The 55,804-nt window shown below is 73.7% G+C and carries 48 protein-coding genes, 2 tRNA genes and 2 pseudogenes (1 of these 52 cut by a window edge); 21 read left to right on the forward strand and 31 right to left on the reverse strand.

The genetic code is table 11. The annotated features are described in order from the left end of the window. Positions 1 to 753: pseudogene (locus tag EAH89_RS00005) on the forward strand (IS481 family transposase); the annotation flags it as partial. Between the two features lie 92 nt (positions 754 to 845). Next, positions 846 to 1,160: pseudogene (locus EAH89_RS00010) on the forward strand (integrase core domain-containing protein); the annotation flags it as partial. Positions 1,161 to 1,166: 6 nt separating this feature from the next. Here EAH89_RS00010 and EAH89_RS00015 read toward each other — a convergent pair. From EAH89_RS00015 to EAH89_RS00065, 11 genes are all read right to left on the reverse strand, one after another. Further along, positions 1,167 to 1,877: a 2OG-Fe dioxygenase family protein gene (locus EAH89_RS00015; RefSeq protein WP_140880657.1), complete on the reverse strand. Its 711-nt coding sequence runs from the start codon at positions 1,875 to 1,877 to the stop codon at positions 1,167 to 1,169. Then, positions 1,874 to 2,608 (reverse strand): pyridoxine 5'-phosphate synthase, encoded by a 735-nt coding sequence (locus EAH89_RS00020; protein ID WP_140880659.1) that lies wholly within the window; start codon positions 2,606 to 2,608, stop codon positions 1,874 to 1,876. The genes EAH89_RS00015 and EAH89_RS00020 overlap by 4 nt, the downstream gene beginning before the upstream one ends. Then, complete coding sequence (gene pdxA / locus EAH89_RS00025) at positions 2,605 to 3,621, reverse strand: 4-hydroxythreonine-4-phosphate dehydrogenase PdxA (protein ID WP_140880661.1); 1,017 nt, start codon at positions 3,619 to 3,621, stop codon at positions 2,605 to 2,607. Before pdxA ends, EAH89_RS00020 begins: the two co-directional genes overlap by 4 nt. Before the next feature lie 65 nt (positions 3,622 to 3,686). Beyond that, entirely contained in the window at positions 3,687 to 5,411 is a 1,725-nt protein-coding gene (gene ilvD, locus EAH89_RS00030; protein ID WP_140880663.1) for a dihydroxy-acid dehydratase, read from the reverse strand. A 48-nt stretch (positions 5,412 to 5,459) separates the two neighbouring features. Next, positions 5,460 to 6,038, reverse strand: coding sequence for a 3'-5' exonuclease (locus EAH89_RS00035; RefSeq protein WP_140880665.1), 579 nt, complete (start codon positions 6,036 to 6,038; stop codon positions 5,460 to 5,462). After that, on the reverse strand, positions 6,035 to 7,396 hold the full coding sequence (locus EAH89_RS00040; RefSeq protein WP_140880667.1) for an MFS family transporter: 1,362 nt from the start codon (positions 7,394 to 7,396) through the stop codon (positions 6,035 to 6,037). Before EAH89_RS00040 ends, EAH89_RS00035 begins: the two co-directional genes overlap by 4 nt. 90 nt (positions 7,397 to 7,486) lie before the next feature. Then, positions 7,487 to 7,672 (reverse strand): hypothetical protein, encoded by a 186-nt coding sequence (locus EAH89_RS00045; RefSeq protein WP_140880669.1) that lies wholly within the window; start codon positions 7,670 to 7,672, stop codon positions 7,487 to 7,489. Between the two features lie 2 nt (positions 7,673 to 7,674). After that, on the reverse strand, positions 7,675 to 10,371 hold the full coding sequence (locus EAH89_RS00050) for a valine--tRNA ligase (protein ID WP_140880671.1): 2,697 nt from the start codon (positions 10,369 to 10,371) through the stop codon (positions 7,675 to 7,677). A gap of 113 nt (positions 10,372 to 10,484) precedes the next feature. Next, on the reverse strand, positions 10,485 to 11,075 hold the full coding sequence (locus EAH89_RS00055; RefSeq protein ID WP_241666768.1) for a DUF2497 domain-containing protein: 591 nt from the start codon (positions 11,073 to 11,075) through the stop codon (positions 10,485 to 10,487). 39 nt (positions 11,076 to 11,114) lie between these two features. Then, positions 11,115 to 12,578 carry a TolC family outer membrane protein gene (locus EAH89_RS00060; RefSeq protein WP_140880673.1) on the reverse strand — a complete coding sequence of 488 codons (1,464 nt, stop codon included), beginning with the start codon at positions 12,576 to 12,578 and terminating at the stop codon, positions 11,115 to 11,117. Between the two features lie 164 nt (positions 12,579 to 12,742). After that, entirely contained in the window at positions 12,743 to 13,405 is a 663-nt protein-coding gene (locus EAH89_RS00065; protein ID WP_140880675.1) for a protein-L-isoaspartate O-methyltransferase family protein, read from the reverse strand. A gap of 163 nt (positions 13,406 to 13,568) precedes the next feature. Between EAH89_RS00065 and EAH89_RS00070 the strand changes: the two genes are divergently transcribed. From EAH89_RS00070 to EAH89_RS00095, 6 genes are all read left to right on the forward strand, one after another. Continuing rightward, a tRNA-Cys gene (locus EAH89_RS00070) sits at positions 13,569 to 13,642 on the forward strand. A 76-nt stretch (positions 13,643 to 13,718) separates the two neighbouring features. Continuing rightward, positions 13,719 to 13,794: transfer RNA gene (locus tag EAH89_RS00075), tRNA-Asn, on the forward strand. Between the two features lie 115 nt (positions 13,795 to 13,909). Beyond that, a complete protein-coding gene (locus tag EAH89_RS00080; protein WP_140880677.1) occupies positions 13,910 to 15,046 on the forward strand; it encodes an alpha-D-ribose 1-methylphosphonate 5-triphosphate diphosphatase in 1,137 nt (378 codons plus the stop codon). Beyond that, positions 15,043 to 15,735: a DUF1045 domain-containing protein gene (locus EAH89_RS00085; protein WP_241666769.1), complete on the forward strand. Its 693-nt coding sequence runs from the start codon at positions 15,043 to 15,045 to the stop codon at positions 15,733 to 15,735. The genes EAH89_RS00080 and EAH89_RS00085 overlap by 4 nt, the downstream gene beginning before the upstream one ends. A gap of 93 nt (positions 15,736 to 15,828) precedes the next feature. After that, positions 15,829 to 17,013 (forward strand): acyl-CoA dehydrogenase family protein, encoded by a 1,185-nt coding sequence (locus tag EAH89_RS00090; RefSeq protein WP_140880681.1) that lies wholly within the window; start codon positions 15,829 to 15,831, stop codon positions 17,011 to 17,013. Then, positions 17,013 to 18,143, forward strand: coding sequence for a CaiB/BaiF CoA transferase family protein (locus EAH89_RS00095; RefSeq protein WP_140880683.1), 1,131 nt, complete (start codon positions 17,013 to 17,015; stop codon positions 18,141 to 18,143). The genes EAH89_RS00090 and EAH89_RS00095 overlap by 1 nt, the downstream gene beginning before the upstream one ends. A 25-nt stretch (positions 18,144 to 18,168) precedes the next feature. Here the strand turns inward: EAH89_RS00095 and EAH89_RS00100 are convergent, their stop codons facing one another. Beyond that, entirely contained in the window at positions 18,169 to 19,866 is a 1,698-nt protein-coding gene (locus tag EAH89_RS00100; protein ID WP_140880685.1) for a thiamine pyrophosphate-dependent enzyme, read from the reverse strand. Between the two features lie 167 nt (positions 19,867 to 20,033). On the opposite strand from EAH89_RS00100, the gene EAH89_RS00105 reads away from it, so the two are divergent. The 3 genes from EAH89_RS00105 (at position 20,034) to EAH89_RS31730 (ending at position 20,920) form a co-directional block, all read left to right on the forward strand. Further along, positions 20,034 to 20,288, forward strand: coding sequence for an Lrp/AsnC ligand binding domain-containing protein (locus EAH89_RS00105; protein WP_140880687.1), 255 nt, complete (start codon positions 20,034 to 20,036; stop codon positions 20,286 to 20,288). Positions 20,289 to 20,405: 117 nt separating this feature from the next. Then, entirely contained in the window at positions 20,406 to 20,681 is a 276-nt protein-coding gene (locus EAH89_RS00110; RefSeq protein ID WP_140880689.1) for a hypothetical protein, read from the forward strand. Then, positions 20,681 to 20,920, forward strand: coding sequence for a hypothetical protein (locus EAH89_RS31730; protein WP_140880691.1), 240 nt, complete (start codon positions 20,681 to 20,683; stop codon positions 20,918 to 20,920). Before EAH89_RS00110 ends, EAH89_RS31730 begins: the two co-directional genes overlap by 1 nt. 16 nt (positions 20,921 to 20,936) lie before the next feature. On the opposite strand, the gene EAH89_RS00120 is transcribed toward EAH89_RS31730, so the two are convergent. From EAH89_RS00120 to EAH89_RS00130, 3 genes are all read right to left on the reverse strand, one after another. Next, positions 20,937 to 22,442, reverse strand: coding sequence for an amidase (locus EAH89_RS00120; RefSeq protein ID WP_338325512.1), 1,506 nt, complete (start codon positions 22,440 to 22,442; stop codon positions 20,937 to 20,939). A gap of 43 nt (positions 22,443 to 22,485) precedes the next feature. Then, positions 22,486 to 24,096 carry a gamma-glutamyltransferase family protein gene (locus EAH89_RS00125; RefSeq protein WP_140880693.1) on the reverse strand — a complete coding sequence of 537 codons (1,611 nt, stop codon included), beginning with the start codon at positions 24,094 to 24,096 and terminating at the stop codon, positions 22,486 to 22,488. Between the two features lie 181 nt (positions 24,097 to 24,277). Beyond that, the gene (locus tag EAH89_RS00130; protein ID WP_140880695.1) at positions 24,278 to 26,167 is read right to left on the reverse strand and encodes a bifunctional sugar phosphate isomerase/epimerase/4-hydroxyphenylpyruvate dioxygenase family protein; all 1,890 of its coding nucleotides are present in this window, start codon (positions 26,165 to 26,167) and stop codon (positions 24,278 to 24,280) included. 154 nt (positions 26,168 to 26,321) lie between these two features. Between EAH89_RS00130 and EAH89_RS00135 the strand changes: the two genes are divergently transcribed. Next, the gene (locus tag EAH89_RS00135; RefSeq protein ID WP_140880697.1) at positions 26,322 to 26,663 is read left to right on the forward strand and encodes a tRNA-binding protein; all 342 of its coding nucleotides are present in this window, start codon (positions 26,322 to 26,324) and stop codon (positions 26,661 to 26,663) included. A gap of 17 nt (positions 26,664 to 26,680) precedes the next feature. Further along, the gene (gene gpt / locus EAH89_RS00140) at positions 26,681 to 27,175 is read left to right on the forward strand and encodes a xanthine phosphoribosyltransferase (RefSeq protein WP_140880699.1); all 495 of its coding nucleotides are present in this window, start codon (positions 26,681 to 26,683) and stop codon (positions 27,173 to 27,175) included. A 72-nt stretch (positions 27,176 to 27,247) separates the two neighbouring features. On the opposite strand, the gene EAH89_RS00145 is transcribed toward gpt, so the two are convergent. After that, positions 27,248 to 28,552: a hemolysin family protein gene (locus EAH89_RS00145; protein ID WP_140880701.1), complete on the reverse strand. Its 1,305-nt coding sequence runs from the start codon at positions 28,550 to 28,552 to the stop codon at positions 27,248 to 27,250. A gap of 283 nt (positions 28,553 to 28,835) precedes the next feature. Between EAH89_RS00145 and EAH89_RS00150 the strand changes: the two genes are divergently transcribed. Both EAH89_RS00150 and EAH89_RS00155 read left to right on the forward strand, forming a co-directional pair. After that, a complete protein-coding gene (locus tag EAH89_RS00150; protein WP_241666770.1) occupies positions 28,836 to 31,676 on the forward strand; it encodes a glycosyltransferase in 2,841 nt (946 codons plus the stop codon). Between the two features lie 153 nt (positions 31,677 to 31,829). Next, complete coding sequence (locus tag EAH89_RS00155; RefSeq protein WP_140880703.1) at positions 31,830 to 32,087, forward strand: hypothetical protein; 258 nt, start codon at positions 31,830 to 31,832, stop codon at positions 32,085 to 32,087. Between the two features lie 18 nt (positions 32,088 to 32,105). Here EAH89_RS00155 and EAH89_RS00160 read toward each other — a convergent pair whose 3' ends face one another. From EAH89_RS00160 to EAH89_RS00180, 5 genes are read right to left on the reverse strand one after another with little or no spacing between them, the layout of a single operon-like run. Beyond that, positions 32,106 to 32,543, reverse strand: a complete 438-nt coding sequence (locus EAH89_RS00160; RefSeq protein WP_140880705.1) for a GNAT family N-acetyltransferase — start codon at positions 32,541 to 32,543, stop codon at positions 32,106 to 32,108. Continuing rightward, entirely contained in the window at positions 32,540 to 32,932 is a 393-nt protein-coding gene (locus EAH89_RS00165; protein WP_140880707.1) for a VOC family protein, read from the reverse strand. Before EAH89_RS00165 ends, EAH89_RS00160 begins: the two co-directional genes overlap by 4 nt. 4 nt (positions 32,933 to 32,936) lie before the next feature. Then, positions 32,937 to 34,430: a M81 family metallopeptidase gene (locus EAH89_RS00170; RefSeq protein WP_140880709.1), complete on the reverse strand. Its 1,494-nt coding sequence runs from the start codon at positions 34,428 to 34,430 to the stop codon at positions 32,937 to 32,939. Between the two features lies 1 nt (position 34,431). Beyond that, complete coding sequence (locus EAH89_RS00175) at positions 34,432 to 35,673, reverse strand: Zn-dependent hydrolase (protein WP_140880712.1); 1,242 nt, start codon at positions 35,671 to 35,673, stop codon at positions 34,432 to 34,434. Beyond that, positions 35,670 to 36,962, reverse strand: coding sequence for an ArgE/DapE family deacylase (locus EAH89_RS00180; protein WP_140880714.1), 1,293 nt, complete (start codon positions 36,960 to 36,962; stop codon positions 35,670 to 35,672). Before EAH89_RS00180 ends, EAH89_RS00175 begins: the two co-directional genes overlap by 4 nt. A 121-nt stretch (positions 36,963 to 37,083) precedes the next feature. Between EAH89_RS00180 and EAH89_RS00185 the strand changes: the two genes are divergently transcribed. Further along, on the forward strand, positions 37,084 to 38,112 hold the full coding sequence (locus tag EAH89_RS00185) for a histone deacetylase family protein (protein WP_140880716.1): 1,029 nt from the start codon (positions 37,084 to 37,086) through the stop codon (positions 38,110 to 38,112). After that, positions 38,109 to 39,620 (forward strand): YifB family Mg chelatase-like AAA ATPase, encoded by a 1,512-nt coding sequence (locus EAH89_RS00190; protein WP_140880718.1) that lies wholly within the window; start codon positions 38,109 to 38,111, stop codon positions 39,618 to 39,620. Before EAH89_RS00185 ends, EAH89_RS00190 begins: the two co-directional genes overlap by 4 nt. A 4-nt stretch (positions 39,621 to 39,624) precedes the next feature. Here EAH89_RS00190 and EAH89_RS00195 read toward each other — a convergent pair whose 3' ends face one another. From EAH89_RS00195 to EAH89_RS00240, 10 genes are all read right to left on the reverse strand, one after another. Further along, the gene (locus EAH89_RS00195) at positions 39,625 to 40,860 is read right to left on the reverse strand and encodes a phenylacetate--CoA ligase family protein (RefSeq protein WP_241666771.1); all 1,236 of its coding nucleotides are present in this window, start codon (positions 40,858 to 40,860) and stop codon (positions 39,625 to 39,627) included. Further along, positions 40,857 to 41,696 carry an ABC transporter ATP-binding protein gene (locus EAH89_RS00200; protein ID WP_140880720.1) on the reverse strand — a complete coding sequence of 280 codons (840 nt, stop codon included), beginning with the start codon at positions 41,694 to 41,696 and terminating at the stop codon, positions 40,857 to 40,859. Before EAH89_RS00200 ends, EAH89_RS00195 begins: the two co-directional genes overlap by 4 nt. After that, a complete protein-coding gene (locus EAH89_RS00205; protein ID WP_140880722.1) occupies positions 41,696 to 42,979 on the reverse strand; it encodes an ABC transporter substrate-binding protein in 1,284 nt (427 codons plus the stop codon). Before EAH89_RS00205 ends, EAH89_RS00200 begins: the two co-directional genes overlap by 1 nt. 35 nt (positions 42,980 to 43,014) lie before the next feature. Further along, complete coding sequence (locus tag EAH89_RS00210) at positions 43,015 to 44,082, reverse strand: branched-chain amino acid ABC transporter permease (RefSeq protein ID WP_140880724.1); 1,068 nt, start codon at positions 44,080 to 44,082, stop codon at positions 43,015 to 43,017. Positions 44,083 to 44,086: 4 nt separating this feature from the next. Then, a complete protein-coding gene (locus EAH89_RS00215; RefSeq protein ID WP_140880726.1) occupies positions 44,087 to 44,980 on the reverse strand; it encodes a branched-chain amino acid ABC transporter permease in 894 nt (297 codons plus the stop codon). A gap of 2 nt (positions 44,981 to 44,982) precedes the next feature. After that, the gene (locus EAH89_RS00220; RefSeq protein ID WP_140880728.1) at positions 44,983 to 46,887 is read right to left on the reverse strand and encodes an AMP-binding protein; all 1,905 of its coding nucleotides are present in this window, start codon (positions 46,885 to 46,887) and stop codon (positions 44,983 to 44,985) included. After that, positions 46,884 to 47,690 carry an ABC transporter ATP-binding protein gene (locus EAH89_RS00225; protein ID WP_194152285.1) on the reverse strand — a complete coding sequence of 269 codons (807 nt, stop codon included), beginning with the start codon at positions 47,688 to 47,690 and terminating at the stop codon, positions 46,884 to 46,886. The genes EAH89_RS00220 and EAH89_RS00225 overlap by 4 nt, the downstream gene beginning before the upstream one ends. 79 nt (positions 47,691 to 47,769) lie before the next feature. Beyond that, positions 47,770 to 48,501: a glycerophosphodiester phosphodiesterase gene (locus EAH89_RS00230; protein WP_140880730.1), complete on the reverse strand. Its 732-nt coding sequence runs from the start codon at positions 48,499 to 48,501 to the stop codon at positions 47,770 to 47,772. Between the two features lie 70 nt (positions 48,502 to 48,571). Then, the gene (locus tag EAH89_RS00235) at positions 48,572 to 49,522 is read right to left on the reverse strand and encodes a nucleoside hydrolase (protein ID WP_241666772.1); all 951 of its coding nucleotides are present in this window, start codon (positions 49,520 to 49,522) and stop codon (positions 48,572 to 48,574) included. Continuing rightward, positions 49,519 to 50,709: an amidohydrolase gene (locus tag EAH89_RS00240; protein WP_241666773.1), complete on the reverse strand. Its 1,191-nt coding sequence runs from the start codon at positions 50,707 to 50,709 to the stop codon at positions 49,519 to 49,521. The genes EAH89_RS00235 and EAH89_RS00240 overlap by 4 nt, the downstream gene beginning before the upstream one ends. A 71-nt stretch (positions 50,710 to 50,780) precedes the next feature. Between EAH89_RS00240 and EAH89_RS00245 the strand changes: the two genes are divergently transcribed. The 4 genes from EAH89_RS00245 to EAH89_RS00260 form a co-directional block, all read left to right on the forward strand. Continuing rightward, entirely contained in the window at positions 50,781 to 52,343 is a 1,563-nt protein-coding gene (locus tag EAH89_RS00245) for an ABC transporter substrate-binding protein (RefSeq protein WP_140880734.1), read from the forward strand. Then, positions 52,340 to 54,112 (forward strand): adenine deaminase, encoded by a 1,773-nt coding sequence (locus tag EAH89_RS00250; protein WP_140880737.1) that lies wholly within the window; start codon positions 52,340 to 52,342, stop codon positions 54,110 to 54,112. Before EAH89_RS00245 ends, EAH89_RS00250 begins: the two co-directional genes overlap by 4 nt. 193 nt (positions 54,113 to 54,305) lie before the next feature. Next, positions 54,306 to 55,727: an MBOAT family O-acyltransferase gene (locus EAH89_RS00255; protein ID WP_140880739.1), complete on the forward strand. Its 1,422-nt coding sequence runs from the start codon at positions 54,306 to 54,308 to the stop codon at positions 55,725 to 55,727. Positions 55,728 to 55,734: 7 nt separating this feature from the next. Continuing rightward, on the forward strand, positions 55,735 to 55,804 hold the beginning of the coding sequence (locus tag EAH89_RS00260; RefSeq protein WP_140880742.1) for an alginate O-acetyltransferase AlgX-related protein. It continues 1,100 nt past the right edge of the window; 70 of the gene's 1,170 nt are visible here — the first part of the coding sequence; its start codon is at positions 55,735 to 55,737; its stop codon lies off the right edge, out of view.

Below are 55,804 nucleotides of genomic sequence, written 5' to 3' on the forward strand. Positions count from 1 at the left end.
GTGAACCCGAAAACGGTCGCCAAGTGGAAGGCGCGTGGGTCTGTCACCGATCTGCCGACTGGCCCGAAGGAGCCAAAGTCCACGGTTCTCTCGGTCGAGGAGGAGGCGATCATCGTCGCCTTCCGCCGGCACACCCTGCTGCCGCTCGACGACTGCCTCTACGCTCTGCAACCCAGTCTACCGCAGCTGACCCGGTCCTCGCTCCACCGCTGCCTGATGCGCCACGGCATCTCCCGACTRCCCGAKCCGGAMAGTGCCTCGACCGCCAAGAAGCGCTTCAAGGTCTATCCCATCGGCTACTTCCACGTGGACATCGCCGAGGTCCGCACCGAGCAGGGGCGCCTCTACTTGCTTGTCGCCATCGACCGAACCTCCAAGTTCGCCTTCGTTGAACTCCACGAGAAGGTCACCCGCCGCAACGCTGCCGACTTCCTCCGGGTGCTCATCAAGGCCGTGCCCTACCGCATCCACACCGTGCTCACGGACAACGGCACGCACTTCACCTCACCGGGCAATATCTGCTCGGCGACCGCCCAGATCAGGGAGGCCATGGACAAAGGCGAGCTCTTTCGCGCCCATGCCTTCGAGTATGCCTGCGCCCAGAACAACATCGATCACCGACTGACCAAGCCCCGGCATCCTTGGACGAACGGGCAGGTCGAGCGGATGAACCGCACGATCAAGGACGCGACCGTTAAGCGCTACCACTACGAGACGCACGACGAACTCCGACAGCACCTCGACCAGTTCGTCGCNACGGCACGCACTTCACCTCACCGGGCAATATCTGCTCGGCGACCGCCCAGATCAGGGAGGCCATGGACAAAGGCGAGCTCTTTCGCGCCCATGCCTTCGAGTATGCCTGCGCCCAGAACAACATCGATCACCGACTGACCAAGCCCCGGCATCCTTGGACGAACGGGCAGGTCGAGCGGATGAACCGCACGATCAAGGACGCGACCGTTAAGCGCTACCACTACGAGACGCACGACGAACTCCGACAGCACCTCGACCAGTTCGTCGCCGCCTACAACTTCGCCCGTCGCCTGAAGACYCTACGCGGCCTCACGCCCTACGAAGCCATCTGCAAAGCCTGGACAGAAGAACCGTCCAGGTTCATCCATGACCCGCACCACCAAACCCCGGGACCAAACAACTAGGCGCCCTCAGCGGGCCGCGAAGGTCAGCACCAGCACGTCCCGGTGGCCGGGGCGGGCGGGGTCGATGGGGCGGATGGGCGTGACCCCGTGCTTCACCCGGCGGTCGTCGAGCAGCACGGCGTCGGCGGCCCCCTGCAGGGTGAAGCTCGCCTCCTGCCGGCCGTCGATCTCGATGCCGGTGACGCCGCCCTCCACGTTCTCCCGCCCGACCAGCATGACCAGCACGTGGTCCACCCCGTCCCGGTGCATCCCCTCCGGCGTCGGCTGCCCGGCCTCCTCCGGGCGGGCCTCGATGCGGAACTGGTGGGCCTCGATGTGCCAGGCGGCGCCGGGCGAGAGGGCGTCGAAGACCGCCCGCGCCCCTTCGAGCAGCGCCGTCATGGCCGGCCCCTCCCCGATCGCGGGCTCGACCGGCTCGAACCAGCGCTCCACGCCGCCGTTCAGCGGGTTGTGCGCCACCGCCTGGAAGTGCGGCGCGTGGGGCGCGCGGGCGATGGGCCCGCCCGGGGCGGCGGCGTAGGTCGCGTGGCGGCGCAGCCGGTAGCGGCCGCCATCCGCCATGAAGCCGTCGGGGCGAAGGTCGTCCCAGCTCGCGGCGAAGCGCGCCCAGGCCTCCCCGGCGAGCGCGCGGCCCGCGGGGTCGAAGGCGGCGCGCGCCGCCTCGCCGGGAAGCGAGACGTAGCCGGCGGCGGCGATGGCGGCGGAAAGGGCGGTCATCCCCCCCGCGCCCTCTCCATGATCCCCCGCATGCGCGCGACCACCGCCGGCAGCCCGTCGAAGAGCGCCTGGCCCATGAGGAAGTGGCCGATGTTCAGCTCCACCACCTCCGGGATGGCGGCGAGCACCGGGGCGGCCTCGTAGTCCAGCCCGTGGCCCGCGTGGCACTCCATGCCGAGGGAGGCGACGAGCCGCGCCGCCTCGCGCAGCCGCCCGAGCTCCGCCTCGCGATCCTTCCCGGGCGGCGTGTCGCAGAAGCGGCCGGTGTGCAGCTCCACGGCCCGCGCGCCCAGCCGGGCCGCGGCCTCCACCTGCCGGGGATCCGGGTCGAGGAAGAGCGAGGTGCGGATGCCCGCCCCGTTCAGCGCCCCGACGACCGGCGCCAGCGCCGCGGCGCCGCCTGCGGCGTCGAGCCCGCCCTCGGTCGTCACCTCCGCCCGCCGCTCGGGCACGAGGCAGCAGGCATGGGGCCGGAGCGCGACGGCGATGGCCTGCATCTCCGCAGTGGCCGCCATCTCGAGGTTGATCGGCGCCTCCAGCGCGTCCCGCATGGCGCGGCAGTCGGCGTCGCGGATGTGGCGGCGATCCTCCCGGAGATGGATCGTGATGCTGTCCGCGCCGTGGGCGAGGACGAGGCGCGCGGCCGCCAGCGGGTCCGGGTGCGCGCCGCCGCGGGCGTTGCGCAGGGTGGCCACGTGGTCGACGTTCACGCCGAGCCGGATGGGGGTCATGGCGCGGCGGGCTCCTTGGTGCGGCGCGCGGCCATCTCGGCCGCGAGGCGGAGGGCGGCGACCAGGCTGGACGGGTCGGCCACGCCCTGGCCGGCGATGCCGAAGGCGGTGCCGTGGTCGGGCGAGGTGCGGATGATGGGCAGGCCGAGGGTGACGTTCACCCCCCCGTCCATGTCGAGCGTCTTGATCGGGATGAGCGCCTGGTCGTGGTAGAGGCACAGCGCCGCGTCGTAGCCCGCCCGGGCGCGGGCCGTGAACATCGTGTCGGGCGGCAGCGGGCCGAAGGCGTCCACCCCGCGCGCCCGCAGCGCCTCGATCGCGGGGACCACCAGCACCCCCTCCTCGTCGCCCATCGCGCCCTCCTCCCCGGCATGGGGGTTGAGGCCGGCGACGGCGATGCGGGGGGCGTCGATCCCGAAGCCCTCCCGGAGCCCGGCCGCGAGCGCCAGCCCCGTCCGGACGATCTCCGCCGTGCTCAGCATGTCGAGCGCCCGGCGGAGCGAGACGTGGATGGTCACGGGCACCACCCGCAGCATGGGCGAGGCCAGCAGCATCACCGGCGGCGCCGAAGTCCCGGTCAGCGCGCCCAGGAACTCCGTGTGCCCTGGGAAGGCGAAGCCGCTGCGGTAGAGCGTCGCCTTGCTGATGGGGTTCGTCACCACGCCGCCTGCGCGCCCGGATTGCGCCAGCGCCACCGCCCGCTCGATCGCACCCAGCACGGCCGGCGCGTTGGCGGGGTCGGGGCGCCCCGGCACGGCCGGCACGGGCAGGCGGAGCGTCATGACCGGCAGGCGATCCGCGAAGACGGCTGCCGCCTCCTCGGGGCCGCCGACCTCGGCGATCGGCACGTCCCATCCCAGCCCCGCCGCGAGCCCGGCGAGGCGCCGCGGGTCGTCGAGGACGACGAAGGCCGGACCGGCGGCGCGGAGGCGCGCCCAGGCCGCGAGGGTGATCTCCCCCCCGATCCCGGCGGGGTCTCCCATGGTCAGCGCGAGAGGGGGGGCGGGCGTCATCGGTCTAAGCTGGCACGGCCCGGACCCGCCGCACCCCGCCCGCGGGTCATGGCTGCCCTGCCCCCTCAGATATCCGCGTAGACGTGCGTCTCCGCCGTCCCGCCGGGGTGCGTCACCGCGCCGAGATGGGCGGGGCCGACGAGCTGGGCGTACTTCCACAGGGCGCCCGCGTTGTAGTCGGTGCCCCGCGGCTTCCAGGCGGCGCGGCGCGCGGCGATCTCCGTCTCCGGCAGGTCAACGTCGATCGTGCCCTTGTCCGCGTCGATGACGATGCGGTCGCCGTCCTTCAGCAGCGCGATCGGCCCGCCCACCGCCGCCTCGGGCCCGACATGGCCGATGCAGAAGCCGCGCGTGGCGCCGGAGAAGCGCCCGTCGGTGATCAGCGCGACCTCGCCGCCCATGCCCTGGCCGTAGAGCGCCGCGGTGGTGGAGAGCATCTCCCGCATGCCCGGGCCGCCCTTCGGCCCCTCGTAGCGGATGACGATCACGTCGCCGGGCTTGTAGGCGCGGGCGTCGACCGCGGCGAAGGCGTCCTCCTCGCAGTCGAAGCACAGCGCGGTGCCCTCGAAGCGAAGCTCCTTCATGCCCGCCACCTTCACGATGGCGCCGTCCGGGGCGAGGTTACCTTTCAGCCCCACCACGCCGCCGGTCGGCGAGATCGGGTCGGACACCGGCCGGATCACGTCCTGGTCGCGGGGGAAGATCACCTCGCGGTGGTTCTCGGCCAGCGACTGGCCGGTCACCGTCAGGCAGTCGCCGTGCAGCAGCCCGGCGTCGAGCAGCGCCTTCACGATCACGGGGATGCCGCCGACCTTGTAGACGTCGTAGGCGACGTAGCGCCCGCCCGGCTTCAGGTCGCCGATATAGGGCGCCTTGCGCATGATCTCCGCCACGTCGTGCAGCGTGAAGGGGATGCCCGCCTCGTGCGCCATGGCCGGCAGGTGCAGCCCGGCGTTGGTGGAGCCGCCCGTGGCGCCCACGATGAGCGCCGCGTTGTAGAGGCTCTCCTTCGTGACGATGTCGCGCGGGCGGATGTTCTTGCGCAGCAGCTCCATCACGGCGCGGCCGGACTCGACCGCCCACTTGTCGCGATCCTCGTAGGGCGCCGGCGCGCCGGCGGAGCCGGGCAGCGCGAGGCCGATCGCCTCCGACACCGTCGCCATGGTGTTGGCCGTGAACTGGCCGCCGCAGGCCCCCGCGCTCGGGCAGGCCACGCACTCGAGCGCGTGCAGGTCCTCGTCCGACATGTTGCCGGCGGCGTGCTGGCCCACCGCCTCGAAGACGTCCACGACGGTCACGTCCCGGCCCTGGAACTTCCCGGGCAGGATGGAGCCGCCGTACATGAAGACGCTCGGCACGTTCAGCCGCAGCATCGCCATCATCATGCCCGGCAGCGACTTGTCGCAGCCGGCGAGCCCGACCATCGCGTCGTAGCAGTGGCCGCGCATCGTCAGCTCCACCGTGTCCGCGATGGCGTCGCGGGAGGCGAGCGAGGACTTCATGCCCTGGTGGCCCATGGCGATGCCGTCGGTCACGGTGATGGTCGTGAACTCGCGGGGCGTGCCGAGGCCGTGCTTCACCCCGACCTTCACGCTCTGCGCCTGACGGGACAGCGCGATGTTGCAGGGCGCGGCCTCGTTCCAGCAGGTGGCGACGCCGACCAGCGGCTGGGCGATCTCCTCCTCCGTCAGCCCCATGGCGTAGTAGTAGCTGCGGTGCGGGGCGCGCTCGGGGCCCACCGTCACGTGGCGGCTGGGGAGGCGCGACTTGTCCCAGGTGTTGTCGGGCATCGGCATTTCCTTCGTCTGGGGGCTGTATCGCGCAACAAACGGCAGGGATCAACGAGGCTCCTTGGGCGGGATGGGGCCACGGCCCGCCCCGGCGGCGCGGCGGCGGACCTCCTCCCAGAGCCGCAGCTCCCGCCGCGCGTCCTCCAGCGCCCGGTGGGCCGGCTTCCCCGCGGCACGGTCCCCGGCCCGCACCTCGTCGAGCACGCGCCCGACGACCGCCTCCCGCGCCGCCTCCTCCAGCCCGCCCGCCCGCACCGCCTCCCGCGCGGCCGCGAGCTGCGCCTCGTCGGTGTCGCGGAGCCGGAGCGCGTGGCGGGGCAGGCCGGCCGCGCGAAGGAGGCGGCTGAGCCACTGCCCGTCCCAGGAGGGGGCGGAGGCGTAGAGGTCGTGCCCGCGCAGCGCCTCGACCATCCGGCGGGCGACGGCCCCGTGCGGCTCGCCCTCCCGCTCCAGCCGCTCGCGCGGGATGCCGTGGACGGCCTCGGCCGAGGCGTCCCACTCCTCCCAGCCCGGGGCGGGGCGGATCAGGTGGCCCTCCCCGCTACCGTCCTCCGCCGCCCAGCCGACCTCGACGGGGAAGCCGCGCTTGCCGAGGCTGCTCGCCTCGAAGTCGACGAAGACGATCACGGCGCCGGGGCCCCCGCGCCGCCCTCCCGCGCCAGGTGCCCGTGCACCCGCGTGTCGTGCATCGAGAGGGCGGCCAGCAGCGAGAGGATGCAGAAGCCCGAGACGTACCAGAAGAAGGTGCTCTCCATCCCCCAGGACTTGAACAGCAGCGCCACGTACTCCGCCGTGCCGCCGAAGAGGCTGTTGGCGATGGCGTAGCCCAGCCCGACGCCGAGCGCGCGGATCTCCGCCGGGAAGAGCTCCGCCTTCACCACGCCGGAGATGGAGGTGTAGAAGCTGACGACCGCCAGCGCGCCGAAGATGATCGCGAAGGCCGCGGCGGCGCTCTGCACCCCCGCGAGCAGGCTCAGCAGCGGCACCGTCATGACCGCGCCGCCCACGCCGAAGACGATCAGGCAGGCCCGCCGCCCGATCCGGTCCGACAGCGCGCCGACCGCGGGCTGGAGGAGCATGTAGCAGAAGAGCACGACCGTCATGGTCACGCTCGCCCGCTCCGCGCTGAAGCCCGCGGTGTTGACGAGGAACTTCTGCATGTAGGTCGTGTAGGTGTAGAAGGCGAGGCTGCCGCCGGAGGTCAGAAGGATGACCTGCAGGAGCGGCCTCGGGTGCTTCAGCAGCAGCGCGATCGTGCCCGCCCCGCTCTTCGAGCGCTCGGCCGCGGTCGTCGTTTCGTGCAGCGCGCGCCGCAAGAAGAGCGCGACGATCGCCGCCCCCGCCCCGATCAGGAAGGGGATGCGCCAGCCCCAGGCGCGGATCTCCTCGGGCGTGAGCACCGCCTGCAGCACGACCAGCACCAGCAGGGCGAGCAACTGCCCGCCGATGAGCGTGACGTACTGGAAGGAGGCGAAGAAGCCCCGGTGCCGCTGGCTCGCCACCTCGCTCATGTAGGTGGCGCTCGTCCCGTACTCGCCGCCGACCGAGAGCCCCTGGATGAGGCGGGCCACCACCAGCAGGACCGGCGCCGCGACGCCGATGCTCGCGTAGGTCGGCAGCACCGCGATCATGAGCGAGCCGAAGCACATCATCAGCACCGAGGCCATCATCGAGGTCCGCCGTCCGTAGCGGTCGGCCACCGTGCCGAAGAGCCAGCCGCCGATCGGGCGCATCAGGAAGCCGACCGCGAAGATGGCGGCGGCGTTCAGGAGCTGCGTGGTCCGGTCCGAGGCGGGGAAGAAGCTCGGCGCGAAGTAGAGGGCGGTCGCGGCGTAGACGTAGAAATCGTACCACTCGACGAGGTTGCCCGAGGAGCCGCCGACGATGGCCATCACCCGCCGGCGCGTGTCCGCCCGGTCCTCCCCCGCGGGCGCGGCCCCGGCCGGCAGGCGTCCGGGCAGGGTGGCGGCGGGCTGGTCGGGCATGGGAACCTCGCGGGGGCCGGGGCGGCGCGCGTGCCGCCTCCCCCCAAAGCCCGCCCGCCCCGCGCGGGTTTCAGCGCGGCCCGCGCCCGCTCAGCGATAGACGACGTAGCGCAGGATGTAGATCGCGCAGAGCACGGCGCTGAACAGCGCGCCGAGGCGCGTCGCCGCCTGCTCGGTGATCGGCGGGTCCCGGTCAATCCGCGGCAGGCGCGAGCGGCACCAGAGGATCGGCACCACCGCCAGCACCGACAGCGCCACGAAGTCGAAGAAGCGCATCCTCAGGCCGCGATGCGGGCGATCGCCGCGGCCAGCCGCGCCGCCTCCGCCTCAGCGGTCCGCAGGCGCTCGCGGGTTTCCTCGACCACCTCCTCCTTCGCGCGGGTGGTGAAGTCGGGGTTGGCGAGCTTCGTCGCGATCTTGCGGGCCTCGGCCTCCACCTTCGCGTGGTCCTTGGCCAGCCGCGCGCGCTCGGCCGCGAGGTCCACGACGCCGGCGAGCGGCAGCATCACCGTCGCCTCGCCCACCACCGCCTGCGCCACGCCCTCCGGCGCCGCGCCCTCCAGCACCCGGACCTCGGTGGCGCGGGCGAGGCGGCGGATCGGATCGATCCAGCGCGCGGCCCGCGCGAGCGTCCCCTCCGAGGCGCCCTGGACGAGCAGCGGCACGGTGACGGAGGGCGGCACGTTCACCTCGGCCCGGACCACCCGGACCTCCGTGATGAAGGAGACGAGCCAGTCGAGCTCCGCCCGCGCCTCCTCGGCGCCCGCGACGGCCACCGGCGCCGGCCAGGGCGTGCGGATGAGGCTTCCCTCCGGCCCGTAGCCGAAGCGGTCCCAGAGCTCCTCGGTGACATAGGGCATGACGGGATGGGCGAGCCGCAGGATGACGCCCAGCACGTGCTGCGCGGCCCCCTTCGCCTCCTCCTTCTCCGGCCCGTCCGGGCCGAGGAGGGCCGGCTTGGCCAGCTCCAGGAACCAGTCGCAGAAGCCGCCCCAGGTGAAGCGGTAGAGGGCGGCCGCGTAGTCGTCGAGGCGGTAGGATTCGAGGGCCGCCGTGGCCTCGGCGACCGCGGCGTTGGCGCCGTCGATGATCCAGCGCGCGAGCGGCGTGGCGGCGGCGGACGGGTCGAAGCCGGGGTCGGGCGCGATGCCGTTCATCTCGCAGAAGCGGGCGGCGTTCCAGAGCTTCGTGACGAAGGCCCGGTTGCTCTCCACCTTCTGCCGCCCGAGCCGCACGTCCCGCCCCGGCCCCGCGAAGGAGGCGAGGGTGAAGCGCAGCGCGTCCGTCCCGTAGGCGTCCGCGAGCTCCAGCGGGTCCATGACGTTGCCCTTGGACTTCGACATCTTCTGCCCGCGCTCGTCGCGGACCAGGCCGTGGATGTTGACGGTCCGGAAGGGCACCTCGCCCATGAAGTGGATGCCCATCATCATCATCCGGGCGACCCAGAAGAAGATGATGTCGAAGCCCGTGACCAGCACGTCGCCGGGGTAGTAGCGGGCGAGCTCCGGCGTCCTCTCCGGCCAGCCGAGGGTGGAGAAGGGCCAGAGGGCGGAGGAGAACCAGGTGTCGAGCACGTCCGGGTCGCGCGTCAGCGCCACCTCCTGCCCGTAATGGGCCCGGGCGGCGGCCAGGGCCTCCGCCTCCGTGCGCTCGACGAAGAAGTGCCCGTCCGGCCCGTACCAGGCGGGGATCTGGTGCCCCCACCAGAGCTGGCGCGAGACGCACCAGGGCTGGATGTCGCGCATCCAGGCGAAGAAGGTGTTCTCCCAGGCCTTGGGGACGAACTGCGTGCGGCCGCTCTCCACCGCCTCGATGGCCGGCTTGGCCAGCGTTGCGGCGTCGGCGTACCACTGCCAGGTCAGCCGCGGCTCGATCGGCACGCCCGAGCGGTCGCCGTGCGGCACGGCGTGGGTGTGGGGCTCGATGGCCTCCACCAACTCCAGCCGCTCCAGCTCGGCGATGATGGCGCGGCGCGCCTCGAACCGGTCCAGCCCCGCGAGGGAGGCCGCGACCGCCGGGTCCGCCACCCCGGGGACGGCGCGGAACTCGCCCTCGATCTCGCCGAGCGCGACGCACCCCTCCGGGTCCAGCACCGTCGGCGCCGCGAGGCCGTGGCGGCGCGCCACCTCGAAGTCGTTGAAGTCGTGGGCCGGGGTGATCTTCACCGCGCCCGAGCCCTTCTCCGGGTCCGAGTAGGCGTCGGCCACCACCGGGATGCGGCGCCCGGTGATCGGCAGCACCAGGAACTTGCCGACGAGGTCGCGGAAGCGCTCGTCGTCGGGGTGCACGGCGACGGCGGTGTCGCCCAGCATCGTCTCCGGCCGCGTGGTCGCGACGACGAGGAAGCGGCCCGGCTCCCCCTCCACGGGGTAGCGGAGGTGCCAGAGGCTGCCCTTCACCTCCCGGCTCTCCACCTCGAGGTCAGAGATGGCGGTCTGGAACTTCACGTCCCAGTTCACCAGCCGGCGGTCGCGGTAGATCAGCCCCTGGCGGTGGAGCGTCACGAAGACCTCCCGCACGGCGACCGAGAGCCCCTCGTCCATCGTGAAGCGCTCGCGCGACCAGTCGAGGCTGGCGCCCATGCGGCGGAGCTGGCGGGTGATGGTGCCGCCGCTCTCGGCCTTCCACGTCCAGACCCGCTCGAGGAAGGCCTCGCGCCCCATCTGGCGGCGATCCTGCCCCTCGGCGGCGAGCAGGCGCTCGACCACCATCTGGGTCGCGATGCCCGCGTGGTCAGTGCCCGGCTGCCAGAGGGCGTCGCGCCCCTGCATGCGCCGGAAGCGCACCAGCGTATCCTGGATCGTCACGTCCAGCGCATGGCCGACATGCAGGCTGCCCGTCACGTTGGGCGGCGGGATCATGATGGTGAAGGGCGCGGCGGCGGAGCCCGGATCCGCCCCGAAGGCGCCGGACCCCTCCCAGCCTTCGTAGAGGCGCGGCTCGTAGCCGGCGGGCGAGAGGGTCTTGTCGAGCATGGCGGGAGGCTTGGCGCGCGGGCCGGCCCGTCGTCAAGGCCCCTGCGCGCCCACCCTGCCCCGCGGCGGGCTGGGCCTCGCCCGCCGCGGGCTCGGCCTTACTTGCGGCGGGCTCAGCCCAAGGAGCGGCTGACCACCCTCTCGATCTCGGCGCGCACCAGCCGCTCCATCAGGGCGGGCAGGTGCGTGTCCATCCAGTCCTTCAGGAGAGGGCGCAGCTCCTCCCGCACCACGTCCTCGATCGAGGGGCCGCCCCGGTGCACCGGGGAGGAGCGCTCGGCCGCGACGGTGCGGGCAAGCTGGCCGAGAATGGCGGCGGCGGCGGCAGCGGTCGCGGGCGCGACCAACCCCTCCGAGGAGTCATAGGCCGGGGCCGGCGGGGGCTCGGGCGGCGGGGCGAAGGCCACCGGCGGCGGGGCCGCGGGCGCGACCGGCACCGGGACGGGCATGGGCACCGGCGGCGGGGGCTCGGGCGGCGGCGGCTCGGGCGCGGCCACCAGCATCGCCTCCGTCAGCTCCAGCGGCTCCTCGGCGCGCGACTCCTCGGCCCGGGGCGGCTCGGCGACGGGCGGCGGGGGCTCGGGGGGGGCGTCGGGCGGCGGCGGGGCCGGAGCCGCCGCCTCCTCCTCGTTCAGGATCTTGCGGATGGAGGCGAGGATGTCCTCCATCGACGGGTCCTGACCGGGGACGGTGGCGGCGGACATGCGGGGTTCCCTTGGGCTGCGGCTCGGGGGTCGAAGGGGCTACTGGCGGACCGGCTGCGGCGCGGCGTAGTCGCCGAGCCCCGCCCAGCGGTCGCGCACGGCGCGGTAGTAAGCCTCCTGGTCGTAGAGGGCGACGGGAAGCGCGAGGTCGCGCGCCGTCAGCCGCCCCACCGCCTGGGCCAGCGAGTGGCTGGCGGTGACGACGTTGGCCAGGGCCCGCACGAGCGAGACGCGGGCGTTGAGCAGCTCCTGCTCGGCGTTCAGCACGTCGAGCGTGGTGCGGCTGCCGACCACCGCCTCGCGCTGCACGCCGTCGAGGGCGATCTCGGCGGCGCGGATCTGGGCGCGCACGCTGTCCACCGTGGCCCGGGCGCTGCCGAGCGTCTCCCAGGCGGTCGAGGCCTGGGAGGCGGCGGCGCGGCGCTGGTCGTCGACCACCTGGCGAAGCCGCGTCGCGTCCTGGCGGGCCTGGCGCACGGCCGAGTACTCGGCGCCGCCCTGGTAGAGCGGCACCGTCAGCGTCGCCGTCACGCTCTCGCCGATGGCGCGGGTGCCGAGGGCGGTCTGGTTGTCGTTCCGGAAGGCCTGGGCCTGCAGGCTCGCCTGGGGGAGCAGCGTGCTGAGCTGGACGTCGATGAAGTCCCGCCCCGCCGCCTCGTCGAACAGCGCGGCCACGACGGCGGGGTTGTTCAGCGCGGCCACCTGCGCCGCGTCCTGGTTGCTCCGCGCGGCGGGGGTCAGGGGCTGGGGCGCGGTGAGGCGCGTCGGCGCCACGCCGATGGTCCGGAGGAAGGTCGCGCGGGAGTTCTGGAGCTGCCCCTCGGAGTCGGCCCGGGCGGCGCGGGCGCCGGCGAGGCGCGACTCCGCCTGGGCCACGTCGGTGCGCGTGATCTCGCCCACCCGGAACCGCTCGTTCGTCGCGTCGAGCTGGCGCTGGAGCACCTGCGCGTTGTTCAGGTTGAGGCGGACCTCCTCCTGGAACCGGATGACGTTGACGTAGGCGGTGACGGTGTCCGCCAGCACCTGCTGCTCGGTCGCCAGCAGCCGGGCGCGCTGGGCCAGCACCTGGTTCTCGGCGCGGCGGGTCGAGGCCTCGGTCCGGCCGCCGCGGTAGAGGGGCTGGGTGACCGTCGCGGCGACGCTGCCGATCGCGCGGTCCTGGTCGGTGGTCACGCCGATGCGCTGCCCGCCCGCGACGTTGGCGCGCGTGCGGGCGTTCGTCAGCGCGTAGCCCGCGCTGCCCGTGATGCTCACGCTCGGCCGCCAGCCAGCCAGCGCCTGGGGCACGTTCTCGTCGACCACGCGAAGCTGGGCGCGGGCGGTCGCGAGGGTGGGGTTGTTGGCGTAGGTCTGGGCCAGCGCCTCCTGCAGGGTCTGGGCGCCGGCGGGCGCCGAGAGCAGGCCGGCCGCCAGCAGGGCCGCGAGGCCCACGCGGGCCGCGGCGGCGCGGGACGGCAGGGCGGCGTGGCGCGAGGGGCTGCGCCCGGGGTGACGGCGGGTCATCGGCTGCTATCCCTGATCGGCGGCGCCGCGCCCCGGGGGCGGTCGGCGATCCGGCTGGTCGTGAGTTCCGGCCATGCTAGCCTGCCCTTCCGCGTGGCGGCCAGGATGGACGTGCCGGCGTTTCCGGAAGGTTGACGGCGGGGCGCCGCCCGGGCGCCCCGCGCTCAGGCGAGGCTGAAGCCCGGGCGCGGCGCGAAGGCCGGGAGGGGGGTGCCCTGGACGTCGAAGGCCTGGGTCGCGCTGAAGGACCCGCCCACGCGGCGTCCGATGATGGCGGCGCCCACCTCCCCCGGCGGCTGCCGGATGGCGACGAGCCGCCCGCCCTCGGCGAGCTGCTCCACCAGGGCCGGCGGCACTGCGGGAACCGCGCCCTCCACCAGGATGAGGTCGTAGGGCGCCCCGGCCGGGAAGCCGCCCGGCGCCAGCCCGGCCTCGCGGCGCAGCGCGCCGGGCGCGAGCCCGGAGGCCGCGATCCCCGCGCCGCCCATGTCGGCCAGCACCGCGTCGTCCTCGAGGGCGATCACCGTCACGCCCATATGCGCCAGCAGCGCCGCGCCGTAGCCGGTGCCGGCCGAGACGACGAGCACGCGCTCGCCCGGGCGGGGCGTCGCGATCTGGATCATCCGCGCGATCGTCATCGGCTGCAGCAGCACGCGGCCCCGGCCGAGCGCTAGGTCCTCGTCCGCGAGCGCCCGGGTGCGGAGCGCCGGCGGCACGAAGAGCTCCCGCGGGACCTCCTGCATCGCCAGCAGGATCCGCGGGTCCGTCACCCGGTTGGGCTTGACCTGCCCGTCCACCATGCGCCTGCGCGCCTCGGCGAAATCCATGCCGCCCGCGGCCCCTCTGTCGTTGAACCCGGCGGCTTATAGGCGCGGCGGGCGGCGGGTGGAAGGACGCGCGGCGGGCGCCGCGACGGGGGCGGCCTTCGCCAGGCCGCGGACAGCCGGGTTGACCCGCCGGCCGATGAGGGCGATATCGGCCGGGCGTGCCGGCCCGATGGCAGAATGGTGATGCAACGGACTGCAAATCCGTGAATGTGGGTTCGATTCCCGCTCGGGCCTCCATCGCCTCCCCATCCCCCCTTGCGGAGATGTGGGAGGCGCGGTATCCGGCGCGCCTCGCAACCGATCGCGAGCCTGATCCCCGATAGCTCAGCTGGTAGAGCACGCGACTGTTAATCGCTAGGTCGTTGGTTCGAGTCCAACTCGGGGAGCCAGTTAGGGAAGGGGGATGCGCCGCGCGGTGCGTCCCCCTTTTTCGTTCCAGCATTTTCGTTCCGGGCCGCCGACCCCGGGGCTTGCCCCTCGCCGCGGCTCGGGCAGAAGGGACGCATGAGCGACGAAACGATCCTCACCAACGCGCGGCTCGTCCTCCCCGATGGGGTGGCGGAGGGCACGCTGGTGCTGCGCGGCGGGCTCATCGCGGAGGTCGCCACCGGGCGAAGCGCGGCGCCGGGCGCGCTGGACCTGGGCGGCGACCACCTCATCCCCGGCGTGGTGGACGTCCACACGGACAACCTCGAGCGCCAGGTCATGCCGCGGGCCCTGGCGCGCTGGCCCGCCGTCTCGGCCTTCCTCGCCCACGACTCGCAGGTGGCCGTCGCCGGCATCACGACGGTCCTCGACGCCCTCTGCCTCGGCGACCTCGGCTTCGACGAGAGCCGGATGCGGACTGCGCGCGACGGCGTGCGCGACCTCGGCGCGCTGACCGCGGCCGGCGCGCTCAAGGCTGAGCACCTGCTGCACCTCCGCTGCGAGCTGCCCGCGACCGACATGCTCCCGATGCTCGAAGACTACCACGAGCACCCGCTTCTCCGGATGGTGAGCCTGATGGACCACACCCCCGGCGTCGGCCAGTACCTCGACCCCGACCGCTACCGCGCCCTCCGCGTCCGGGGCGGCGCGAGGCCGGAGGAGGTCGAGCGGCGCATGGTCGAGCTGACGGCCCAGCGCGCCGCCTGGTCCGAGCCCAACCGCCGCCGCCTCCTCGCCCTCTTCGAGGGCCGGGACGTGCCGCTCGCGACCCATGACGACTGGGACGCCGAGGTGGTCGCCCGCAACGCCGCCGACGGCATCGCCATCAGCGAGTTCCCGGTGAACCTCGCCGCCGCCCGCGCGGCGCGCGCCCAGGGCATGGCCATCATCGCCGGCGCCCCGAACCTCGTCCGCGGGGGCAGCCATTCCGGCAACGTCTCCGCCGCCGAGCTCGCGCGGGAGGGGCTGGTGGACATCGTCGCCTCCGACTACGTGCCCGCCGCCATGCTCGAGGCCGCCTGGAAGCTCGCCGAGGGCGGCATGCCCCTTCCGGCCGCGGTCGCGACCATCACGGCCAACCCCGCCCGCGCGCTCGGCCTCGCGGACCGCGGGCGGATCGAGCCGGGGCTGCGGGCCGACCTGGTCCGGCTGCGCGCGCTCGGCGGCACGCCCGTCGTCGGCGCCGTCTGGCGCGAGGGGGCGCGGATCGCGTGAGGGGCGTCGAGGCCCTCGCCCGCGTCGCGCTCTACTGGGCGCCGGCGGTGGACGACCCGCTGCATCGCCTGGGCAGCGCCTGGCTCGGGAGGGACGCCGAGACCGGCGCGGCCCTCGCCCAGCCCGCCATCCCCGGGCTCGACCTGCCCGCGCTCACCGCCGATCCCCGCCGCTACGGGCTGCACGCAACCCTCAAGCCGCCCTTCCACCTCACCGGCGGCTACGCGGCGATGCGGGCCGACGCGGAAGCCCTGGCCGCGGAGCTCGCCCCCTTCGACCTGCCGCCGCTCGAGGTCGCCTCGCTCGACGGCTTCCTCGCCCTGCGCGAGGCCGCCCCCTGCCCGGCCCTGCACGCCATGGCCGACGCCTGCGTGCGGCGGCTCGACGCCCATCGCCGCCCGCCCGACATGGCCGAGATCATCCGCCGCCGCCCCGAGCGCCTCTCGCCGGCCGGGCGCGAGAACCTCCGCCTCTGGGGCTACCCGGGCGTTTTCGGCGAGTGGCGCTTCCACGTCACGCTGACCCACCGGCTGACCCCGGGCCAGGAGGCACTGGTGCGCCCGGTGGCGACCGACATGCTCGGGGAGGCCGCCTCGCGCCCGAGGCGGGTCGCGGAGCTGTGCCTCTTCACCCAGGCCGCGCCCGGCGAGCCCTTCCTGGTGGCCGAGAGGCTCCCACTGGGCGGCTGAGGCGCGCGGGGCCCTTCCCCCGGGGGCGGAAGGGCTACATGAGTGGCTGCAAGCGGGACCCCGCCGGGGCCCGGACAGGGAAGGAACCGCGCCATGGATGGGATCGTTGCGAGTGCCGGGACGGCCGCGGCCGAGGGCCACGGGGAGCTCCGCGAGGCCATCCGGGCGCTCTGCGCCGGGTTCCCCGCCGAGTACCACCGCAAGATCGACCACGAGCGCGGCTACCCCGAGGCCTTCGTGGACGCGCTCACCAAGGCCGGCTGGCTCGCGGCCCTCATCCCCGAGGAGTACGGCGGCTCCGGGCTGGGGCTGACCGAGGCCTCCATCATCATGGAGGAGATCAACCGCGCCGGCGGCAACTCGGGTGCCTGCCACGGGCAGATGTACAACATGGGCACCCTCCTCCGGCACGGCTCGGAGGAGCAGAAGCGCCGCTACCTGCCGCGGATCGCCTCCGGCGAGCTTCGCCTGCAGTCCATGGGCGTGACGGAGCCCACGACCGGCACGGACACGACGAAGATCAAGACCACCGCCGTGCGCCGGGGCGACCGCTACGTCGTGAACGGGCAGAAGGTCTGGATCTCGCGCATCCAGCACTCCGAGCTGATGATCCTCCTCGCCCGCACCACGCCGCTGGCCGAGGTGAAGAGGAAGTCCGAGGGCATGTCGATCTTCCTCGTGGACCTGCGCGAGGCGATCGGCCACGGCATGACCGTGCGGCCCATCGACAACATGGTGAACCACGAGACGAACGAGATCTTCTTCGACAACCTCGAGATTCCCGCCGAGAACCTCATCGGCGAGGAGGGGCGCGGCTTCAAGTACATCCTCGACGGGCTGAACGCCGAGCGGACGCTGATCGCGGCCGAGTGCATCGGCGACGGCTACTGGTTCATCGACAAGGTCGTGCCCTACGTGAAGGAGCGCGTCGTCTTCGGGCGCCCCATCGGCCAGAACCAGGGCGTGCAGTTCCCGATCGCCGAATCCTACATCGAGATCGAGGCCGCGAACCTCATGCGCTTCGAGGCCTGCCGCCTGTTCGACGCGAACCAGCCCTGCGGCGCCCAGGCGAACATGGCGAAGTACCTCGCGGCCAAGGCCTCCTGGGAGGCGGCGAACGCCTGCCTGCAGTTCCACGGCGGCTTCGGCTTCGCCCACGAGTACGACGTCGAGCGCAAGTTCCGCGAGACGCGCCTCTACCAGGTGGCGCCGATCAGCACGAACCTCATCCTCAGCTACGTCGCCGAGCACATCCTCGGCATGCCCCGCAGCTTCTGATGGCGGGCAGCAAGCCCCTCGCGGGGCTGCTCGTCGTCTCGATGGAGCAGGCGGTGGCCGCCCCCTACTGCGCGGGGCGGCTGGCCGATGCCGGGGCGCGGGTGATCAAGATCGAGCGCGCGGAGGGCGACTTCGCCCGCGGCTACGACGCCGCGGCCGCGGGCCAGTCGAGCTACTTCGTCTGGCTGAACCGGGGCAAGGAGAGCCTCGTGCTCGACATCAAGAGGCCGGCGGACCTCGCCCTGCTGCGGCGGATGGTCGCGCGCGCGGACGTCTTCATCCAGAACCTCGCGCCCGGCGCGGCGGCGCGGGCGGGCTTCGGCAGCGAGGCGCTCCGGGCCGACCATGATCGCCTGATCACGGTTGACATATCCGGTTATGGCGAGGCCGGCGACTACGCGGACATGAAGGCCTACGACCTGCTGGTGCAGGCCGAGAGCGGCCTCTGCGGGATCACCGGGCGCCCCGAGGGGCCGGGCCGCGTCGGCGTCTCGGTCTGCGACATCGCCTGCGGGATGAACGCCCACGCGGCCGTGTTGGAGGCGCTGATCGAGCGCGGCGTCACCGGCCGCGGCAAGGGCATCGCCGTCTCGCTCTTCGACGGCATGGCGGACTGGATGAACGTGCCGCTGCTCTACTTCGAGGGCACCGGGCGCGCCCCCGCCCGCGTCGGCCTCGCCCATCCCTCCATCTGCCCCTACGGCGCCTTCACGACCTCCGACGGCGCGCCGGTGCTCATCTCCGTCCAGAACGAGCGGGAATGGGCGGGCTTCTGCGCGGGCTTCCTCGGCGAACCGGACCTGCCGTCGCGGGAGGGCTTCCGCAGCAACGTCGAGCGCGTGGCGAACCGGCCGATGGTGGACGCCCACATCGCCGCGGCCTTCGCGGGCATGACGCGCGAGGCGGCGGCGGCGCGGCTGCGGGCGGCGCGCACGGCCTTCGGCGTCGTCAACGACCTCGCCGCCTTCGCCGCACACCCGGCGCTCCGCCGCGTGACGCTCGAGACGCCCGGCGGCCCCGTCGCCGCCGCGGCGCCGGCCGCGGTCTTCAGCGACGGCCCGCGCGACCTCGGCCGCGTGCCCTCGCTCGGCGAGCACACGGCGGCCATCCGGGCGGAGTTCGGGGGCTGAGCGCCCCCTCCCCCGGCCGTAGCGCCTAGCGCTTCGTGGCGGCGGCGCGGATCTGCGCCACCGTCTGGCGGTTGGTGATCTGCTCCGGGCTCATCCGCACCTCGATGACGGCGGGCTTGCCGCTCTCCCGCGCGCGGCGGAAGGCGGGGACCAGCTCGTCGGTCGCGGTCACGACCTCGCCGTGGCCGCCGAAGGCCTCGATGAACTTCGAGAAATCGGGGTTGGTGAGCTGCGTGCCGGAGACGCGGCCGGGGTAGTGGCGCTCCTGGTACATGCGGATGGTGCCGTACTGGCCGTTGTTCACGACCATGATGATGGGGGCGACGCCCGACTGGAAGGCGGTCGCGATCTCCTGCCCCGTCATGAGGAAGCCGCCGTCGCCGACGAAGCCGAGCACGCAGCGGCCGCGATGGGTGATGGCGGCGCCGAGGGCGGCCGGCACGGAGTAGCCCATGGCGCCGTTGGTCGGGCCGAGGAACTCCTGGTCCTCCCGCAGCGTCATGAAGCGCTGCGGCCAGGTCGCGAAGTTGCCGGCGTCGCAGGTGAAGATGGTGTCGGGCGGAAGCTCGGCCTCCAGCGCCTGCAGCGCGCGGGCGAAGTTCAGCGGCCCCTCGTAGTCCGGCGCGGCGGCGCTTGCCTCGCGTCCGGCGCGGAGCGTCCGCGTCCACTCCCCCCAGGGGCGCGGCTTGCCCGGCGCGGCGTCCCGCAGGGCGAGGGCGAAGAGGTTGAGGTCGGCCGTGACGCCGAGCAGCGGGCGGAAGACGCGGCCGATCTCGGCGGCGTCGGGGTGGACCTGCACGATCGGCCCCGTCTCCCCCGCGGGGAACAGCGTGTAGCCCTGGCTGGTTGCCTCGCCGAGGCGGCTGCCGATGGCGATCACGAGGTCGGATTCCTTCACCCGCGCGACGAGGCCGGGGTCGGAGCCGACGCCGAGGTCGCCCGCGAAGTTCGGCAGGGTGCCGTCGTAGAGGCCGAGGCGGCGGAAGCCGACGGCGACGGGAAGGTCGTGGGCGACGCAGAACTCGCGGATCGCCGCCTTGCCCTCGGCCGACCAGCCGGTGCCGCCCAGCACCACCACGGGCCGCTCGGCGCCGTCGAGCAGGGAGAGGAGGCGCGGGATGGCGGCGGGCGCGGGGGAAGCCGGCAGGGTGGGCGCGGGGCCGATGTCCGGCACCTCCACGACCGACTTCTGCATCTCCTCGGAGATGGCGACCACCACCGGGCCCGGCCGGCCGCTGCGCGCCACGTCGAAGGCGCGGGCCATCAGCTCGGGGATGCGGGCGGCGTCGTCGATCTGCGTCACCCACTTGGCCAGCGGCGCGAACATCCGGCGGTAGTCCACCTCCTGGAAGGTGTCGCGGTCGGTCTCGGCGAAGGGGATCTGGCCGACGATGAGGACCAGCGGCGTGCTGTCCTGCATCGCGACATGGACGCCGATGCTCGCGTGGCAGGCGCCGGGGCCGCGGGTGACGATGGCGACCCCCGGGCGGCCCGTCAGCTTGCCGTGGGCCTCGGCCATGTGGACGGCGCCGGCCTCGAAGCGGCAGGTGACGAGCTCCACGCGGTCCCGCACCTCGTAGAGGCCGTCCAGCAGGTCGAGGAAGGACTCGCCGGGCACCGAGAAGGCGTGGGTGACGCCCTGGGCGACCAGCGCATCGGCCAGGAGCTGGCCCCCCGTCCTCGCCCGGGTGATCCCCTGCCGTGCCGCCGCGCCGTCGTCCATCGCCCTGCCTCCCGCCCGTCCCGCCCGCGAGGCTGCGGGCCGGGGGCGCGGAGACTACGTCCGGAGGCGGGCAACGCCAACGCCCCGGCCGCGCCCCGCGAGGCGCCCCCGCTTGGAACCGCGCGCCGGCGGGGGCATCCTGCGGGCCGAACCGGAGCGGACGGCGCATGAAAGCGATCTTCGTGATGATCAAGTGCGAGATGGGGGCCGCCTACCGCGTGGCGCGGGAGATGGCGGACGGCATCCCCGAGCTGTCGGAGATGCACTCCACCAGCGGGCAGTACGACCTGCTGGGCAAGTTCTACCTCGAGCCCGACCAGGACATCGGCCTCTTCGTGGTGGAGCGCGTGCAGGGGGTCGCGGGGGTGAAGGACACCTACACGCTGCAGACCTTCAACGCCTTCTCCGGCCCGAAGGGCTGAGGCGCGTCGGGCGGGACTGCCACGAAATCACCCCGATCCCGCCGCGCCCTGCCGCGGCGGCGCCGCGCGGGCGCCACGGGGGGCGCCCATCTTGGGCCTCATCGGAGGTCCCACCAGATGAAGGTTCGCTTTCTTCCCGCCCTCGCCCTCGCCGCCGCGCTCGGCACGGCCGGCTGCCAGAATCCCGACGGCTCCACGGACTGGGGCAGCACGCTGGCCCTCGGCGCCGGGGTCGGGCTGGCCGCCGGGCTGGTCGCGGCCTCCGCGAGCGACAACGGGCATCATTACCGGCAACCCGACCGCCGGGCCTACGGTTCCTATGGCGGACCCGGGCGCGGCCACGGCTATGGCCGTCCCTACGCCGGGGGGTACGGGTACGGAAGGGGCTGGTGATGAAGGCGCGTCTGGCGATGCTGGCCGTGGCGGGGCTGTCGCTGGGGGGCTGTGTCTACGTCCCCTACGGCGACCCCGGCGTCGCGGGCGCGACGGCTCTCGGGGCGGGGCTGGGGGCCGCGGCCGGGGCGGCGATCGCCTCCGGCCCGACCTACTACGCCCCCGCGCCCTACTACCCGCCGCGGCCCTACGGGTACGGCTACGGCTACTACCCCCGCTACGGCTACCGCCACTGGTAGCGGGGGCCGCCCCGGCTCAGTCGAAGCCGAGGAAGCCCGGCATGGAGGAGATCGGCGGCGCCTTGGCCAGGGCCGCGACGTCCGGCACGGGGCGGGCGAGCGTCGCATCCCCCGCCACCGCCGCCTCGATCGCCGCCGCCGCCCGCAGCACCAGCGCGTCGCCGCCGCGCGGCCCCACGATCTGCAGGCCGAAGGGCATGCCCTTGGCGTCGCGCCCGAGCGGGATCGAGATGGCGGGGTGGCCGGTCAGCGTCACGATGTAGGCCATGGCCAGCCAGTGGAAGTAGGTGCGGGTCTTCTGGCCGTCGATCTCCGCCGGGAAGAGCTCCGACCAGGGCCGGGGCGAGATCGTGATGGCGGGGGTGACGATGAGGTCCGTGCCCGCGGCGAAGAAGGCCTGCCAGCGCTGGTAGAGCTCGGTCTGGAGCACGCCCGCGCGCGCCACGTCGGCCACGGAGTAGCCGAGCCCCTCCGCCACGTTCGCGCGCACGTTGGGGCCGACCATCTCGGGCGTCTCCGCCACCTTCTTCGCGTGGGCGGCGACGAAGTTCAGGGCGCGCAGCACCTCGAAGGCCTCGTCGGCGCCGGCGCAGTCGGGCGTCGCCGCCTCCATCCGGGCGAAGAGGGGCGCGAGGGCGGCGACGCGGGCGCGGAAGGCCTCGCGCACCGTGTTCTCCACCAGGGCGATGCCGAAGTCCTCCGTGGCCGCGACGCGCAGCGCCGAGAGGTCGATCGGGCGCAGCGGCGTCCAAAGGTCGGCCACGCCCCGCACGGGATGGTCCGGCAGGGTGTAGGAGAGCGGGTCGCGGGCATCGTCGCCGGCCATGGCGGCCAGCAGCAGCGCGGTGTCGGGCGCGTTGCGCGCCATGGGGCCGAGCACGGGCAGGTTCTGCCAGGCGAGCAGCCGCCGCTCGCTCGAGACCAGGCCGGGGCTGGGGCGGAAGCCGACGATGCCGTTGAAGGCCGCGGGGTTGCGGAGCGAGCCCCCCGTGTCCGAGCCCGAGCAGATCGCGAACATTCCCGCCGCCAGCGCCGCGCCCGAGCCGCCCGAAGAGCCGGCCGCCGAGCGCGTGGGGTCGTGCGGGTTGCCGGTCGCGCCGTAGACGGCGTTCCGCGTGTTGGCGCCGGCCCCGAACTCCGGCGTGTTGGTCTTCGCCGTGATGATCGCGCCCGCGGCCCGGATGCGGGCGACCGAGCCGAGGTCGGCCTTCGGCACGTGGTCCTTAAAGAGCGGGCTGCCGAAGGTCGTGACCAGCCCCTCCGTCTCCTCGAGGTCCTTGATGCCGATGGGCAGGCCGTGCAGGAGGCCGAGCTTCTCGCCCCGCATCACCGCCGCCTCCGCCGCGCGCGCGTCGGCCCGCGCCCGCGGCTCGTCCATGGCGACGACCGCGTTGATGGCGGGGTTCACCGCGGCGATGCGCGCGAGGCAGGAATCGAGCAGCTCCACCGGGGAGAGCTGCCTCGCCCCGATCATCCTCCGGGCTTCGAGGGCGGTGAGGTCGCAGGGCTCGGTCATCGGCATCCCGTTCGTCGTTCCTGGCAGCGGCGAGGCAAGGCGGCGGGCGTCAGTAGCCCATGGCGCAGCCGTCCTTGCGCGGGTCGGAGCCGCCGATCAGCACGCCGCGCTCCCGGTCGATCAGGATCGCCTGGCCGCCGCCATGGGGCTTCTTGATGAGCTTCGGCTGGTGGCCGAGCGCCGCGAGCTCGCCCTTCAGCGCCTCGGGCATCCCGGTCTCGATCTCGACGTCCCGGTGGTTGGCGCCGACGCTCGGGAAGACGCGCGTGAGGTCGAGCGCCTCCTGGACGTCGAGGCCGAACTGGAAGTGGTTCGCCAGGAACCAGCTCTGCCCCATCGGCTGGAAGTGCCCGCCCATCACGCCGTAGGGCATGACCGCCTTGCCGTCCTTCATCACCATGCCCGGGATGATCGTGTGCATCGGGCGCTTGTCCGGCGCGATGCAGTTCGGGTGGCCCTCCTGCAGGCGGAAGCCGAAGCCGCGGTTCTGCAGCATCACGCCGGAGCCCTCGGCGAGGATGCCCGAGCCGAAGCCCTCGAAGAGGGAGTTGATGAAGGAGCAGGCGTTGCCGTCGCGGTCGACGACCGTGAGGTAGACGGTGTCCTTGTGCTTCTGCCAGTCGACGTCGCCGGCGGGCGGCAGGTCGACCATGGCGCGGTCGTCGCGGATCATGCCGCGGAGCTTGTCGAGGTAGCCGTCCGACAGGAGCTTGGCGAGCGGCACCTCCACCTGGGAGGGATCGGCCAGGAAGGCGTCGCGGTCGCGGTAGACGAGGCGCGCGGCCTCGAGGTGGCGGTGGATTCGCGTCGCGGTCAGCGGGCCGCCCGGGTCGGGGAAGCCCTCGAGGATGCCCAGCAGCATGAGCACGAGCAGGCCCGAGCCGTTCGGCGGGCACTGGAAGACCTCCATGCCCCGCCACTTCCGCGAGATCGGGTCGACGAAGTCGGCGACGCCCTGGCCGCGCGCGAAGTCCTCCTCCGTGTGGCTGCCGCCGGCCTCGCGCAGCGCGCGGACCATGTCGGCGGCGATGGGGCCGGTGTAGAAGGCGCGCGCGCCGTCCTTGCCGATGGCGCGCAGCGTCTTGCCGAGCTCGGGCTGCACGAAGCGGTCGCCGAAGGCGAAGGCGCGGCCGTCCTTGAGGAAGCGCCGAGACGAGGCCGGGTTCTTGGACAGCTTCTCCACGCAGTCCTCCCAGTCCGCCGAGACGCGGGAGGAGACGGCGAAGCCCTCCTCCGCGTAGCGGATGGCGGGCTGCAGGATCTGGTCGAGCCCGAGCTTGCCGTGCGCCTTGTTCAGCGCCTCCCAGGCAGAGACGGCCCCAGGGACGGTCACGGAATGGGCGGAGGTGTTGACCATGGCGGTCAGGCCGTCCGCCCGCAGGCGCTCGGGGGTCGCGCCCGCCGGCGCGCGGCCGGAGCCGTTGATGGCGACCACGCCGTCCGAGGCCGGGGCGTAGAGGCAGAAGCAGTCGCCACCGATGCCCGTGGACTGGGGCTCGACCACGCCCAGCACCGCGCAGGCGGCGATGGCGCCGTCGATGGCGTTGCCGCCGGCCCGCATCGTGTCCAGCGCGGCGAGGGTCGCGACCGGCATGGAGGTCGCGGCCATCGCGTTGAGGGCCATGGCCGGGCTGCGCCCGGGAAGGTGAAGGTCGCGCATCGGCTGGACAGAGCCCCCATCGTTTCAGCAGGCCCGCCGCGCCCGGCGGCGGTGGGCCGGGCCCCGCCGCCGGAGCGGGCCGGGGCCTGCCGGAGGGGATACGCCGGCTTTCCAGGGCAGGAAAGACCGTATCCGACGGGATACCCCGCGACGGGCCCCGCCGGCCGGCGGGGAATGGTCCTCAGCCGCCGGGCATCCAGGGGCGGGCACGGGCCTGGGCGGCCATGCGGACGCCCGCGTTGGCCGCCCCGTAGCCGTCGTAGCCGCCGTGGCGCTCCACCACCTCGAAGAAGAAGCGGTCCTCGAAGGAGACGGTGAAGGCGTGGACGAAGGCGCCCCCCTGCCCGTCCCCGTCGTAGAGGAGGTGGCCCCGCTCCAGCGCGGCCAGCTCCTCGTCGGCCAGGCCGAAGCGGGCGCCGAGGTCCTCGTAGTAGTTCGCGGGGATCTCGAGCATGGGCGCGGACCGCCCCGCCACGAAGGCGGCCGCGTCGCGGGTCGAGAAGGCGACGTGGTGGACCCCGGCGCCGGCGATGGCCGAGACGAAGCGGCCGGTGGCCGTCTGGCGGCTCTCCGACACGTTCAGCGGCATGCGGACGCGCCCGGCCGGGTCCGCCATGGCCCGGCTGCGGACTAGGCCCTGCGGGTCCGGCAGGTCCAGCGGCGCGCCGGGCTCAAGGCCGAAGACGGCGCGGTGGAAGAGGACGAAGCCGTCCATCTGCCCGCCGCTGAGGGCGTGGGCGACGTGGTCCACCCCCTCGAGCGCGCCGCCGTCCTCGCCGGGCAGGAGGTGGAAGTCGCTCTCCCAGATGCTGCGGGCGCCGGGCTCGACGAGGAGGATGAGCGTGCCGTCGGGCGCGCGCACGGCGGGGATGGAGCGCTCTCCCTCCCCCGCCCGCTCCCGCCAGGTGGAGCAGAGCAGGGCCTCGGCGCGGGAGAGGGCGCGGGCGGCGCTGTCCACCCGGAGCGCCGTCGCGCAGACGGAGGCGCCGTGGAGCTCGAAATGCCCGGCCGCGGCGCTGTCGGGCTCGGCGTTCAGCACGAGGTTCACGCCGCCCTGGCGCCAGAGCTCCACGGCCTTCGATCGGTGCTGCCCGGCCTTGCGGAAGCCGAGGGTGCCGAGGAAGGCCGCGAGGTCGGCCCCGCGCGCCTCGTCCACCGCGAACTCGAGGAACTCCACCCCGTCCAGCGCCGGCGGGGGCGGCAGCGGGGCGGCCGGGACCGAGGGCGCGGCGACGACGGAGTCGAGCCAGATCAGGGAGCGGTGCCCGTCGCGCGCGATGCGGCGGGCGGGGGCCGCGCGGAACTCGTCGTTGAAGACCTCGAGCGAGAGGGGGCCGCGGTAGCCGGCCTCGAGCACCGCCCGGGTGAAGCCGGGCACGTCGAGCTCCCCCTGGCCGGGGAAGTTGCGGAAGTGCCGGGACCAGCCGAGCACGTCCATCGTCAGCCGCGGCGCGTCGGCGAGCTGGACGAAGGCGATGCGCTCGCCCGGCACCTCCGCCGCCAGCCCGTCCAGCGTGTCGCCGAGGGAGAGGGTGTGGAAGCTGTCGAGGATGAGGCCGAGGGCGGGGTGGTCGGCGCGCCGCACGATGTCCCAGGCCTGGCGCCAGCGGTTGACGTGCCGCCCCCAGGCGAGGGCCTCGTAGCCCACGCGGAGCCCGCGCCCGGCCGCCCGCTCCGCCATCTCGCGGAGGTCGGCGGCGGCGCGGGCGGGGTCGTCCAGCGCCGCGGGCAGGGTGTTGCTGCAGACGAGCACGAGGTCGGTGCCCAGCGCCTGCATGACGTCGAACTTCCGCTCCGCCCGGTCCATGTTCCGGCGCCGCTGCGCCTCCGGCATGGCCTCGAAGTCGCGGAAGGGCTGGAAGATCGTGATCGCGAGGTTCAGGTCCGCCGCCATCTCCCGGATGCCCTCGGGCGGGCCGTCATGCGTCAGCAGGTCCTGCTCGAAGATCTCCACGCCCTGAAAGCCGGCGGAGGCCGCGGCCTCGAGCTTGTCCGGCAGGCTGCCCGAGAGGCAGACCGTGGCGATCGACTTCGGCAGGGCGCGGAGAGGGTCGCGGGGGGCTTCGGGCATGCTTTCCCTGAACGCGGGCCTGGCAGGGGACGCCGGGCGGGCCCGCGGCGCCGGCGCCGGACCAGCTTAGAGCGGATCGCCGCCCGCGCTTCCAGCCCGCCCCGGCCGGGCGCCCCCTCTTCCAGCGCGCGCCGCGCTCCGCTATGCGCGGCGGATGGAGACACCCGCCACCTTCGCCGAGTTCGAGCGCATCGAGATCCGCGCCGGCACCGTCGTGGAGGCCCGGCCCTTCCCCGAGGCGCGCAAGCCCGCGATCCAGCTCGTGATCGACTTCGGCGAGGGGATCGGCCTGCGCCGCTCCTCCGCCCAGCTCACGGTGCACTACGCGCCGGAGGCGCTGGTGGGGCGGCAGGTCATGGCGGTGGTGAACTTCGCCCCGCGCCGGATCGCGGGCTTCTCCAGCGAGGTGCTCGTGCTCGGCGTGCCCGACGAGGCGGGGGCCGTGGTGCTGCTCCGCCCGGACCAGGCCGTGCCCAACGGCGCCCGGATGTTCTGAGCCCTCAAGGAGCGCCCATGCCCCGCTACTACACCGTCACCTGGGACCAGCTTCACCGCGACGCCAAGGCGCTGGCCTGGCGCCTCGTCGGCAAGGGGCCGGTCGAGGGCGGCTTCAAGGGCATCGTGGCCATCACCCGCGGCGGGCTGATCCCGGCCGCGATCGTGGCGCGGGAGCTCGACTGCCGGCTGATCGAAAGCGTCTCCGTCGTCACCTACGACGAGGAGGAGATGGGCCAGCCGAAGGTGGTGAAGCCGCCGGTGGCCGCCGGGGACGGCGCGGGCTGGCTGGTGCTGGACGACCTCGTGGACACCGGCACCACGGCGCGCGTCGTGCGCGGGCTGCTGCCGGGCGCGCATTTCGCGACGATCTACGCCAAGCCGGCCGGGCGCCCGCTGGTGGACAGCTTCATCACCGAGGTGAGCCAGGACACCTGGATCCTCTTTCCCTGGGACACCGAGCCGCAGTTCGTGGCCCCCATCATCAAGACGGCGGGCGCCGCCGGGGCCTGAGGCAGCGGGCGCCGCCGGGGCCCGAGGCAGCGGGCGCTGCCGGGAGCTTGAAACGCCGCGCGCCGCCCGGCCTCAGGCCGAGACGGCGTCGTCCTTCGCCACGAGGATCTTGTCGACGCGACGGCCGTCCATGTCGATGATCTCGAATCGCCAGCCCGCGAAGACGATCCGGTCGCCCTCCTTCGGCACCCGCCGCAGCAGGGCGAGCATCAGCCCCGCGACCGTGTGGTAGGTGCCGGGCTGGGGCAGCACCGGCAGGTCGAGGCGCGCGCGGAGCTCGTCGCTCGGCATCATGCCGTCGAGCAGCAGGCTGCCGTCGTAGCGCTCGACCGCGGGGCCGGCGGAGGGAAGGGTCGCAGGGGCGCCGAGCTCGCCCACGATGGCCTCCAGCAGGTCGGAGGCGGTGACCACCCCCTCGAAGGAGCCGTACTCGTCCATGACGAGGGCGAGGCCGAGCGGGTCCTGGCGGATGCGCTCCAGCGCGTCGAGCGCGGAGAGGTTGTCGGGCAGCACCATCGGGCGGCGGAGTGCGGCCGCGACCGAGAGGGGCTGGCCCGAGAGGACCTGGTCGAGCAGGTCCTTGGCGGCGACGACGCCGACGACGTTGTCCACGCGCCCGTCCGCCACGATGAAGCGGTTGACCGTCTCGCCCTTCAGCTTCTCCGAGACCTCCTCGGGCGTCGCGTTCCGGTCGAGCCAGGCGATCTCGGGGCGGGGCGTCATCAGCGCGCGCACGGGCTTGTCGGCGAGGCGGAGGACGCGCTCGATCATGTGGCGCTCCTCGGTCTCGAGCGCGCCGGCCTGGGCGCCCTCGGCCACCACCGCCTTCACCTCCTCCTCCGTCACGGACTGCTCGATCGGCGTGTTGGCGCCGAGGAGCCGCAGGACGAGGTTGGAGGAGGAGGAGAGCACCCAGACGATCGGCAGGGACACCCGGGAGAGCCGGGACATGGGGCGGGCGACGAGGGCCGCGATGCGCTCGGGGTGGCGGAGGGCGAGCTGCTTGGGCACCAGCTCTCCCAGGATGAGGGAAAGGTAGGTGATCAGCACCACCACCAGCACCAGCGCGGCCGGGGTGCCGTAAGGCGCGACGCCGGGGATCGCGTCGAGGAAGGGGCCGAGCGTCGCCGAGAGCCGCGCGCCGCCGAAGGTGCCGGCGACGACGCCGATCAGCGTGATGCCCACCTGGACCGTCGGCAGGAAGCGCTGGGGGTCGTCGGCCAGCTCCATGGCGACCGTCGCCCCGGGCGAGCCCGTCCGCTCGAGCGCCGTCAGCCGGGCCCGGCGGGCGGAGACGATCGCCAGCTCGCTCATCGAGAAGACGCCGTTCAGCAGCACCAGGAGGAGGATGATGCCAATTTCGAGAAGCGCCGACATGATCTGCGTGGGGTTCCTTCGGGCGGGGCGCGGCGAGGGGCCGGCGGCCCGCGGCATGGATAGGGCCTTGCGGGCATAACACCCAAACGGGGGCGCCGGCTGTCCCGGTCGTGTTCCGTTACGCGCAACGATTTTTCGCTGCGCCGCAATATTGCCCTGATTGGGCCGGACCCGCGCCTTGGCCGGCGGGCCTCATGGCAGGGAGCGCAGGACGCTCCCCCTTCGCGCAAGCCCGGATCGGCCGGGGACCGGAGGGGGGCGTCGCGCCGGAGCCCTGCACGCGATGAACGCGCTCGCCGCCCCGCGCCTTCCCCCCCACCCCGAGCCCTCCATGAGCGATTCCCGCCGCCCCCTTCCCTCGCCGGTCCGCTCGCCGGGCGCTCGCCTCGCGCGGCACCGGGTGACGCTCGCTCTCCTCGCCCTCGTCGCCCTCGCCCATCTCGGCGCCTGGTGGGCCTTCAACCGGCCGGTGGCGATGCCCGACTTCCGCGGCCAGGTGAACGGCCTCGCCTTCGCGCCCTACCAGCGCGGGCAGAGCGCGGAGGGCACGAACTGGCCGACCGCCGAGCAGATCGAGGGCGACCTCCGCCGGGTCGCGCCGATGACGCGCCACATCCGCACCTACGCGGCGCATGGCGGCATGGAGCGCATCCCCGAGATCGCCTGGTCCACCGGGCTCGACCTCAAGGTGACGCTCGGCTCCTGGCTCGACCGCCGGCTCGACCGCAACGCGGCCGAGCTTCGCCGCCTCGTGCAGGTCGCGCGCGAGAGCCGCAACGTCGAGCGCGTGCTGGTCGGCAACGAGGCCGTGCTGCGTGGCGACGTGACGCCCGCGCAGATGGTCGGCTACATCGAGCAGGTGCGCCGCCAAGTGCGCCAGCCCGTCTCGACCGCCGAGCCCTGGCACGTCTGGATGGACCATCCGGAGCTCGGCAACGCCGTCGACTACATCACCATCCACCTGCTGCCCTACTGGGAGGGGCTGCCGGTCGAGGACGCGCTGCGCTTCATCATGGAGAAGTACGACGCCGTGCGGGCGCGCTTCCCCGGCAAGCGCGTCGTCATCGGCGAGGTCGGCTGGCCCTCCGATGGCGTGGCGCAGGGCGCGGCCCGCGCCAGCCGCGTGAACCAGGCGCTGTTCATGCGCTCCTTCTTCACCATCGCCGAGCAGCGCGGCCTCGAGTACTTCGTGATGGAGGCCTTCGACCAGCCCTGGAAGGTCTCCTTCGAGGGCCGTGCGGCCGGCCACTGGGGCATGTACGACCTCGACCGCGCCCAGAAGTGGCCGATGACGGGCCCCGTGCAGGAGACGCCGGCCTGGCTCGGCTGGGCGATGGGCGCGAGCTTCGCCGCCTTCCTCGCCGCCTTCTTCTTCCTCTCGCGCCGGCCCGACATCCACTGGCAGGGCAAGCTGATGCTCGGCGTGCTGTCCCAGGGCTTCGTGGCGCTGGGCACCGGCGTCCTCCTCGCGATGAGCGAGACCTACATGTCCACCACCGCGGGCGTGGTCTGGAGCGTGCTCGTCGCCGGGCAGCTGCTGCTGCTGGCCATCCTGCTGTCCGACGGCTTCGAGCTCGCCGAGACGGTCTGGGGGCGGCTCGCGCGCCGCCAGTGGCCGGCGGTGCCGGCCGCCGACGGCACGCCGCTGCCCAAGGTCTCGCTGCACCTGCCGATCTGCAACGAGCCGCCGGCGATGGTGCGCGAGACGCTCGACGCCCTCGCCGCCCTCGACTACCCGGACTTCGAGGTGCTGGTCGTCGACAACAACACGACCGACCCCGCGCTGTGGGAGCCGGTGGCGGAGCACTGCGCGCGGCTCGGCGCCCGGTTCCGCTTCTTCCACCTCGGCAAGTGGCCCGGCTTCAAGGCGGGCGCGCTAAACTTCGCGCTGCGCGAGACCGCGCCCGACGCCGCCGTGATCGGCGTGCTCGACAGCGACTACACCGTGCGGCCGGACTGGCTGCGCCGGATGGCGCCCTTCTTCCGCCGCCCCGAGGTCGGTTTCACCCAGTCGCCGCAGGACTACCGCGACGCGCAGGGCGGCCTGTTCAAGCGGCTGATGTTCTGGGAGTACGCCGGCTTCTTCAAGGCGGGCATGGTGACCCGCAACGAGCGCAACGCGATCATCCAGCACGGCACCATGACGCTCATCCGCAAGTCCGCGCTCGAGGACGCGGCGGTGGACGGCAAGGCCTGGGCGGAGTGGTGCATCTGCGAGGACAGCGAGCTCGGCCTGCGGCTGATGCGCCAGGGCTGGGAGGCCGTCTACTGCCCGGACTCCATGGGCCGCGGCGTGATGCCCGACGACTTCTCCGCCTACCGCAAGCAGCGCCACCGCTGGGCCTTCGGCGCGGTGCAGATCGTCAAGGGCCACTGGCGCGCGCTGCTGAACCCCTTCAACCGCAGCCTGACGCAGGGCCAGCGCTTCCACTTCGTCATGGGCTGGATGCCCTGGCTGGGCGACGCGCTGGGCCTCGCCTTCGTCCTCGGCGGGCTGCTGTGGTCGGTCGGCCTCGTGTTGATCCCGCTGACGCGGCTCTACCCGGCCGTCGACCTCTTCGGGCTGCACCTGGCGACGGAGGGGCTGCGGACGGCGCTCGTCTCGGTCGGGCTGTCGGACGAGTTCCCGATCACCCTCTTCATGATCCCGAGCCTCGGCCTCTTCACCTTCAAGCTCGCGCAGATCTGGACGCTCTACCGCGCCCGGGTCGCCTGCGGGCCGCTGGACCGGCTGGGCGCCGCGCTCGGCGGGCTGGCGCTGACCCACACCATCGGCAAGGCGGTGTGGCAGGGCTTCTTCAAGCGGCGGGCCCATTTCGCCCGCACGCCGAAGATGGAGAACGCGCCGGCGCTCGTGCAGGGGCTGATGACGGCGCGGCAGGAGGGGATGATCATGCTCCTCCTCTGGCTCGCCGCCGCCGGCATCACCGTGGCCCATCGCGGCGGCACCTGGGAGGCGGTGCTCTGGACCGTGATCCTGCTGGTGCAGTCCGTACCCTACCTCGCCGCGGTCTCGATGGCGCTCGTCGCCGCCCTGCCGGCGCGGCAGGCCGTCGCGCTGCCGGGCGCGGTCTCCGCCCAGTCCTCCGCTGGGCAGGCGGTGGCGCGGAGCGAGCTGAAGTAGCCCCTTCGCGGGGCGGGGCGGCGGGCCGCGGGGGAGACCCCGCGGCCCGTCCCGTTTCTGGGACGAGAAGTGATTTTCGTTAACGCAGTTTGAAGATGCGCGACGGCCGGACGAGGCGTTAAGCCTTCCCTAACAGTTCAAGGGAACCATGCCGTGGCCGAGATCCTCCCCCTCACCCGCAGCCCGCAGGACCGCCTCCAGGCAGCGCTCCGCCTTCTCGCGGCGGCGCAGGCGGAGCAGCGGGCGGCGATCAGCGCCTTCCGCGAGAACCTCTACGTCCTGCGCGACAGCACGACGAAGCTGCAGGACAGCGTGCACGGCTGGCACCGCGCCGTGGCGGCGACGGGCCGCGACCTCGAGACCGCGCGCGAGGCCGTGCGCACCCTGGAGGCGACCGCCGCCCGGATGTGACCGGGCGCGCCCGCCGGGTCAGAGCGGGCGCATGTGGGTCGCGGAGCGGAGGACGGCGGGCAGGAGGCCGCAGGCCTCGTAGAAGCGCCCCGCGGCGGGCGGGGCGCGCACGCGGACCGAGCGGAAGCCGTGCGCCGCCGCGTGCGCCAGCATCGCCTCCACCAGGGCGCGCCCGAGCCCGCGGCCGCGATGGGGCGGGGCGACATAGAGGCGGCGGAGGCGTCCGATCGTCTCGGCCTCGGCGTAGGGATCGACCGTCAGCCCCCCGATCCCGGCGAGCGCCCCGCCCCGCCAGGCCGCGAAGAGGGCCTCGCCGGGGGCCGCGAAGCGCATCGCGCCGGCGTCCCAGTCCTCCTCCAGCACGCGGAGCATCCTCCAGCCCTCCGCGAGCGCCGCGTCCCGCAGGACGGGGAAGCCGGGCGGGAGGGCGTCGACGCGGGCGACGGCCGCGGTCATCCGCCGCGGTGCACGACGTGGAGCTTGTTGCCCTCGGGGTCGCGCATGTAGGCGCCGTAGTAGTCGGGGGCGTAGCGCGCGCGGAGGCCGGGCGCGCCCTCGTCCACCCCGCCCCCGGCGAGGGCGGCGGCGTGCGCCGCGTCCACCGCCGCGCGGCTGGGCGCGAGGAAGGCGACCATGGCGCCGTTGCCGGCGCTGGCGGGCCGTCCGTCGAAGGGTTCCTGCACGTCGAAGGTCGGGTGGCGCTGGCCGGGCACGCGCCAGCAGGCGCCGCGGGGCCCCGCGACCGAGTCCGGCCCGCGCTCCAGCCCGAGGGGAAGGAGGACGGCGTCGTAGAAGCGCGCCAGCGCGTCCAGGTCGCGCGCGCCGATCATCACGTGGCTGAACATGGGCCTACCCCGTCGCCTGGTTCGCGCCGGGGCGCAGGCGCAGCCCGGGGCGAAGGTTGCGGAAGGGAAGCGTCGCGGGGTCGGCGACGACCGGCCCCGGCGCGGCCACGACGAGGACGCGCCCGGCGATGGGGCCGAAGTCCGCGCGGAAATGCACGCTCGACTTCACGGCCACAATCCCCTCCTGCGCCGGCTCCACGCCGAGGTGCCGGAAGAGGGCGAGGTCGTAGGCCTGCATCTTCCGGCTCGTCACGATGACCCGCACGCCGCCGACCGAGACGAGGGCGGAGGGGCCGAGGTCGGCCGGGTTGCCGCCGGCCATGGCGCCCGTGCAGGTGAAGCGCCCGTTGGACAGCCGCAGCACCCGCGCCGTGACCTCCAGCGGCGCGCCGTCGCTCCGCCCGCCGAGGCTGAGGGAGAGGGTCGCCCCCTCCCCGGCCTTGTGGCAGGCGGCCGCGCTCAGGGGGTCGTTGATCGAGCCGAGCACGGCCTTGGCGGCCTTCTGGCGGATGAGCTCCGCGAGCAGCCCCGTGGTGTCGCCGTGGCCGCCGCCGCCGGGGTTGTCCTGCGTGTCCGCGAGGATGACGGGGCGGCCGGGCTTCGCCTTCAGCGCCTCGGCGACGGCGCGGTCGGCCGGCAGGATCTCGCCCTGGAAGTCGCGCTCGCGCGCGTTCAGCAGGGCGAGGAACTCGTCGGCCGCGGCGTCGGCGGCGGGCTGGTCCGCGGCGTAGGCGGCGACGGCCATGCCGCAGCCCGGGAAGTCCGCGTAGGGAAAGCCGAAGCAGAAGGCGAGCTCCGACACGCCGTGGCGCGTCGCGATCCGCTCGCGCTCGGCGAAGACCTCGCTCATCGGCGGCACCAGCGTGCACTGGCTGGTGATGGGCAGCAGGAAGTCCGCTTGGCGGAAGGCGCGAGCGAAGGGGCGGCCGCGGCGGGCGCGCTCCACCAGCAGGCGCAGCGCGCGGGCGCCGGCCTGCTTCATGTCGACGTGCGGGTAGGTGCGGAAGGGCGAGACGGCGTCCGAGCGCTCCACCATCTCCGCCGTCAGGTTGCAGTGGGGGTCGAGGCTGCAGGCGATCGGCATGTCGGGCCCGGCGACGGCGCGGACGCGGCGCAGGAGCTCGCCCTCGGCGTCGGGGAATCCCTCCGCCACCATGGCGCCGTGCAGGTCGAGGAGGATGCCATCGAGCGGGCCGGCGGCGAGGGCGTCGGAGAGATCGGCGACGATCCAGGCGGCGACGCGCTCGAAGGCCTCGGCGGTCACGGGTCCGGCGGGATTGGCGAAGGCCCAGGAGAGGGGCGCGATGGCGATGCCGCTCCGCTCCGCCGCCGCGATGGCGCCGGCGGCGGGGACGCCGGTGTTGCGCAGCCCGTCGAGCAGGGTGGCGGGGCGCATGGGCGCGGGCCAGCCGCCGGGCTCGGCGAAGTCGCGCCAGCCGGTCGGCAGGGGGGCGAAGGAGTGGCTCTCGTGCAGGAAGCCGCCGATGGCGATGCGCATGTCAGGCCCTCGCGATGCCGGCGGTCGCGAGCACCGCGTCGGCCAGGACGAGCAGCCCGGCCTCGGCCTGGGCCGGGGTGATGCTCTCAGCCTCGTTGTGGCTGATGCCGCCGAGGCAGGGCGTGAAGATCATCACGCTCGGCACCGCCCGCGCGACGTAGACGGCGTCGTGGCCGATGCCGGTGGGCATGTCGCAGAAGGGGATGCCGCGCGCGGCGGCGGCATCCCGCAGGCGCTGCGCGAGGGTCGCGTCGAAGGGCGTCTGCGGGAAGGCCCAGAAGGGCGCGACCTCGACCGCGACGCCGCGCCGGGCCGCGACCTCCTGCGCCCGCTCGCGGAGCGCCTCGGCCATGCGGTCCAGCGCGGCCTCGTCGCCATTGCGGAAGTCGACGCTGAAGGTGGCGCGCGAGGGAACGACGTTGCGGCTGGAGGGCTCGACGGCGAGGCGCCCGACCGTCGCGCGCGCGTCGCCGCCGGCCTCGCGCGCGATGGCCTCGACGGCCTCGACGAGCCCGGCCGCGGCCACCAGCGCGTCCCGCCGGTGGGACATGGCGCCGCCGGCGTGGGACTCCTCGCCGGTGACGGTGACGTCGAACCATTGCTGGGCCAGGGCGTGGGTGACGACGCCGATGTCCAGCCCCTCGCGCTCGAGGACGGGGCCCTGCTCGATGTGAACCTCGAAATAGGCCTCGAGCTCGCGGAGGGCGGCGGGGTCCGCCTCGCCCGCCCAGCCGATCGCGGCCAGCGCGTCGCCGAAGCGCGCGCCCTCGGGGTCGCGCGTGTCGAGGACCTGGCGTTCCGCGAAGGCCCCCATGGCGGCGCCGCTGCCCATCATCGGCGGCGAGAAGCGGGCGCCCTCCTCGTTGGTCCAGTTGATGAGGAGGAGCGGCGCCTCCGTCTCGGCGCCGGCCTCGTGCAGGGCGCGCATCACCTCGAGCCCGGCGAGGACGCCGAGCACGCCGTCGAACTTGCCGCCGGTCGGCTGGGTGTCGAGGTGACTGCCGATGGCGACGGGCCGGCGGGACGGGTCGTGCCCGGGGCGGCGGAGCGCCATGTTGCCGAGCCGGTCGGTGGTCAGCGAGAGGCCGATCTCCGCGCCCCAGCGCGCGAGCAGCGCCCTCCCCTCCCCGTCCAGCGGCGTCAGCGCCTGGCGGTTGCAGCCGCCCTTGGGCGTGGCGCCGATCCGCGCCATCTCCATCAGCGAGTCCCAGAGCCGAGCGCCGGAGAGCGGGATGTTGCTCACGCCGCGCGCTCCACCCCGCACCACTCGGCCATCAGCAGCGCGATGCTGCGGGTGATGGCGTGCATGGAGGCGAGCGAGACGCTCTCGTCGATGCCGTGGATCTCCTGCGCGTCCGGGCCGAAGCAGGCGACCGGCGTGTCCTGGTAGAGGGTGAAGAAGCGGCCGTCCGTGAGGCCCGTCGCGGGGTAGTCGCGCAGCTCGCCGCCCGTCACCTCCGCGTAGGAGCGGCGGGCGAGGCGGCAAATCTCGCTCTCCATGTCGAAGGCGCAGGCATCGGCCATGAAGCCCTTGAACTCGAGCGCGACCTTGGTGCCGCGGAGCGCCGGGTCCGCCGCGGCCTCGGCCACGATGCGCTCGATGTCGGCCTTCGTTCGCGCCGCGCTGTAGCCGAGCATGACGCCGACGCGGAGCCCGATGCGCGCGCGGGTGGGAACGCTGCTGTTCCACTCGCCGCCCTCGATGGTGCCGAGGTTGACGTTGACCGGGTGGTTCACGCCGCGGAAGGCCGCGTGGACGTTCTCGGCCCGGTTGCGCTCCATCTCGTAGTCCTTGAAGCGGCGGGCGATGCCCATGGCGGCCTCGATCGCGTTGATGCCCGCGTGCATGTCACGCACGTGGGTCGGCCGGCCGGTGACGGTGACCCAGGCCCAGACGACGCCGACCTCGGCGGAGTACATCGCGGCCATGGAGGGGCCGGGCTCGGGGATCACCACCGCGTCGGTGCGGGGCATGGCGAGCATGGTGGCGAGAGCGCCGTTGCCGGTGCACTCCTCCTCGACCACGGCCTGCATCTGCACGGGGGCGGCGGGCTGGAGGCCGGCCAGGCGCAGCGCCTGGAAGGCCGTGAGGTAGGAGACGATGCCCGCCTTCATGTCGCCGGCGCCGCGACCATACATTCGGCCGTCCCGCACGGCGGGCTCGAAGGGCGGGGTGACCCAGAGGTCCGCCGCGCCCTCCGGCACCACGTCCACGTGGCCCTGCAGCGCGAGGCTCCGGCCGCGGACCTCGCGCGGGGCGTGGAGCGCCGCCACGTTGTCGCGCCCGGCGTAGGGGATCAGCGGGGGCGAGAAGCCGGGGTGGTCGCGCAGCGCCTCCGGCACCGTCGCGATGCGGCGCGGCGCGAGGCCGAGCGACTCGTAGTTGGCGGCCATGAGGTCGAGCGCGCCGGCCTCGCGGCCGAGGGTGGAGTCGCAACGGACCAGGGCGGCGAGGCGGTCCACCGCCTCCCCCTCCAGGGCCGTGACGGCGTCCAGGATGGCGCGCCGGGCGCCGGGGTCGAGATCGGGCATGAAGGGTCCTGGCGGCGTGGAAGAGCCGCAGGCTAACCGCTTGGCGCCCCGTGTCGAGGCGAGGGCTCCGCGCGGCGGATCGCGTGGACAAGGATGCGGGGCGCTCATAGGGTCCCCGGCCATGCAGGCCTTCGACCATCCGCTGGAATCGGCGCACGCGCCGGCCTTCTTCCTCATGCGCGGCGTGCTGCGCCCCAATTTCGAGGTGCCGGCGCGGGCCGCCGCGCTGCGGGAGGGCCTGGCCGCGCTCGGCCTCAAGGCCGAGGTCCCGCCCCTGCCCGGCCGGGCCGCGCTGGAGAGCGTCCACGCGCCGGACTACCTCGACTGGCTGCGCGACGCACCCGGGGAATGGGCGGCGATGCCGGGCGCGGGCGCGGAGGTGGTCGCGAACATCCATCCCTCGCCGGAGATGCTGGCCCAGGGCGCGCGGCCCTCGACGAAGGCGGTGGGGCGGGCGGGCTGGTACACGGCGGACACGGCCTGCCCCGTCGGCCCGCGCACGCACGAGGCCGCGGCGGCCGCAGCCGGCTGCGCCCTGGCCGCGGCCGAGGTGGCGGCGCGCGGCGGGGTGGCCTACGCGCTCTGCCGCCCGCCCGGGCACCACGCCTACGCGGCGCGCGCCGGGGGGCATTGCTACGTCAACAACGCGGCGCTGGCCGCTCAGGCGCTGCGGGACGCGGGGGCCGCGCGGGTCGCGGTGCTCGACATCGACAGCCACCACGGCAACGGCACGCAGGGCATCTTCTGGTCGCGCCGGGACGTGCTGACCGTCTCGGTCCACGCCGATCCCGACGGCTACTATCCCTGGTTCGTCGGCCACGCCTCCGAGACGGGCGGGGGGGACGGCGCCGGCTTCAACCTCAACCTTCCCCAGCCCATGGGGACGGGCGACGAGCACTGGCTTGAGGCGGTCGCCGCCGGGATCTCCCGCGTCCGGGCCTATGGCGCCGAGGCGCTGGTGGTGTCGCTCGGCTTCGACGCCTCCGAGCACGAGCCGCTGGCCGCGCTGCGCGTGACCGAGGAGGGCTTCGCCCGTGCGGGCACGGCCATCGCCGGGATGCGCCTGCCGACGGCCGTCGTGCAGGAGGGGGGCTACAACACCGAGGTGATCGGCGGGCTGCTCGCGCGCTTCCTCGGGGCCTGGGGTTGAGCCTCGCGCGGCTGACCACCTTCTCCTTCCACGGGGTCGAGGCGGTGCCCGTGGAGGTGCAGGTGCAGGTGGCCCAGGGGCTGCCCGCCTTCACCGTGGTCGGCCTGCCGAACAAGGCGGTGGGCGAGAGCCGGGAGCGGGTGCGCGCCGTGCTGTCGGTGCTTGGCCTGTCGCTGCCGCCCAAGCGCATCCTGGTGAACCTAGCGCCGGCCGACCTCGTGAAGGAGGGGAGCCACTTCGACCTGCCGATCGCGCTCGGCCTGCTCGCGGCCATGGGGGTGATCCCGGTGGACGAGGTCGCGCATTACGCGGCGCTCGGAGAGCTGGCGCTGGACGGGACGATCGGGCCGGTGGCCGGGGTGCTGCCGGCGGCGCTCGCCTGCTCGGAGCGGGAGTTGGGCCTCGTCTGCCCGGCCTCGCAGGGCGCGGAGGCGAGCTGGGCGGGCGCGACGGAGGCGCTGGCCGCGCCGGACCTCCGCGAGCTGATCGCGCATTTCCAGGGGCGCCAGGCGCTCTCGCCCCCGCCGCCGCCCGCGCCGCTGCCGCGGGAGGCCCGCGGGCCCTGCCTGTCCGAGGTGCGGGGGCAGGAGAGCGCCAAGCGCGCCCTCGAGATCGCGGCGGCGGGCGCGCACAACCTGCTGATGATCGGCCCGCCCGGCTCCGGCAAGTCGATGCTGGCGGCGCGGCTGCCGGGCCTGCTGCCGGACCTCACGCCCTCCGAGGCGCTGGAGGTCAGCCTCGTGCGGTCGGTCGCCGGCGGGCTGGAGGCCGGGCGGATCAGCGCGCGCCCGCCCTTCCGCGACCCGCACCACTCCGCCTCCCAGGCGGCGCTGACCGGCGGCGGGCCGCGCGCCCGCCCGGGGGAGGTGAGCCTCGCCCATCGCGGCGTGCTGTTCCTGGACGAGCTGCCAGAGTTCCCCCGCCCGGCGCTGGAGGCGCTGCGCCAGCCGCTGGAGAGCGGGCGCGTGACGGTGAGCCGGGCGGCGGCGCACGTCTCCTACCCGGCGCGGGTGCAGCTCGTCGCCGCCATGAACCCCTGCCGCTGCGGCTATCTCGGCCATGCCGGGCGGGAGTGCGGCACCGCGCCCCGCTGCGGCGAGGCCTACCAGGGCAAGATCTCCGGCCCGCTGCTCGACCGGATCGACCTCGTGATCGAGGTGCAGCCGATCGCGCCCAGGGAACTGGCGCGGGCGCCCTCGGGCGAGACCAGCGAGGCCGTTGCCGTCCGCGTGGCCGCGGCGCGCACGGCGCAGCGGGCCCGCTACGAGGGGATGGGCTTCGCGACCAACGCGGAGGCGCCGGTCGAGGCCCTGCGCGAGGGCTTCGAGGCCGCGGCGCTGGCCTTTGCGGAGGGCGCGGCGGAGCGGCTCGGCCTGTCGAACCGCGGGATGGTCCGCGCGCTGCGGGTGGCGCGCAGCGTCGCCGACCTCGAGGGCGCGGCGCTCGTCGGGCGCGGCCATGTGGCGGAGGCGCTGGGCTACCGCCTGCGCAAGCCCGCGGCGGGGTGAGGCGTCAGGCCGGGAGCGGCCGGGTGTCGTCCACGACGCGGCCGTCGTTCGGCAGGCTGCCGGGCGGGACGAGCGCGACCTCCCCCCGCAGCCGGGTGACGGATTGCAGGGCCTCCGACAGGCGCCGGCGCAGGCCCTCGTCCTCCGCCGCCTCGGCGCGGAGCTCCATGCGGTCGCGGCCCCCGTCCTCCGACAGGACGAGGCGCAGGCGGCCGGGGGCGGCGCACTGGCGCGCGATCTCGGCCACCATCTCGGGACGCACGAAGAGGCCGCGGACCTTCGCCGCCTGGTCGGCGCGGCCCATCCAGCCGCGGAGGCGCGCGTTGGTGCGCCCGCAGGGGCTGGCCCCCGGCAGGAAGGCCGAGAGGTCGCCGGTGGCGAAGCGGAGGAGCGGGTAGGCCTCGTCGAAGACGGTGACGACGACCTCGCCGACCTCGCCCTCCGCCACGGGGTCGCCGGTGCCGGGGCGGACAATCTCGACGATCACCTCCTCGTCGAGGATCAGCCCCTCGCGCGCCTCGCTCTCGTAGGCGATCACGCCGCACTCGGCGGTGGCGTAGGACTGCAGCACGGTCAGGCCGCGATCCCCGTAGTAGCGCCGCAGCGCCGGCAGGTAGGGGCCGCCCGAGACATGGCCGAGGCGGAGCGAGGAAACGTCGAGGCCGAGCTCGTCCGCGCGCTCGAGGACCGTCTTCAGGAAGTCCGGCGTGCCCGAGTAGGCGCGGGGGCGGAGATGCGCCATGGCGCGCGCCTGGGCCTCGGTGTTGCCGGTGCCGGCGGGGATCACGGGGCAGCCGAGCGCGCGGGCGCCGCCCTCCAGCATGAAGCCGGCGGGGGTGAAGTGGTAGGCGAAGCAGTTCTGCAGGATGTCGCCGGCGCGAAGCCCGGTCGCGTGCAGGGCGCGCGCGAAGCGGAAGGTGTCGACGCCCTGGCCCTGCGGCTCGTGGATCGGGCCGGGGGAGACGAAGATGCGGGCGAGCGAGGCCACGGGCACGCCGTTCAGCCCGGCGAAGGGGGGCGCCTCGGCCTGGGCGGCGATGAGGTCCGACTTCCGGGTCAGCGGCAGGCGCGCGAGGGCCGCTCGCGAGGTGACGTCCGCCGGTGCGGTGCCGGCGAGCACGCGGGCGGCGTGGGCGGAGCCGGCCGCGGCGCGGGCGAGGAAGCCGGGCAGCCGCGCCATCAGCGCCGCCTCCCGCTCCTCCGGCGGGCGCGTCTCCAGGGCGTCGAGATGGGCGCTCAAAGCCAGCGCTTCCGGCGCTTGTAGGACTTGAGGTTGCGGAAGGACTTCCGCTCGGCCCCGTGGCCGCCGAGGTAGAACTCCTTCACGTCCTCGTTCTCCGAGAGGGACGCGGCCGTGCCGTCCAGCACCACCTTGCCCTGCTCCATGACGTAGCCGTAGTCGGCGACGGAGAGCGCCATGCGCGCGTTCTGCTCCACCAGCAGGATGGTGACGCCGAGCTCCTGGTTGATGCGGCGGATGATGCCGAAGACCTCCTTCACGAGCAGCGGCGAGAGGCCCATCGACGGCTCGTCCATGAGGATGAGCTTCGGGCGGGCCATGAGCGCGCGGCCGATCGCGAGCATCTGCTGCTCGCCGCCCGAGAGATAGCCCGCGAGGCCCGTCCGCTCCTCCAGGCGGGGGAAGAAGCCGTAGACCATGTCGATGTCGCGCTTCACCTCGTTGTCGCGCCGAGTGAAGGCGCCGAGGCGGAGGTTCTCGAGGCAGGTCATGTCGGCGACGATGCGTCGGCCCTCCATGACCTGGAAGATGCCGCGGCGGACGATCTCGTGCGGGTCGATGCCGTCGATCCGCTCGCCGCCGAAGCGCACCTCGCCGCGCGTGACCTCCCCCTCCTCCGTCTTGAGAAGGCCGCTGATCGCCTTCAGCGTGGTCGACTTGCCCGCGCCGTTGGCGCCGAGCAGGGCCACGATCCGCCCTTGCGGCACGGCCAGCGAAAGGCCGCGCAGCACGAGGATGACGTCGCTGTAGACGACCTCGATGTTGGAGACCTCGAGCAGCGGTGGCGCGGGTTGCGCCGCCGCCGCGGGCCTCGGGTGCTGCGAGGCGTCGAGCATCACCAGCCCAGCAGCTCGCGCTTGCGCTCGAGCTCGACGGTCGTGACGGGCTCGAGCCGCATGGTGCCGGCGCGCATCAGCTCGGCGACGCTGCCCTGCGAGGTGTCGCCGCTGACGACGGCGCGGTAGATCGCGACGCGCATCGTGCCGCGATGATCCTCGGGCGTGAAGGTGGAGGGGGTGCAGACGCCCTCGAAGCCCTTGGGCACCCAGTTCGTTCGCTCGTAGAAGCCGCGCTGGATGCGCTCGCCCGTCACCTGCCCGCCGTTGGCGGCGGCGGTGTCCATGGCCTCCACCATCAGCATCGCGGCGCAGGCGCCGGCGAGGTAGTGCACGGGGCGGTAGACGGTGCCGGCGGGGTCCGAGATGCGGCTGATGGCGCGGATCGTCTCCATGCCCGGCGCGTCCTGGCCGGTCACGACCTGGGTGCGCACGGGGAAGACCACGCCGTTGGCGGCAGCGCCGGCCGCCTTCATGGCGTTCTCGTCCATGCCCCAGACGTTGCCCATGAACTGCACCTGCACGCCCGCGGTCTGGCAGGCGCGGAGCACCGAGATGTTCGAGCCCGCGGTGTTGCCGAGATAGGCGTAGTTCGCGCCCTGCTGCTTCAGGGTCAGGCACTGCGAGGTGTAGTCGCCCGGCGTGAGGGCGAACTGGATGGCCGGCAGGACCTCGAAGCCGAGGTCGCGCGCCATGGCCTCGCCCGCCTCCTTCGGCGAGTTCGGGTAGGGGTGGTTGCCGCCCATGTGGACGTATTTCGGACGCCCTTGCCCGCCCCTGGCCTTCCAGTCGTCCGCGGCCCAGCGGAGCATGCCGCGCAGCGCGTCGGAGTAGGAGGGTCCAAAGAAGAAGTTGTAGGGCGAGGCCTCGACGCCCGCGCGGCCGGACTTGCCGCCGGCATCCGTCAGGGCCGCGGAGTAGGAGCCGGAGATGAAGGGGATGCGGTCGCGGTTGACAAAGCGCACCAGCGCCTCGGTGTCCGCCGTGCCCCAGCCCTGGATGGCGACAACGCGCTCGCGCCCGGTCCAGGCCTGGTACTGGCTGACCGCGCGCGGCGCCTGGTAGCCGTAGTCGAAGCCGAGCACGTTGAGCGGCCGGCCCGCGACGCCCTGGCGGGTCTGGTTCACCCAGGCGAGCGTGTCCGCGACGCCCTGGCCGTAGGGCACGCCCACGTCCGAGGTGGCGCCCGAATTGTCCATCAGGTGCCCGACGGGGATGCGCTGCTGGGCCAGCGCCGGGGTGGCCAGCGCCACCGTGGCGGCGAGAGCAAGGGCTGCCTTCATGGGGTCGTCTCCTTTGGCCGCGTCACGGCTCGTTGTCAGTGGGAATAGGGGTAGAGCTTCCAGTAGGCCTTGATCAGCTTCCAGCGTCGCGCCAGCCCGTCCGGCTCGAAGATGAGGAAGAGGATGATGGCGGCGCCGATGGCCATCTCGCGCAGGAAGGAGATGTTGCCGCCGATCTTGAGCGCCCGGTCGATCGCGCCGCCCGCGATGGCGTCCGCGGCGCTCTGCACCACCTCCGGCAGGGCCACCATGAAGGCGGCGCCCATGAGGCTGCCCATGATGGATCCGAGGCCGCCGATGATGACCATGCCGAGGAACTGGATGGAGAAGAGGATGTTGAAGGCCTCGACGCTCACGAACTGCAGGTGGTGCGCGTAGAGCGCGCCGCCGATCCCCGCGTAGAAGCTCGCGATGCCGAAGGACAGGGTCCGGTAGTAGGCGAGGTTGATGCCCATGATCTCTGCGGAGAGGTAGTGGTCCCGCACGGCCACCAGGGCCCGGCCGTCGCGCGTGCGCATGAGATTGGCGGCGGCGACGAACAGGACGATGACGAAGGCGAGGACGAGGTAGAAGTAGCTCTCCTCCCGGTCCATCGCGAAGCCGAAGAGGGAGGGGCTCTCCGTCAGCCGCCCCGCGACGCCGCCGGTGAACCAGCGGGCCCGGGCGAAGAAGTCCTCGAGGATGAACTGGGCGGCCAGCGTCGCGATCGCGAGGTAGAGGCCCTTGAGCCGCGCGGCGGGCGCGCCGAAGACGAGGCCGACCAGCGCCGTCATGACCCCCGCCACGGGGATGCAGAGCAGCACGGGAAGGCCGAAGCTGTCGTGCAGCCAGGCGGAGGAGAAGGCGCCGAAGCCGAAGAAGGCGGCGTGGCCGATGCTGATCTGCCCCGTGAAGCCCACGAGGATGTTCAGGCCCAGGGCCGCGATCCCGAGGGTGCCCACGTTGATCAGCAGGCTCAGGAAGTAGCGGTCCAGCACCAAGGGCGCGCAGAGAAGCACCGCCAGCCCTGCCCAGAGCGCGGCGCGGCTGCCCAGCGTCGGGAAGATCGTCGTGTCGGCCCGGTAGCTCATGCGGAAGTCGCCGGCCGGCGTCATCACCGTCATGCCGTCAGATCCGCTCGATGTTCTTGGTGCCGAACAGGCCGTAGGGCTTGACCAGCAGGATGAGCAGCAGCGCGTAGAAGGGCGCCACCTGGTACATGTTGCCCCAGTTCAGCCATTGGCTGTCCACGTACTGCGCGAGGTTCTCGAGCACGCCGACGATGAGGCCGCCGAGCACTGCGCCGACGATGGAATCGAGCCCGCCGAGGATCACGGCCGGGAAGACCTTGATCCCGTAGAAGGAGAGCGCGGAGGAGACGCCGTTGACCATGCCGACGGTGACGCCGGCGACCGCCGAGACCACCGCCGAGATCGCCCAGGACATGGCGAAGACCCGCGGCACGGAGATGCCGAGCGACTGCGCCACCTGCTGGTCGAAGGCCGTGGCCCGCATGGCCAGCCCGTAGCGGGAGTAGCGGAAGAACCAGCCGAAGCCCGCCATGATGGCGAGCGAGATGCCGAGCGAGAGAAGATAGGCCGTCTGCACCTCGAGCCCGAGCACCGAGACGCGCTCGGCCGTGAAGACCGGCGGGAAGGGCTTGGCGAAGACGCCGAAGATCCACTTCATCAGCGCCTGGAAGAAGATGCCCATGCCGATGGTGGCCATGATCACGCTGATCACGGGCTCCCCGATCAGGGGTCGCAGCACCACCACCTGCAGGATGATCCCGAAGAGGGTCATGAAGACGAGGGTGAAGAGGAAGCCGATGACGAAGGGGAGCTGCCACTCCGTCAGGAACCACCAGCACATCCAGGCGCCGACGAGCAGGAACTCGCCCTGGGCGAAATTCACGACCTGGCTCGCCTTGTAGATGAGCACGAAGGACATCGCGACGACGCCGTAGAGCGCGCCGACGATCAACCCGTTGAGCGCGAGCTGGAAGAGAAGCGTCCCGTCCATGGTCAGGCCGGCTCCCGCGCGCGCTCGCTGGAGGCGACGGCGAGCGTCGTGCGGATGCGCTGCTTCGTGCCGTCCTGGAAGGTGATAGTGGTGTCCACCGGGATGCTCCTCTCTCCGGCGTAGATGGCGTCAATGATCGTGCCGTATTTCTGGTTGATCACGCCGCGGCGCACCTTGCGGGTGCGGGTCAGCTCGTCGTCGTCCGCGTCCAGCTCCTTGTAGAGAAGGACGAAGTCGCGGATGCGCTGGGCGGGCGGCAGGGTGGCGTTGACCTTCTCCACCTCAGCCCGGAGCAGCTCCAGCACCGGCGGGCGGGCCGAAAGGTCCGTGTAGGTGGTGAAGGAGATGCGGTTCCGCTCCGCCCATTTCGAGACGATGGGGAAGCGGATGCAGAGCAGCGCCGCGAGATGCGGCCGCCCGTCGCCCAGCACCACGGCCTCGGCGACATAGGGGCTGAACTTGAGCTTGTTCTCGATGAACTGGGGCGAGAAGCGGTCGCCCTGCGAGGTGGTGGCGATGTCCTTGATGCGGTCGATCACCACGAGGTGCCCGGCCTTGTCGAAGTAGCCGGCGTCCCCCGTGTGCAGCCAGCCGTCGCGCATGTCCGGGATGCCCTCCACCCCGTGGTAGCCCTGGAACATGTTCGCGTGGCGCGTCAGGATCTCGCCGACCCCGTTCGCGTCGGGCTCGTGCACGCGGAGGTCCACGCCGTCGAAGGCGGTGCCGACCGTGTCGAAGTCGACCTCGCCCGGGCGGTGGATGGTGTAGGCGCCGAGGCTCTCGGTCTGGCCGTAGAGCTGGCGCAGCGGCACCCCCATGGCCTGGAAGAAGCGGAAGGTGTCCGGGCCTAGCGCCGCGCCGCCGGTGGCCGCCGAGGTCAGGCGGGTGAAGCCCATGCGGTCGCGGAGCGCGCGGAAGAGGAGGAAGTCCGCGAGCTTCGAGCGCCGGCCCTTCGCCTGGGCGGCGAGGCCGAGCCGCATGCCGAGGTCGTACGCGCGGCGCTTGAGCGGGGAGGCGTCCATCACGCGCGCGCGCACGTCGGCCGCCAGCGTCTCCCAGACGCGCGGCGCGAAGAGCACGAAGCTCGGGCCGATCTCGCGGAAGTCGGCCATCATCGTCTCGGGCTCCTCCACGAAGGAGACGCGCATGCGGGCGACGAGCCCGAAGCCGAAGACGTACATCTGCTCCATGATCCAGGGCAGCGGAAGGACCGAGACGTACTCGTCCGCGGGGCCCTTGGGATCGGCGGAGAGATAGGTCTCGGCGTGCCGCACCAGGGCGCGGCCGCTGAGCATGGCGAGCTTGGGGCGCGCGGTGGTGCCGGAGGTCGTGCAGAGGACGGCGACGCGGTCGGCGTCCACGGCGTCCACCAGCCGGTCCCAGGCGGCGGGGTCGGCGGCGTGGGCGGCCTCGCCGCGCGCCACCAGTTCGGCCATCGGCAGCAGGCGCGGGTCCGAGTACTTCCGCATGCCGCGGGGGTCGGAATAGACGACGTGGCGCAGCGTCGGCACCTCGTCCGCGACGTTGAGCAGCTTGTCGACCTGCTCCTCGTCCTCGGCAATGGCGACGGTCGCGCCGGCGAAGCGGAGGAGATAAGCGACCTCCTCCTCCAGCCCGTCGCGGTAGAGGCCGAGCGAGCGGGCGCCGAGCGCGTGGGCGGCGATCTCGCCCATCACCCAGTCCGGCCGGTTGTCGCCGATCAGCGCCACGACGTCCGCCGCGCCGATGCCCAGGCCGTCCAGGCCGAGCGCGATGGCCCGCGTCCGCGCCTCGTACTCGCCCCAGGTGAAGGCGCGCCAGATGCCGAGGTCCTTCTCGCGCAGCGCGACCTCCGCGCCGTGGGCGCGCGCGTTCCGGCGGAGAAGGCGGGGGAAGCAGTCCGCCCGGTCCGTGGTCGCCCCGCTCACGCCGGGATCGCCTCCGCGGGCGCGGCGTCGGCCTCGCCGAGATAGGCGCGGCGGACCTCCGGGTGCGCCATCACCTCGGCGGGCGCGCCCTCGGTCAGCTTGCGGCCGAAGTCGAGGACCATGACGCGGTTCGAGATGTCCATCACCACGCCCATGTCGTGCTCGATCATGAGGATGGTCATGCCCCATTCCTCGTTCAGGTCGAGGATGGTGCGCGCCATGTCCTCCTTCTCCTCGAGGTTCATGCCGGCCATGGGCTCGTCGAGCAGGATGAGCTTCGGGCGCAGGGCCACGGCGCGCGCCAGCTCCACGCGCTTGCGAAGCCCGTAGGAGAGGGTGCCGGCCTGCGCCTTCCGGATGTGCTGGATCTGCAGGAAGTCGATGATCTCCTCGACCTCCCGCCGGTGCGCCAGCTCCTCACGCTGGGCGCCGCCGAACCAGTAGGTCATGCCGGAGAGGAAGCCGGACTTCAGCAGGTGGTGGCGGCCGACCATGATGTTGTCGAGCACGCTCATGTGCCCGAACAGGGCCAGGTTCTGGAAGGTGCGGCCGAGGCCGAGCGCCGCGCGCCGGTTGGGGCGCACGCGGGTGATGTCGGCGCCGTCGAAGAGGATGCGGCCCTCGGTCGGGCGGTAGCGGCCGGAGATGCAGTTGACCATGGAGGTCTTGCCGGCGCCGTTCGGCCCGATGATCGAGAAGACCTCGCCGCGCCGCACGGAAAAGGACACGTCCGTGAGCGCCCGGATCCCGCCGAAGCGCAGGGACACGGAATCCGCCCTCAGGATCGGCTCAGAATCGCCCACCCAAACGCTCCCTCATGACTTATTGTTAAGGAGAGCATGGCGGCAGCGCGGCGCCGGAGCAAGGGGTGCGCGCGTAACCTTACCAAGCGCGCAACGACAGCGCGAGGACGGGGTCGTCGGTCGCGACCGCGTCCAGGCCGAGGCCGAGCATCCGCCCGATCGCCGGCGCGTGGTTCGCCCCCCAGGCGCCGACCCGCAGCCCGGCGCCGCGGAGCGCCCCGAGCAGCGCCGCGTCCATCGCGGCCTCGTGGGTCTCGACCATCCCGACGCCGGCGAGCCGGGCGACCGCGAGCACCCCCTCCAGGCCGATGTGGCGGAGCATCGGCGGGCCGAAGAGCCAGGCGACGTTCCGGAGCCCGCCGGCCGCGACCGCCGCGGCCGCGACCTCGGCCTCGAAGACGATGATCTCGGTCCGCGCCCGCAGCCCGGCGGCGTCGAGGGCGTCGAGCACCTTCCTCAGCAGCGCCAGGTCGGCGCGCCCCTGGTGGTCCGCCTTCACCTCGATCTGGATGCCGCCCCGGCCGGCGGCGACGAGGGCGAGCAGCTCCGCGAGGCGCGGCACCCCCTCCCCGCCCGCGCCGATCAGGCGCAGCGCCGCGAGCTCGGCCGCGCTCCGCTCGGCGAGGGGGCCGCGGCCGTTGCTCGTGCGGTCGAGCGTCGCGTCGTGCATGACCATCGGCTCGCCGTCGGCCGAGAGGTGGACGTCGCACTCCACGGCGTCCACGCCCGCCGCGATGGCGCCGCGGAAGGCGCCGAGGCTGTTCTCGGGCCAGAGGATGGCGCCGCCCCGGTGGGCGATGATCTCGGTCATGCTCGCGCTCCCCGCGTCGTCGGCCCGCCCGCTAGCACGAGGGCGGCGGGGCTTCCAGGCGGGGCTGCGCTCAGGGCAGGCGCGCGAGGCGCTGGCCGAGGAGCGCGAAGAAGCCGTCGGCGTCGAGCCTCTCGGGCAGGGTCACCCGCGGCTCCGCGCGCCGCCGGCCCCAGCGGTCCACATGGGTCCGCCCGCGGCCGGGCCCGGGGCCGCAATCGACCTCCACCGACACCTTGCGGGTCCCGAAGAGGCCGGGCGCGAGCAGCCAGGTGACCGCGCAGGCGTCGTGCAGCGCGTGGCCCTGGCCGCCCAGCCGGCGCGAGGGGGGCACGGCCGCCAGGATGTCGCCGGCCGCCCGCAGGCAGGCGCCGCCGCCGAGCCGCCGGAGGGCCTCGACGCGCGCCGGGGTGACCAGCGCCTGCATGGTCAGCTCGAGCGTAACGAGGGTGAGCGGCGCGCCGAGGGCGAGGAGCATGTCGAGCGCCTCGGGGTCGCTCGCCGCGTTGAACTCGGCGGCGGGGGTCCAGTTCCCCTCCCCCCAGGCGCCGCCCATGATCACGATCTCCCGCACCCGCCCGGCCAGATCCGGCTCCGTGGCCAGGGCGAGGGCGAGGTTGGTGGCGGGGCCGATGCCGACGAGCGTCGCGCTGCCCGGCCCCGCCTCGCGGAGAACGGCGCGGATGGCGTCGGCGGCGACGGCGCGGACGGCGGGCGGCCCTTCCGGAAGGATCACCCCCGCCAGCCCGTCCTCCCCGTGCACCGCGGGCTCGCCGGCGAAGTTCCCGCGCAGCGGGCGGTCGGCGCCGGGGACCACGGGGATGGGCCGGCCGCTCAGCCCCACCACGGCGCGGGCGTTGGCCAGGGTGCGCGCGAGCCCCACGTTGCCGCCGACCACGGTCACCAGCCGGAGGTCGAGCTCGGGCGAGGCAAGGGCGAGCCAGAGGGCGAGGGCGTCGTCGGTGCCGGGGTCGCAGTCGATGATGGTCGAGCGCGGCGCCCCGCTGCCTAGCCCCGCGCTCACGCGCCGAGCTCCGCCTCGACGATGCCGCAGAGGAGGGCGGCGCCGGCGGGGAGCGCCGCGTCGTTGAAGTCGAAGCGCGGGTTGTGGTGCCAGCCCTCGGGATGGGCGGGATCGCCGGTGCCGAGCCAGGCGTAGGCGCCGGGCCGGGCCTCGAGCAGGAGGGCGAAGTCCTCCCCGGCCGTGATCGGCGGGTGGTGGTCCCGCGCCCGATCCGACCCGAGGGTCGCGCCCGCCGCCCGGTGCAGCAGGGCGGCCTGGGCAGCGTGGTTCACGGTGGGCGGCAGGCGGCGGGTGTAGACGGGGCTGGCCTCCACGCCGTGGCTGGCCGCGGTGCCGCGCGCGATGGCGCCGATCCGCCCCTCCAGGAGGTCGCGCACCGGGGCCGAGAGGGCGCGGGCGGTGCCGCGGACGAGGACCTCGGCCGGGATGACGTTGGGCGCCTCCGGGTGGCCGGCGGCGAGGTGGCCGACGCTGACCACCCCGGCCTCCATCGGGTCCAGGTTCCGCGCCACGATCGTCTGCAGCGCCACGATGAAGGCGGCGGCCGCGAGCGTCGCGTCGGTGCCGAGATGCGGCTTCGCCCCGTGCGTGCCGCGGCCGCGGAAGGTGACCTCCCAGGTGTCGGAGCTCGCGAGCACCGGGCCGGGCGGCACCGCGACGGTGCCGAGCGGCAGGCCCGGCAGGTTGTGGAGGGCGTAGACGGCGTCGACCGGGAAGCGCTCGAACAGCCCCGCCGCCAGCATGGCCCCGGCGCCGCCGCGAGACTCCTCCGCCGGCTGGAAGATGAGCTGGACGGTGCCCGCGAAGCGGTCCCGGTTCGCGCTCAGCCAGGTGGCGGCGCCGAGCAGCATGGCGGTGTGCCCGTCATGCCCGCAGGCGTGCATCCGGCCGGGCGAGCGGCTGGCCCAGGGCGCGCCGGTGGCCTCCTGCATCGCGAGCGCGTCCATGTCGGCGCGGAGCCCGATGGCGCGGTTCCCGCCGCCGCCGGCGCCCGTGCCGCGAAGGGTGCCGACCACCCCCGTGCCGGCGATGCCCTCCGCCACCTCGATCCCCGCCGCGCGCAGCGCGCGGGCGACGAGGGCCGCCGTGCGGTGCTCCTCGAAGCCGAGCTCGGGATGCGCGTGCAGGTCCCGCCGCCAGGCCGTCATGGCCTCGGCGAGCGGTTCCAGGTCCGGCAGGGCGGGCATGGGCGGCTCCGTTGCGAGGGGTCGCGGGACCATGCCAGCTTGCCCCCTCCGTCACCACCCCGGAGGCCCCCATGCGCCTGCGCGCCGCCCTTCTCGCCGCCGCCCTGGCCCTGCCAGGCGCGGCCGGCGCCCAGGACCTCCTCCGCATCGGCGTGGAGTCCGGGCCGACGAGCCTCGACCCCCACTACGCCAGCCTGATCACCAACATCGCCTTCGCCCGGCACGTCTTCCAGCCGCTGGTGCAGCAGGACGCGCGGCAGGAGCTCCGGCCGGCCATCGCCAGCGCCTGGCGCGTGGTGGACGACCTCACCTGGGAGTTCACCCTCGACCCGCGGGCGCGCTTCCACGACGGGGCGCCCGTGACGGCGGAGGACGTGGCCTTCTCCCTCCGGCGGGCGGGGGAGGTGCCGAACTCGCCCTCCTCCTTCGGCTACGCGACGCGGGTGGTGACGGCGGTGGAGGACGCCGGCGGCGGCGTGGTGCGGATCCGCACCCGCGTGCCGACGCCGCTGCTCGCGAACAACCTCGCCCTCGTCATGATCGTCTCGCGCAAGCACGGCGAGGGCGCGACGACCGCCGACTACAACGCCGGGCGCGCCATGGTCGGGACCGGGCCCTTTCGCCACGTCTCCTGGCAGCCTGGCAGCCCCTATGTCGCGGAACGGAGCCCCGGCTTCCACGGCCCCGCCCCTGCCTACGCGCGGGTGGAGTTCCGGCCGATCGCCGCCGGCGCCTCGCGCGTCGCGGCGCTGAGCGCAGGGGACGTGGACCTGATCGAGATCGTGCCGCCCGAGCAGTTCGAGCGCTTCCGGGGAGACGCCCGCTTTGCCACCAGCGAGAGCCCGTCCAACCGTCTCATCTTCCTCACCCTGGACAGCGACCGGGAGGCGAGCCCCTTCGTGCGCGCCCGGGACGGCGGGCCGCTGGCCAACCCGCTGCGCGACGCGCGGGTGCGGCGGGCGCTCTCGCTCGCCATCAACCGCCAGGCCCTGGCAGACCGGGTGCTGCGGGGCCAGGCGCTGCCCGCGGGCGACCTCGGCCCGCCCGGCTACTTCGGCACCTCACCCGCCCTCGGGGCTGAAGGGCTTGACTTAGAAGCGGCCCGCAAGCTGTTGTCCGCGGGCGGTTATCCGCAGGGCTTTGCGGTGCAGATCAACGGCCCGAACGACCGCTTCGTGAACGACGAGCAGGTGGTGCAGGCCATCGCCCAGATGTGGACGCGGCTGGGCCTCGCGACGACGGTCGAGACCAAGCCCCGCGGCACCTGGCTGAGCGAGGCGGCCGCCCTGAAGTACAGCGTGAACCTCGCGGGCTTCTCGCCAAACCCCGAGGTCCTGGGAATGCTGGAAACACAAGTGCATAGCTGGAATACTTCGCTCGGTCTGGGAACTGCCAACCGCGGCCGGTTCAGCCATCCCGGCATCGACGATCTCATCCAGCGCGCGCGGCAGACCATGGACAACGACGAGCGCGCCCGGCTGACGCGCGAGGCGACCTATAAGGCGCTGCGCGAGGAAACCGCGCTCATCCCCCTCTATTTTCAGGTTAACACCTGGGCCATGCGGCGGGGCGTCACCTACGAGGCCCGCACCGACGAGATGACCCTCGCCGCCTCCGCCGGCCGGGCGCCGTGAGCGCCGCCGATCGCCGCGCGGCCGTCCGGGCCGCCCGCGGCGCCGCGCCCTTCGACCTGCTCCTCGTGGGCGGGACGGTGGTGGACGTCGCGCTGGGGGAGCTGCGGCGGGCGGACCTGGGGATCGCCGGCGGGCTGATCGCCTCCGTCCACCCGCCGGGGTCCCGGACGGACGCGGCGGAGGTGCACGACCTGTCCGGGCGCTTCCTCTCGCCGGGCTTCGTCGACAGCCACCTCCATTTCGAATCCTCGCTCATGGCGCCCGCGGACTACGCCTCGGTGGTCGTGCCCCACGGCACGCTGACGGCGGTCTGGGACCCGCACGAGCTCGCGAACGTGCTGGGGGTGCCGGGCGTCCGCTGGGCCGTCGAGACCGCCCGCGGCCTGCCGCTCCGGGTGCTGGTCGCCGCTCCCTCCTGCGTGCCCTCGGCGCCCGGGCTCGAGCTGGGGGGGGCGGAGATCGGGCCGGCGGAGATGGCGGAGATGCTCCGCTGGCCGGAGGTCTCGGGGGTGGCGGAGGTCATGGACATGGCCGGCGTCCTCGCGGGCAGCGCGCGGATGGAGGGGATCGTCGCGGCGGGCCTCGCCGCCGGCAAGAACGTCAACGGCCACGCCCGCGACCTCGCCGGGCCCGCGCTCCAGGCCTATGCCGCGTCGGGCGTCACCTCCGACCACGAGGTGATGGGGCCGGAGGACTTCCTCGAGAAGCTCCGCGCCGGGCTGACGGTGGAGCTGCGCGGGAGCCACGACGCGGTGCTGCCCGGCGTGGTCGCGGCCATCAACGCCCTGCCCTTCCTGCCGGCCACCCTCGTCGCCTGCACCGACGACGTCTTCCCGGACGAGCTGGTGGCGCGGGGCGGGCTGCGGGACACGCTGGCGCGCCTCGTCGGCCACGGGCTGCCGCCGCTCCACGCGCTCCGCATGGCGACGCTGAACGCGGCGCTCCGCCTCAAGCGCGACGACATCGGCCTCCTCGCGCCCGGCCGGGCGGCGGAGGTGGTCGTCCTGTCGGACCTGCCGGGCATGGTGGTGGAGCGGGTCTATGCCGGCGGGCGGCTGGTGGCGCGGGACGGGGCGATGCTCGCGCCCCTGCCCCGGGCGCTGCCCGCGGACACCCCGCGCGCCACCGTCCGCATCCCGCCCCAGCCGCCCGAGGCCTTCGCCCTGCGCCCGCGCGGCGTCGCGGAGGGACGGGTGCGCCTGCCGGTGGTGGGCGGCGCGCGCGTGGTCCGCTGGGCCGAGGCGGAGGTCGAGGTGGCCGGCGGGGTCGCGGCCGTGCCGCCGGGGCACGCGCTGATCGCCGTGCTGCACCGGCACGGGCGGCGGGACCCCTCCCCCGTGGTCTGCCTCGCGGACGGCTGGGGCGAGCCGCGCGGCGCGGTGGCCACCACCATCAGCCACGACAACCACAACCTCCTCGTCCTCGGGCGCGACCCGCGGGACATGGCGGCGGCCGCGAACGCGCTCATCGCCTGCGGGGGCGGCATGGCCGTGGCGCGGGACGGGGCGGTGGTCGCGGTGCTGCCGCTCCCCGTGGCCGGGCTGCTCGCCGAGACGCCGCCCGCCGAGACCGCCGCCGCCTTCGCCCGGCTGCGCGCCGCGGCGGACGGGGTGATGGACTGGAAGCCGCCCTTCCGGGTCTTCCGGGGGATCACGGGCATCTCGCTCGCCTGCAACCCGGGGCCCCACCCGACCGACCTCGGCATTTCCGACGGCGGAACCGGCAGGCTCGTCGACCCCGCGGAACCGGTCCTCGGCGCCACAGGCTGAGAAGTTTCGGCGGAAAGGCAGCGGCCGATCCCCGTGCACCCCAGGTATCGTGTTGCGTCCACACGAGTTCGTGATCTAATTCCGCCGGGCCTTCCGCGGGACGGCCCGGGCGCCTTCGGGCGGTGGGCGGACGGGGAGGTTCCATGCGGCGGATGCACGGCCCGGCCGGGCGCGCGCGGGGTGCGCTTGCGCCATGATCTTCGCCTCCTTCGAGTTCCTCTGTCTCTTCCTGCCCCTCTTCTTTGCCGCCTACTTCCTCACGCCCTTCCGCCACCGGAACTGGCCCATCCTGGTCCTCTCCTGGGCCTTCTACGCCTGGTGGCGGGTGGACTTCCTGTTGCTCCTCGTCTTCTGCACGGTCTTCACCTTCTACACCGTGCGACTGATGGACCGGGCGGGGCCGGGGACGCGGGCGGGCACGCGGCTGCTCGTCCTCGGGCTGGCCGGGAACCTCGGCGTGCTCGCCTACTTCAAGTACGCGAATTTCGGGGTCGCGGCCTTCAACGACCTTCGTGCGGTCTTCGGCGCGGGGCCGCTGCCCTGGGCGGAGATCATCCTGCCGATCGGGCTCTCCTTCTACGTCCTGCAGTCCGTCTCCTACCTCGTGGACGTCTGGCGCGGCACGGTGCCGGTGACGCGCCGGCTCGTGGACTACGCGACCTACAAGGCGATCTTCAGCCAGCTCATCGCGGGGCCGATCGTGCGCTACGCGGAGATCAAGGACGAGCTCGTCTCGCGCCCGCACAGCCTGGCCGGGTTCGGGCTCGGCGCGCGGCGCTTCATGGTGGGCTTCGCGATGAAGGTGTGCCTCGCGGACACCGTCTCCCTCGTGGCCGACGCCGCCTTCGCGCTGCCCGCGCCGACGCTGGCCGATGCCTGGACGGGCGCCGTTGCCTACACGCTGCAGCTCTACTTCGACTTCGCCGGCTACTCCGCCATGGCGATCGGCCTCGCGCTCATGATCGGGTTCCACTTCCCCGAGAACTTCAACCACCCCTATCTCGCGGGCTCCATCCAGGCCTTCTGGCAGCGCTGGCATATGACGCTGTCGCGCTTCCTGCGGGACTACCTCTACATCTCACTCGGCGGGAACCGGCGCGGGGCCTTCCGCACCTACCTCAACCTGTTCCTCACCATGGCCATCGGCGGTCTCTGGCACGGCGCAAACTGGACCTTCATCCTCTGGGGCGCCTGGCACGGCGGGCTGCTGGCGCTGCACCGGCTCTGGCAGGGCGCGGGCGGCCGGCGCATGGGCTTCGCGCTGGGCCACGCGCTGACGATGCTCGCGGCCATCCTCGGCTGGGTGGTGTTCCGGGCGGCGGACCTCGGCAGCGCCGGCGCCATGTACGGCGGCATGCTCGGCCTGAACGGGGCGGCGCTCAGCGACGCGCTCGCCTGGCAGGTCACGCCGGACCAGTGGTGGACGATCCTCGTCGCGGCCGGGCTCGTCTACCTGCCGCTGCTCGGGGCGCGCGTGCCCTTCCAGCGCCCGCCGGAGGCGATGGGGGTGGCCTGGCGCGGGGCCTGGACGGTCGCGCCGCTGCTCGGCTTCCTGCTCAGCGTCGTGCTGCTCTACAGCCGCGCCGCCGTGCCCTTCCTCTACTTCCAGTTCTGAGGACGCGATGAGCGACGCCCCGCGATGGAACCGGCGCGCGGCGATGCTGCAGGGGATCGCGGCCGTCGCGCTGCTGG

This window comes from Muricoccus nepalensis (genome assembly GCF_006438825.1).
Classification (GTDB): domain Bacteria; phylum Pseudomonadota; class Alphaproteobacteria; order Acetobacterales; family Acetobacteraceae; genus Roseomonas; species Roseomonas nepalensis.

Bases quoted from the DNA above. Each gene is read 5' to 3' on its own strand.
- EAH89_RS00015 (WP_140880657.1), bottom strand. From the start codon at position 1,877: ATGACCGCCCTTTCCGCCGCCATCGCCGCCGCCGGCTACGTCTCGCTT.
- EAH89_RS00020 (WP_140880659.1), bottom strand. From the start codon at position 2,608: ATGACCCCCATCCGGCTCGGCGTGAACGTCGACCACGTGGCCACCCTG.
- pdxA (WP_140880661.1), bottom strand. From the start codon at position 3,621: ATGACGCCCGCCCCCCCTCTCGCGCTGACCATGGGAGACCCCGCCGGG.
- ilvD (WP_140880663.1), bottom strand. From the start codon at position 5,411: ATGCCCGACAACACCTGGGACAAGTCGCGCCTCCCCAGCCGCCACGTG.
- EAH89_RS00040 (WP_140880667.1), bottom strand. From the start codon at position 7,396: ATGCCCGACCAGCCCGCCGCCACCCTGCCCGGACGCCTGCCGGCCGGG.
- EAH89_RS00045 (WP_140880669.1), bottom strand. From the start codon at position 7,672: ATGCGCTTCTTCGACTTCGTGGCGCTGTCGGTGCTGGCGGTGGTGCCG.
- EAH89_RS00050 (WP_140880671.1), bottom strand. From the start codon at position 10,371: ATGCTCGACAAGACCCTCTCGCCCGCCGGCTACGAGCCGCGCCTCTAC.
- EAH89_RS00055 (WP_241666768.1), bottom strand. From the start codon at position 11,075: ATGTCCGCCGCCACCGTCCCCGGTCAGGACCCGTCGATGGAGGACATC.
- EAH89_RS00060 (WP_140880673.1), bottom strand. From the start codon at position 12,578: ATGACCCGCCGTCACCCCGGGCGCAGCCCCTCGCGCCACGCCGCCCTG.
- EAH89_RS00065 (WP_140880675.1), bottom strand. From the start codon at position 13,405: ATGGATTTCGCCGAGGCGCGCAGGCGCATGGTGGACGGGCAGGTCAAG.
- EAH89_RS00080 (WP_140880677.1), top strand. From the start codon at position 13,910: ATGAGCGACGAAACGATCCTCACCAACGCGCGGCTCGTCCTCCCCGAT.
- EAH89_RS00090 (WP_140880681.1), top strand. From the start codon at position 15,829: ATGGATGGGATCGTTGCGAGTGCCGGGACGGCCGCGGCCGAGGGCCAC.
- EAH89_RS00095 (WP_140880683.1), top strand. From the start codon at position 17,013: ATGGCGGGCAGCAAGCCCCTCGCGGGGCTGCTCGTCGTCTCGATGGAG.
- EAH89_RS00100 (WP_140880685.1), bottom strand. From the start codon at position 19,866: ATGGACGACGGCGCGGCGGCACGGCAGGGGATCACCCGGGCGAGGACG.
- EAH89_RS00105 (WP_140880687.1), top strand. From the start codon at position 20,034: ATGAAAGCGATCTTCGTGATGATCAAGTGCGAGATGGGGGCCGCCTAC.
- EAH89_RS00110 (WP_140880689.1), top strand. From the start codon at position 20,406: ATGAAGGTTCGCTTTCTTCCCGCCCTCGCCCTCGCCGCCGCGCTCGGC.
- EAH89_RS31730 (WP_140880691.1), top strand. From the start codon at position 20,681: ATGAAGGCGCGTCTGGCGATGCTGGCCGTGGCGGGGCTGTCGCTGGGG.
- EAH89_RS00120 (WP_338325512.1), bottom strand. From the start codon at position 22,442: ATGCCGATGACCGAGCCCTGCGACCTCACCGCCCTCGAAGCCCGGAGG.
- EAH89_RS00125 (WP_140880693.1), bottom strand. From the start codon at position 24,096: ATGCGCGACCTTCACCTTCCCGGGCGCAGCCCGGCCATGGCCCTCAAC.
- EAH89_RS00130 (WP_140880695.1), bottom strand. From the start codon at position 26,167: ATGCCCGAAGCCCCCCGCGACCCTCTCCGCGCCCTGCCGAAGTCGATC.
- EAH89_RS00135 (WP_140880697.1), top strand. From the start codon at position 26,322: ATGGAGACACCCGCCACCTTCGCCGAGTTCGAGCGCATCGAGATCCGC.
- gpt (WP_140880699.1), top strand. From the start codon at position 26,681: ATGCCCCGCTACTACACCGTCACCTGGGACCAGCTTCACCGCGACGCC.
- EAH89_RS00145 (WP_140880701.1), bottom strand. From the start codon at position 28,552: ATGTCGGCGCTTCTCGAAATTGGCATCATCCTCCTCCTGGTGCTGCTG.
- EAH89_RS00150 (WP_241666770.1), top strand. From the start codon at position 28,836: ATGAACGCGCTCGCCGCCCCGCGCCTTCCCCCCCACCCCGAGCCCTCC.
- EAH89_RS00160 (WP_140880705.1), bottom strand. From the start codon at position 32,543: ATGACCGCGGCCGTCGCCCGCGTCGACGCCCTCCCGCCCGGCTTCCCC.
- EAH89_RS00165 (WP_140880707.1), bottom strand. From the start codon at position 32,932: ATGTTCAGCCACGTGATGATCGGCGCGCGCGACCTGGACGCGCTGGCG.
- EAH89_RS00170 (WP_140880709.1), bottom strand. From the start codon at position 34,430: ATGCGCATCGCCATCGGCGGCTTCCTGCACGAGAGCCACTCCTTCGCC.
- EAH89_RS00180 (WP_140880714.1), bottom strand. From the start codon at position 36,962: ATGCCCGATCTCGACCCCGGCGCCCGGCGCGCCATCCTGGACGCCGTC.
- EAH89_RS00185 (WP_140880716.1), top strand. From the start codon at position 37,084: ATGCAGGCCTTCGACCATCCGCTGGAATCGGCGCACGCGCCGGCCTTC.
- EAH89_RS00200 (WP_140880720.1), bottom strand. From the start codon at position 41,696: ATGCTCGACGCCTCGCAGCACCCGAGGCCCGCGGCGGCGGCGCAACCC.
- EAH89_RS00205 (WP_140880722.1), bottom strand. From the start codon at position 42,979: ATGAAGGCAGCCCTTGCTCTCGCCGCCACGGTGGCGCTGGCCACCCCG.
- EAH89_RS00210 (WP_140880724.1), bottom strand. From the start codon at position 44,082: ATGACGGTGATGACGCCGGCCGGCGACTTCCGCATGAGCTACCGGGCC.
- EAH89_RS00215 (WP_140880726.1), bottom strand. From the start codon at position 44,980: ATGGACGGGACGCTTCTCTTCCAGCTCGCGCTCAACGGGTTGATCGTC.
- EAH89_RS00230 (WP_140880730.1), bottom strand. From the start codon at position 48,501: ATGACCGAGATCATCGCCCACCGGGGCGGCGCCATCCTCTGGCCCGAG.
- EAH89_RS00240 (WP_241666773.1), bottom strand. From the start codon at position 50,709: ATGCCCGCCCTGCCGGACCTGGAACCGCTCGCCGAGGCCATGACGGCC.
- EAH89_RS00245 (WP_140880734.1), top strand. From the start codon at position 50,781: ATGCGCCTGCGCGCCGCCCTTCTCGCCGCCGCCCTGGCCCTGCCAGGC.
- EAH89_RS00255 (WP_140880739.1), top strand. From the start codon at position 54,306: ATGATCTTCGCCTCCTTCGAGTTCCTCTGTCTCTTCCTGCCCCTCTTC.